Origin of the sequence: Stenotrophomonas sp. PUT21, assembly GCF_052232875.1 — a bacterium.
In the GTDB taxonomy this organism is placed as follows: Bacteria; Pseudomonadota; Gammaproteobacteria; order Xanthomonadales; family Xanthomonadaceae; genus Stenotrophomonas; species Stenotrophomonas maltophilia_N.
Window position 1 is genome coordinate 2,492,333 of sequence record NZ_CP197645.1, and the last position, 57,671, is coordinate 2,550,003.

Sequence of the window (57,671 nt, forward strand, 5' to 3'; positions counted from 1 at the left end):
ATCACGGCGCTCTCCTTGAGAAGCCCAACGTACTCGTCGTCATTTCGCAGGTGCTGGCTGCATTGCTGCCGGGCCAGGTCCGCGTCGGCCTTGCTCGCCCCCGCCTTTCGCCAGTACTGCCGCGTCGGCATGACGCGAACGGAACCCGCCGGAACAGGCCCCATGTCCGTCACCGCCACCTGCCCCGGTACAGCGGGAGTGCTGGCACATCCTGCAACCGCGAGAAGCACGGTCGCCATCAGCATCGATATCCGTCTGGCCTTCCGGCTCGCGCGAGGGTGCTCATGCACCGACCGTCGATCCCAGGGATCAGGTGCAGCGGTGAACGCAACGCCACGAGGCCGCAGCACGTTCATCGCGACTGGCAGGCGGGGAATCGACTCGCAATATCCCCTGAGCATGACCCGGTGTAGCGGTATCCCTTTTGCATCATGCAGCGCTGGACGTCGTCATTCTTCCGGGTGAGGCGCTGCACGGTTTCGGGACCGTTGCCGCCCTGCTGATCGATGCCGACATTGCCGTTCGCCATGCCGCCGCATGCCACCCACGCCGCCCCCAGTTGCGAGGCATCGGCCTTGCCCGCCGCCCAGCTGTCGCGCTGCGAAGGGGGATTGGCCAAAGCGTCGTAGGTTTTCTTGTCACAGTAGGCGCGCGGCGTCTGCGGGCCGCATAAGCGCCCGTTGCCCGCGGTGCAGCCCGTCATGACCGCTACCGCCATCAGCAGACCGAACCCCGTACAGCTTCGCCTTCGAACCTGCTTCATGCGTTTCGTCCAGGATGTCCGCAGACGCCTTACTTCTGGCATGCGGGATATTGACTGCGTATATCGCCTTCGCAGGAGCCCGTGTATTGATACCCGCGGGACATCATGCAACGCTGCATGTCGTCGAACTTGCGGCTCATCGCCTGCTGGATCACCGCAGAGCTCGATCCATCCGACGTGGCGACGTTGTAACCGCCGCTGTCCGCCCCGCCACAACCGAGCCAGTCCGCACTGCGGGCCGCGGGGTCATTGCCTGCTTTCTGCCAATGATCGCGCGGTGGAACGATGTTCCTGCCCACGGACGGATCTCCATTCATCCACATACCGCCGATGCCACAACTGGCGAGCATCAACGTTACACAGGCAAGTAGGAGCCTGTTTCCTGCACGCGGGGAACTCATGCTGACGTACCTTTTCTTTGAGGGATTGAGGAGGGATGTCATCGACTGGCACCGGCAAGAATGGAGATCGCGGACCAGACCTGGGGCGGCAGCGCCTTCGCCATTGCGAAGGGAGCCGCCACGGGAATCGCGACGACGGTCCAGCCTTCGTGGAAGGTGGACAGCGCCCATGGACGGCCACGACGTGCATTCCCCTGCTCATCGTACAACCCTGCAAGTTGCCCGCCGATCATGTCATGCGGGCCGGCGAAGTACTCGATCAGCCTGTCCTGCCAGTCTCCTGGCTTGTAGGGGTCGCCTCGCAGCGTCCCTGTCCAGCCTTGGATACCCCCAGTTACGCCGCCCAGTTTCTTGCCTTCCTCCGACGCCAGGTACTGGGCGAGGGTCAATCCCCCCTGTTTATCGTCGAACTGCACGCGTCCCAGCGAATCCAGGGCAAGTGTGCCGTCTGGATTCGTTGCACAGCGGATGCTGCCAGGTCCGCACAGCTGATCCAGGTCCACGCGGGTTCCCCCGATCTTGAACTCATCGCCATCCACACCGGCACTCTTTCCGTGGATGTTGTCCAGTGTCGTCACGCCGTCGGTGACACCCGGGAACAACTGCGAGTTCTTGATCATCTCCTGCCGCATCCAGTCCGCCGCACTGGCCAGCGCCTCCTTGGAGACCGCGCTGGTCGCCGAGCCGGTCACCGCGCCGATCAGGATGTTGAGCATCTTCTCCTGCGTGCGCAGTTCATCGGCTTCAGCCTGCAGCGCAGCCTTCTGCTCCGGCGTGTCGGCGTGTTCGTAACGCTCCTTGATGCTGGCGCCGCGGCTGGCCACATAGCTGCCCACGGCACTGTGCGCCTGCTGGGTGAACGCTGCGCTGATCTGCGCTTCGGCCTGCACCTTCTGCGCGAGCTCCACCGGATCCCAGTTACGGATCAGCCCGTTGGCATCGTCGCCACTGAGCACACCGCGATTGAGGCTGGCCAGGGTGTCGTCGATGCTCTTGCCGGTCTTGGCCAGCTGCGCGTTGCCATCGGTGATGGTCAGCGCGCCTGCGCTGATGCCGCTGCGGGTGGTGCTGGCATCGCTGCCCTTGTCGCTGGCATAGCCGGGTGCGGCGGCGCTGGCATCGTTGCCATAGTTCTGCCACGACCAGCTGCTGCCCTGCCCGGCTGCACCGGTGGACCCAGGCGTGCCGTCGTTGCCACGGCCGCTGTTGCCGCCATTGGACGGGCCGCCTGTGCCGCTCTTGCTGAAGCCGCCGGACAGGCTCAGGCTGCTGGCCTCGTAATCGCTGCGGTTGTCCAGATCGCGCACGCTCAATGTGCTGGTGATCAGCTGGTTGCGACCGTCGGCGATGGCCTGCTCGCTGGAGGCGATCACGCCACCGATCAGATCGGTATTGCCGCCTACGCGCACCTGGTAGCCACCGTCGCCCGCCTTGATCCCGCTCTGCTCGACAACGCTGGCGTAGTCACCATCGACCTTGGTGTTGCCGTAGCTGGCGCTGCCGGAGAAGCCCAAGCCGACCGTGACACTGCCGCCGACACTGGTGTCCTTGCTGTGGAAGGTGGAGGTGTCCTGCAGGCTCTCGATGTTGAGGTCGCCGCCGATATCGGCGATCACCTCGCGGCCGCTGGCCACCGCGCCACGCAGGGTGGTGTCGCCACCAGATTCGAGCACCAGCGTGTTGCCGGCGTTGACGTGGCTGTTGGTCCACTGCACGTCGGTGCCCTCGCCCTTGCCCTTGGAGCCACTGGCGTTGGCGGTGATGCCCGCACTGGCACCGCCGGAGCCGATGCTGATCGCCACGCCGACGCCACCGCTGGCCGCGCTGCTCTTGCGATCGGTTTCCTGCGTGTTCTTCGCCGCCAGCAGGGCGATATCGCCATCGGCCCGCAGGTAGGCGTTGTTGCCGGCGTTGATGGTGCTGCCAATCACGGTCAGATCCGAATCCTTGCCCGCGCCCGTGGCACTGATGCGCACGTCGCCGCCCGCGGTGATGCTGGAGCCGGCTGCGTTGTCATGCGTGGTGGTGGTCTTGCTGTCGCTGCGTGCGCCGCCCACGGTGATGGAGATGTTGATGCCGCCCGCCGCGCCCGGATCGGCCTGCACCGCACCCACCGCTGCCGCCGTATTGAGCACGGTGGTCGCCGCCGCCAGCGTCTTCATGCGGCTGTCGTCGGTCTGGCTGGCCGCCTTCTTCATCTGCTCGGCGCTCTGGATCGCGGAGATCACCGGCGCGGTCAGCGCCACCGTCAGGCCGGCCTGGCGGAACTTGTCCTCCTGGGTGGAGACGCCGGTCTCGCGGGCCTCCACGATGTCGACCTTGCGCGCATGGATGTCGATGTCGCCCTCGGGCGCGACGACGTGGCTGCCAACCTGGCGGTAGTTGTTGCCCGCCACCATCACCACGTTGCCCGCGGTGGAGCCGATGGTGGACGCCGCGGCACTGGTACTCACGTCCTTGGCATCGCGGCTCTGCATCTGCGTGCCGACCGTGAACGCGACGCCGCCGTTGTAGAGGAAGCCGCTTTCATCCTTGCGCTTGTAGTGGCTCTCGCCGCGCGTGTTGGTCGCCGCCTGCACGGTCAGATCATTGTCGGCCAGCAGCACCGTACCCGCATCGGAGACCACGTTGCTGCCGGTCACGGTGATGTTGTTGCCGCGCACCGCCACCTGGTGCCCGCTGAGCGTGCTGGCGATGGCCTGGGTTTCCTCCAGGCTGTCGCGCGTGGTGTTGGTGGTGGACTTCAACAGCCCGCGATGGGTGTGCTTGCGGCCCTCGCTCCAGTTGTTGCTCTGCTCGCCGCTGGCGATGCTGACGTCGTTGTCGGCCATCACCGAGATCGCGCCATCGCTGCTGTAGACCTGCGCGGCGCGCAGGTTCACGTCATGCCCGGCCTGCAGTTGTACCGCCCCGGCGGTATCGAGGGTGGTGCCGACCTCCCGTTCGTAGCCTTGGCGCAGGTAGTTGTCGTTGTTGCGGACATTGTTTTCCTGGCGTGCCTCGGTGACCGTGCCCAGGGAGAGATCCCGGCCCGCCGCGAGCAGGGTCTGGCCCTGTGCACCGGTGTTGACCACCTGGGCGCCGTCCATGCGCAGATCGCGGCCGGCCTTGGCCAGCAACGTGGCGCCCTGGTCGCTCACGAACAACCCGGCCACGCGATCGATGTTGGTCCGGCTGAAGTCGCTCAACCCCGCGGTGTTCTGACCGCTGCGGGTGGTGGTGACCATGTTGAGATCACGGCCGGCGCTGGCGACCAGCACGCTGCGCGCATCGATCAGGCCGCCGAGGTTGTCCAGATCGGTACGCGCGTTGGCACTGACCGTGTCACCGCTGATGCGGCCGTCGAGGTTGCGCAGGTTCTGCGCGTCGATCTTCACCGCGGTGCGGCCAGCGATGGTGCCGCTGTTGACCAGGTCGCCGCGCAGGTTCAGCTCCACCGAGCGGCCGGCCAGCAGCGTACCGGTGCCGTCGATATCACCGGGGCGCACGCGCACATACACCTGCGGAACCAGGGCGGTGGTGGTGCTGCCATCGGCCAGGGTGACGCGCTGCTCGACCAGCCAGACGATGTCGCTGGTGAGCTGGGCCATCTGTGCCGGGGTCAGCGCCACGCCGGGGCGCAGGCCCCATGCGTCAGCGATGGTGGCCGCGTTGTCGAGCAGCGCGCGGTACTGCGCTTCATCGTCGGCGTAGCCGTCCAGGAAGCGGCGGCCGGTGAGCTGGGCGACCTGATCGCGGACCAGCTTCTGTTCGTAGAACCCATCGCCCAAGCGCTTCTGCACGTTGGCCGGGTCCACGCCCATCTTCTGCAGCAGGTACTCCGAGCCGAGCCAGCTGCGGTAATCGGCAAAACGCGGATCGGTTTCGACCAGGTACTGGCCGGCATTCGGGCCGCTCTGGAACAGGCTGCTCTGCGGCAGTTCGGCCTCCACGCCGATGGTGCGGATCACGGTCGGCTGGTTGCCCGCCGCACCCTGCGCACCGGTGCCCGCCGTGCTGCCGGGCCCGGCCAGCGAGGCCACGCTGGCGCTGACTTCGGTCACCTGGCGCTGCCCACCCACGGCACCGGCCTCGGCTGCGCCCCCGACCTGCCCACCGACGGAACCGGTGCTGACGCCGCCCACCTGATAGCCGCTGCCACCATCGCGGGTGTGCTCGGCCGTCCGGGTGACGCCCAGGTTGATGGTGCGCACTTCATCGGCCGGACGATAGGCGATCTTCCGGTCCCACTTGCGCTCGTGATAGCGCTTGAAACCACCGCGCCAGCGACTGTAGGTGTATTGGCTGGTGCCTTCCTCGTGCACGCGGTACTCGCCGAACGCGTCGATGTTGCGCAGGTTGCCGAGATCGCCCAGCAACGCGCCACCGGCCAGGATCTGGCTCTTGTCGTTGATCAGCTCATCGCCACGCAGCGTCATGTTGCCGCCCGAGATGATCCGGCCCGGCGTACTGGAGGCGACCTGGGTTTCGTACTCGGTGTGGGTGACGTCGTACTGGGTCCAGTCCTTGACGTCGCCGTTGCCGTTGTTCCACCGGTACTTGCCGGCACGGCTCCAGCTGGACCAGGTGAACTCGCTGGCATCGTGCATGCCGGGCGTGCCCTTGGGTTGGATGTACAACTTCTTGGTCGGGCCGACCACCATTACTTCGCTGGTGGCGAAATGCTCGTTGCTGTTGAGCAGGCGCGTGGCATCGATGGTCAGTCCACCCAGTGACTCGATGGTCGCGCTGGCATTGTGCACCGAGCCGGCGCGACCGACTGCATGCCCCTGCGCATCCAGCGCACCGCCGATGTTGAGTGCATTGTCGCCACCGCCGGCACTGAAGATGAGCGCCTGCTCACGGTTGACCACGGTGCCGGCGCCGATGTCCAGGCGCTCACGCGCGGCAATGGTGGCTGCGCGGGTGACGCCCTCCAGCGTTTCATCACTGTTGACCAAGGTGGTGGCACCGATCGACAGGCGGTCGCCGTAGATGCGGCCGGTGCCAACGTTGAGGATCACATCGGCATCGACGCGGGTATCCACGCCGTCGATCAGCCCGCGGTTGCCGAGCACGCCATCGGCGCGCACCTGGGTGCGGATGCCGCTGATCTCGCCAGTGGCCAGGTTGTCGATCTGGCCGGCGTGCAGGTCCAGATCGCCGGCCTGCACCTTGCCTGCATTGGTCCACAGCCCCTGCGTGGAAACCGTGGCCTTGCCGTTGGCGGTGATCTGGCCATCGTTGCGGTAGTCCTGCTGCAGGGCCAGCACCAGGTCGCCCTGCGACAGCACCCGGCCCGTGCCGTTCAGCGCGTTGGCATGCAGCGTCTGGTTGCCCGCCGACAGCAGCGTGCCGTCGATGTTGCCGACCTGGCCGGCGTGCACGTCCAGGCTGCCCGCCGAGGACACCAGCCCCTGCTGGTTGAGCAGCACATCGGCCGCCTGCAGGGCGATCCGCTGATCGGCGGCGATCATGCCCGCGCTGTTGTCGATCTGCGCAGCGGTGAGGGCCACGCTGCGGCCCTGCAGGCCGAGCGGAATGCTGCCGCCGGTCGTGTTGCGGTTGTCGATGCGCGCGGCGTGGGCGACCAGATCGCCGCCGGCCACGGCCAAACCGGCCTGGTTGACCAGCTCACCGCTCAGCTCCAGCGTCAGATTCTCGCTCGCCTGCAGGCGGCCGCCGCTGTTATCCACGCGCTGCGCCTGCAGCAGCAAAGAGGCCCCGCTGCCCACCTGCCCGCCGCTGCGGTTGTCCAGCGAGGCCAGCCGCGCATCCAGCGCCGCCTGCGCCTGGACAAGGCCGGCCCGGTTGTCCAGCTCACCCGCGCGCAGGGTCAGCCCAGCACCGCTGACGATGCCGCCGCGCGCGCCCGCCTCGGTGTTGCCCAGGCGCTGGCCGTGGGTATCGATGCGCATCGCCGCACTGGACTGCAGCAGGCCAGCGCGGTTCTCCAGCGCCCCACTGCGGATATCCAGCGTGCCGGCGGTGGCGGCGAGAATGCCTTCACTGTTGTCCACGGCGCCCAGGCCCGTATCGAGGGCAACGGACGCGCCCGCCAGGGTGCCACGCACGTTGGTTAGCCCCTGGCTGGCGACCGAGAGCGAACGTTCGGCCTGGATCACACCGGCGGTGTTGTCGATATCGCTCGCGCTGTCGAGCGTGACCTCGCCCTCGATGGACGCCAGCGTGCCCGCCTCACGGTTGACGATGCGGCCGGCTTGCACCTGCAGCGTGCCGTTGGCAGCGACGGTGCCGGCGCTGTTGTCCAGCGCCTGCGCTACCGCCACGCCGAGCGTATCGCCCGCGTTGACGGTGCCGCTGCGATTGTCGAGGCTGCCGGCGCGCAGCTGCTGCGCACCACCGGAGGCGATCAGGCCGCCCTGGCGGTTGTCGAGCAAGCCGTCCACGCTCAGTTGCAATGCACGGTCACCGGGCGCCTGGACCGTGCCAGCCTGGTTGTCCAGCTGGCCAGCCTGCAGTGTCAGATCGCCCGCGCTGGCCAGTGTGCCGCGCTGGTTGTCGATCACGCCGGCCACCTGCAGCACGGAGGCCGCATTGCCTGCCGCCAGCAGCTTGCCGTCGCGGTTGGAGAGGTTGCCCGCCTGCACGGCGAGCGCACCGTTGCCGATGATCTGGCCGTTGTCGTTGAGCAACGCGTTGGTCACTCGCAGGCCCAGCGCGTCGGTACCAGTGGCGATCAGTTCGCCACGACGGTTGTCCAGCTGCCCGGCGTCGATCGCCAGGCGCGCCGCCGAGGTGATGCCGCCGGAGACGTCAATCGTCTGGCCCTGCAGTTGCAGCGCGCCATTGCTCAGCAGTTTGCCGCCCGCCCCGGCCAGCGTTTCCGCAGTGATCGCCAGGCGGCCGCTGCCGGCCTGCTGGACCTGCCCACCCACATTGCTCAGCAAGGCGGTGTCGATGGCCAGATCGCCGTTGCTGGCGAGCGTGCCGCCGCTGTTGTCCAGCGCGGTCGTCGCCTCGATGCGGTTGGCCTCGCTGCCGGTCGCCAGCAGCTGGCCGCCCCGATTGTCGAGCGTATCGACCTGGACATCGAACGTACCGGCCTGCAGTTCCGCCTGGCGATGATCGACCTTCCCTGCGCGAAGGGTGAGCGTGCCAGCCGTGGCGATCTCGCCACGCTGGCCGTCCAGCCTGCCGGTGGTGAGCTGCAGGCCGTCGCTGCCGGCGTGCATCAGCGTGCCATCGGTATTGACCAGAACGGCGCTGGCCAGCGCCAGCGAGGTGGCGTTGCTGGCAAGGCTGCCGCCGGTGTTGTCGAGCGTGCCTGCCACCTGCAGCTCGGCGGCTGCATTGCCGCTGTGGGCGATCTTGCCGCCGCGGTTGGACAGCTGGGCGGTGCGCACCTCCAGCGCGCCGCCGACGTTCATGACGCCGCCGTCGTTGTGCAGTGCCTCGCCCTGCACGCGCAGGTCGCGCCCGGTGGTCAGTTCGCCCTGCCGGTTGGACAGACCGCCACTCTCCACGCTCAGATCGCGCACACCCAGGCGACCGCCGTCATTGTCCAGAGCGCTGGCGCGCAGGTCGATATCGCCACCGGCAAGGACCGCGCCGGCATCGTTGTCGAGCAGGCCGGCGATCAGCACGCGGCCCTGCGCGAGCGGCGCAGTGGTCGGCGGAATCGTGCCGGGGGTGCTGCCCTCGGTGCCACCGTTGCCGCTCCCGTTGCCGGCGCCCGGGGTGCCCGTGCCCTCGCCATTGCCCGGGGTGGTCGGGGCGGTACCGTCCTGCAGGGCCAATGCGCCGATGCTGCCCTTGTCACGGTTCTGCACGCGTCCACTCTGCACCGCCAGCGCCTGCACGCCGGCCTGTTCGATGCTGCCGCCTCGGTTGACCAGCGAGGCCGCCTCCAGGTCCAGGCGGGTGCCGTTGAGCTGGCCGCCCCGGTTGTCCAGGTCCTGGCCGGTGCGCAGGTTCAGTTCACGCCCGGCGCTGACCAGCCCTTCGTTGCGAACACCGCCGCTGGCAGCGATACGCGTATCGTCGCGCGCCTGCAGTTTGCCGGTGTTTTCCAGCCGGCCATCGACAGTCACGACCAGCTCGCCGGTCTGCGCCCCGAGGTTGCCCGCATTGCGCACGCCCACGCCGTGCTCGGTGCCCATCAGCAGGATCTTGTTGGCGTACATGCCGCCGAGCTGGGCGACATCGAGCGCGTACTGCGGTGCACTGCCTTCCGCAGCCTGTGCCTGCACACGGCTCAGGTCGGCACTGACCGTATTGGCGCCGGTGGTGACCTGCAGCTGCCGCGCCCACAGGCCGGCGTTGAGCTGTACCGAGCGCGCGATCAGGTCGGTGTAGTCGACCCGGCTGGCATCCATGCCGGCACCGAAGATATGGATCGCACCGCCCTGCACGCGGTATCCCTCCAGCGCACCGCCATTGAACATCGGGGTGCCGGTGGTCAGGGTGATGCGGTTGGCGTTGATGAAGCCGCAGCCGTCGCAATCGATGCCGGCGGGATTGGCGATCACGACCTGCGCGCGGTCGCCGGCCACTTCCACATAGCCGCGCAGCTGGCTCGGGTTGGCACCGTTGACCTCGTTGAGGATCACCCGTGCGGTGCCGCCGGCCAACCACGGATTGCCCTGCACCCAGCCGCCGAGCTGCGACTGCGTATTGCCGCGCGAGTTGTTGAGGATGGCGCCCTGCTGGTCGACATCGAAGCGCTGGTAGGTGTTGCGCGAAACACCGGCCGCACTCGGTGTCTGGATGTTGATCTGCGGCGTACCGTTGGCCGTTTCCAGGACGGTCGGCCGCTGGTTGCCGGGCGCGTTCGGATCGGCCACCACCTGCGCCGCCGCCATGCCGGTCACCCCGACCCAGCCGAGCATCACCCACAGCGCGAACGCCATCGGGCGCAGTGCCGCTGTGCGCTGTCCGTCCTGCCCGGCACCCAGCCCGCCGGGGCGCGGGGTGATCTCCGCGGCGACCTGCCAGAGCTTGAGAGCGTGGTTGAACACGAGGCGGTACAGATGCTTGTTCATGACAGTTCCTTTGTATGCGTGCGGTCGGCGCGGCGCGTGGGCGCCCGCGCTGAAATCAGAACGACCAGCTCAGGGTGAATCCGGTGACGGTGTACGCGTTCTGGAAACCAGACGGCTTGTTCAACGGGGCGCCGACGAAGCCGTCCCAGTACAGGCCGCGATACGACCCGCGCAGGCCGATCACGCTGCCCGCCAGGTCATTGCCCAGCTGCCATTGCGTGGCACTGCCACCGACATGGCCGTAATCGGCCCCGACGTAGAACTCCTGCCCGCCACCGAGCGCCAGAGCGATGTCGTTGCGGATCAACCAGCCGCGCTCGCCCATCAGCGACATCTCGCCATCGAAACCGCGCACGGTGTAACGACCACCGATCGCGAAGCGGTCCTGCGGCACCAGGCCGCCACGGTTCCACTGCGCGCGCCAGCTGCCGGTGTAGCGCAGGCGCTGCTGGCCGAGCTGGAACGGGACGCTCAGCTGTGCGTCGGCGAAGTAGATCTTCGGGTGCGAGGTGGCTTCACCGAACAGCTCCTCGGGCGCTGCGATCGAGCCGAATGCCCCGGTGCCACGGCGGAAGCCGACGGTGCCATCGAGCGTAGCCTGGCCGATGAAATGACGGTGGTTCAGGCCGAGCTCCCAGCCACCCATGCGCCGGCGCTGGACCAGGATTTCGGTGTCGTCGATGAAGTTGCGCGAGTCGCGCTCCCAGGCGCGCAGGTACATGCTGGTCTTGCTGCTCGCGTTGCGGAACAGCAGGCGCGTCGCCCGTACTTCGGCGTTGTAGCTTTCACCGCTGTAGAGATACGACTGCTGGTTGCCGGCCACGGTCTGCTCGTATTCGTAGCCGCTGCGCGTGGCGCCGAACAGCCAGTAGCCCACGGGCACGGAGTAGTGGAACGTGAAGCCCTTGGTGCCGCGCTTGCCGCCACTGAACACGTCATGGTTGAGGTTGACGTAGAACAGGTCGTTCTGGCGCAGCGCGTGGTCCAGCGACATCGTCGCACCGGCCTGGGTCTTGCCGGTGGCCTTGCTGCCGGAGTCGTCCAGGCTCAGGTTGAAACGCACCAGCCGCTGCTGCGACCACTGCACTACCAGGTCGCTCTGCCCGGGCGCGGCGTCGGCGCCTTCGGCCGGGCTGATCTGGATGTCGGCCTCGGCGGTCGGCACGCGCTTGAAGTTCTCCAGTCCCTGTTCGATATCGCGCAGGTTGAGCAGGTCGCCACTGCGCGCGGGGATCGCATTCCACAAGGTGGCGTCGCGATGGGTGCCCTCGGCGAACCGGATCTGGCGCAGCGTGCCGGGTACGACGGTCAGCTCCAGCGTGCCGGTGGTCAGGTCCTGCGGTTGGGCCAACACGCGTGTGGTGACAAAGCCGCGTTCCACGATGGCGTTCTGCACGCGCGACATGACCACGTTGATGCCGGTCGTGCCCAGGCAGCGGCCGAGGGCCGGGTCGCTTTTGACATTGGCCGCGGCCAAGGCCCACTGGAAGCGTTCGGCCTGGTCGCCCGCCAGGGTGATGCGGTCGATCACGAAACAGGGCGTCTCGTCCTGGGGCAGCCGCTCCGGCGCCGCCATCGGCGCTTCCTGCAGGCGCGCGTCCGGCCGGGTTTCAAGCTGCTCGCGCAGGGCGCGTTCGCGCTCCTGCTGGCGAAGCAGTTCCTGGTCCGGGGCAGGCAGTTGCTGGGCCTGCGCCGAGGTGCAGGTCAATGCCACGGCGGCGGCCAGCGGGGCCAGAAGCAGGGTGCGCCGGGAAGCGCGGTGCATACCGGCGCGAGCCGGGGTGGGTAGTACGTTGTTTGGCATGCAGGATCTCGAACGTGGGCTGGCACGAACCATCGTTCGCTATAGACCGCCCCTATGGAGGCCCGCCAATTTAAGAGCTATTCGCGACATGAAAACCGTCAAAAACCCCACCCACGCGGTAAGACAACCACCCGCTCGCTTGTAGGGTTTTTCCTAAATAGTCATTTTTTTGACGCAGTTCACATGGAAGAGGATCGCGCGGCCCTTGTTGTGAAGGCGTTTTCACACGTAGTGCTTCCGGCGGCCTCGGCGCTATACCCGGTCCCCGCATCGGGTCGTCGACGCAAGCCCCCGCAACACGTCGCGGTTCCGGCAGGACCTGTCGGGATCGAACCCGTACAATGGCCGGTCCTGGCCCCGCCTTCGGCGGCGGCCCAGTCCCCTACCCCGCAGCTGCCGGCCATTGGCCGGTCTCTGCCGTTGCACCCGCGCGCCAGCATGGCCGCGGTGCGCCACCTGTCAGGAAACATGCTGATGACTCACCCCACCTCCCCGTCCCAGTCCCTGCTGCACGGGCGCCTGCTGGCGTTTGCCGCGATTCTGCTGGCTGCCCTGAACCTGCGCACGGCGGTCACCTCGCTGACCCCGCTGCTGGATGTGCTCGGCCAGACCTTCGGCTTCGGCACCACCATGACCGGCGTGCTCGGCATGCTGCCGACCGCAGCGTTTGCGCTGTTCGGCGTGACCACCCCGGCCGTGGCGCGTCGCCTGGGCCTGGAACGCACCGCCCTGCTGGCGATGAGCCTGGCCACTGTGGGCCTGCTGCTGCGCTCGATGGCCGGCGGCGTCGGCAGCCTGCTGTTCGGCTCGGTGGTGGCGCTGGCCGGCATGGGCATCGGCAACGTGGTGGTGCCGCCGCTGGTGAAGCGCTACTTCGCCAACCGCGTGGGCACCATGAGCACGCTCTACATCACCGTGTTGCAGATCGGCACGATGATGCCGGCCCTGCTGGCGGTCCCGGTCGCGCAGCAGGCGGGCTGGCGCGTGTCACTGGGAATCTGGGCGCTGATGTCGCTCGCGGCAGCGCTGCCGTGGCTGATGCTCTCGCGTACACGCCCGCACCCGGACACGATCAGCGCCGCCAACGACCCGTCCAGCGCGCCGCACGGCAAGGTCTGGAAGACCCCGCTGGCGTGGGGCATGACCCTGATGTTCGGCATGACCTCGCTGATGACCTATTCGATGTTCACCTGGCTGCCGCGGATCGTGGTCGAAGCTGGCGCGACGCCGGCCTTCGGCGGCATCATGGTGGCGATCTTCGCGGCCTGCGGCCTGCTGCCGTCACTGACCATGCCGGCCCTGGCCGTGCGCCTGCGCAACCCCTTCGGGCTGGTGCTGATCGGCTTCAGCGCCTTCCTGATCGCCTTCGCCGGCCTGTTGTTCGCCCCGATGAAGGCCCCGTGGCTGTGGGCGGTGCTGCTCGGCATCGGGCCGTCCACCTTCCCGCTGGCACTGACCCTGATCAACCTGCGTACCCGCACCCCCGCCGGTTCGGCTGCGTTGTCCGGCTTCATGCAGGGCGTGGGCTATGCCTTCAGCTGCCTGGGCCCGTTCCTGTTCGGCTGGCTGCATGCGGTCAGCGGCGGCTGGCACCTGCCATTCGGCTTCCTGGCGCTGTGTGCGGTGGTGCTGCTGTGCGCCTCGTGGATCGCCTGCAAACCGCAGAAACTCGAAGACCAGTGGTAAGCGCCCCGGCGCGTCCATCTACACGCGCAGTGCGCAACTGCTGACGTAGCGTGTCGCTAATTGACCCGGTGTGCTGCACCGGGCGGTGTTCGGAGCTGCTGGCGCCACCAGCCGGCTGAACAGCTTCATCGCGATGGAGTGCGCTTTCCATGCCGGCGACATGGGTTGAACCTTTAGAAATTCAATGACTTGCCTCTCCCCTCCGGGTTCCACCCGGGGGCTGATCGGTCGTACCCGCGTCTTAACGATTTGGCAACAACTGCGCAGTCAGGCACGATTGGCATGTGATGTGCGTCACACTTTTGACGCTACGCATTTTTGAAAGGACGCTCCAAGGGGGTTCCATGTACGACCATCGGCCGCTGGCGCTCAGCGTCGGCCTGGCATGTGCCGCACTCGCTTTCTCCGCTTCGGCTGCCGAAGCCGACGACCCGCGGGCTGACGCGTTGGCCGAGATCGGCCATTACCGCGACCAGGCCCATTGGCTGGATGCACTGGCCGCGATCGAGCGGGCACGGGTGCAATCGCCCGACGACGCACTGCTGTATCGCCTGCAAGTGCTGACCCTGTCCGACATCGGCAACGCGCACCGCGCCTGGCAGCTCTACCTGGCCCGGCCGGACCTGTTCGATGCCGCCCAGAAAGAACGGCTGGAAGGCAACTACCTGGCCAAGCTGGTGGGCTGGAGCCTGGCGTACGGCGCCAGCGAAGACACCCGCCTGGATGAAGCGGACGCTGCGCTGGTCCAGATGCAGCAGTACCTCGAGCGCGACGGCACCACCGTGCAGCAGGCGCCGCTGCGGATCCGTTATGACCGCCTGATCCTGCTCAACCGGCTGGGCCGCCATGCACAGGTACGCGATGAGTACCGCAGCCTGCTCGCCGAGGGCCACCCCGTTCCCAATTACCTGCTGGCCGCCGTCGGCGATTCGCTGATGGCCACCCAGCACCCGGCCGAGGCGATCCCGGTGCTGGAAGCCGCGCTCAAGGCTGATCCGTCGCTGCCGCAGGCGCGCTCGGAACTGGCTTACGCGTATCTGGAAGATGAGCAGGCCGACACCGCCATCGCCCTGCTGAAGAAATGGCAGGCCGATGAGCCGGCCTGGCGCTGGGCAAACGGTGCCAAAGCGCCGTACGCGAACTGGCCGCGCTACGAGGCCGACCTCAATCTGGCCATGGTGCGCGCCTACAGCGGCGATCTGCCCACCGCCCAGCACGACCTGGAGAAGATGGTCGAGATCGGGCCAGGCAACACCGGCACGCAATCCTCGCTGGGCAACATCTACCTGATGCGCGGCTGGCCACGGCGGGCGCTGGAGCGCTACAGCATGGCCAACACGCTGGACCCGCGCGACGTTCCGGCGCGGCTGGGCCAGTACGACGCCTACGTGCAGGTGCAGCGCGATGACCTCGCCCGCCCCATCCACGACACCCTGCTTGCCGCCTACCCCAACCAGCCCTCCGTGCAGCGCATGGACCGCAGCTGGCGCGCGCACCGTGGCTGGCAGTGGCATGCCTACGCCGAAGGCGGCCGCAGCTCCGGCGGTGGTGGTGCTTCACCGCTGGGCAACGATGACGGCCGCTACGGTGTGGAAGTGCAGTCCCCGGTGCTGGACGACCGCTGGCGCCTGGTCGCCTTCGCCGACCGGCGCAGCGTGGATTTCCAGGACCAGACCATCGACCCGCTGCGGATCGGCGTGGGCACACGCTATCGCTACGGGCGCGCCGATGCCGAAGCCTTCGTCAACCGCGCCAATGACCACATCGGCGAGACCGGCCTCAGCGCCGGGTTCGGCTGGCAGTTCAGCGATCAATGGCATGCCGGCATCACCGCTGCACGCAACGACCCGGACGCCTCGATGCAGGCGCGCGTCTCGGGCATCACCGCCGACAGCATCGCAGTGGCGGCCGACTATCGCCGTGATGAGCGTACTCACTGGAGCCTGGGCGCAAGCCAGTTCCGCTACGACGACGGCAACCGCCGCGATACCGTCAGCACGGCCATCGAGCAGCGCCTGATGACCCGGCCCACCGTGTTCCTGGACGGCCTCGGCAGCCTGTACGCCAGCCGCGGCAGCCGCGACGACGTGCCCTACTTCAATCCGTCCGAGGATCACTCGGTGGAGATCGGCCTGCGCGTGGATCAACAACTGTGGCGCCACTACGAACGCCACTTCCGCCATCGCCTGACGGTCTCAGTGGGGCAGTACTGGCAGCGGGGCTATGGCAGCGCGATCGTGCCCTCGGCCGAGTACCGCCACGAGTGGCAGCTCGGCGAAGGGCGCATTTTCGAGTACGGCATCAGCTGGTCGCGACCGGTCTATGACGGACAGCGTGAACGACACATCGGCCTGGATGCCGGCCTGCGGTGGGGAGAATGACATGCGGCACATGGACTTGAAACGCTGGATCCACTGGCTGTTGCTGGCCCTGCTCACGGTCGTCCTGCCAGCCCAGGCACAGCAGCGGCCCGCCGTGCTGGATGCGGCCGACAACGGGCTGCTGGTGCTCAGCTACCACGACATCCGCGATGAGGTCGCCGAACGCGGCGACCCGGATGCGTATGCCGTCAGCACACAGAACTTCGCTGCGCACCTGGACTGGTTGTCGGCCCACGGTTACCACCCGGTCTCGCTGTCGCAGCTGATCACCGCCTCGCAGGGCGGCACGCCGCTGCCACCCAAGCCGGTACTGCTCACCTTCGACGATGGCCTGCGCAGCGTGTACAGCAAGGTGTTCCCGTTGCTGCGCGCCTACAACTACCCGGCGCTGGTGGCGGTGATCACCGACTACGTGGACATGCCGGCCGGGCGCCAGATCGATTACGGCTACCGCCCGTTCACCCGCGATGATTTCCTGACCTGGGCGCAGCTGCGCGAGATGCAGAAGAGCGGGCTGATCGAACTGGCCAGCCACACTGACAACCTGCATCACGGCGTGCAGTCCAACCCACAGGGCAATTCGACCCCGGCGGTGATTACCCGCATCTACGACCCGGCGCGTAAGACCTATGAAACCGCCGCCGAGTACGAGGCCCGCCTGCGCACCGATCTGGGCCGCAGCGTGGAGCGCATCCAGCGCAATGTCGGCGTCAGCCCGAAGGCGATCGTGTGGCCGTACGCCGCGTACAACGCGCTGAGCAACGACATCGCCGAGCAGCTGGGCATGCCGGTCTCGTTCGATCTGGAAGGCCGCAGTACGCCGGTCAAGCGCGATCTGCACGGCCTGGCACGGTTGCTGGTGACCAACAACCCGACCGTGGTGCAGCTGGCCTACGAGCTGCGCCGCGATGTGGAACGCGATGGCATGCGTGCGCTGCAGATCGACCTGGATGCGGTCTACGATGCCGACCCGGTGCAGCAGGGCAAGAACCTGGATGCCCTGATCGACCGGGTCAAGAAGATCGGCCCCACCCACGTGTTCCTGCAGGCCTTCGCCGATCCGGACGGCAACGGCTCGGCCGATGCGCTGTACTTCCCCAACCGGCATCTGCCGATGCGTGCGGACCTGTTCAACCGCGTGGCGTGGCAGCTCAAGACGCGCGCAGGGGTGAAGGTGTTCGCATGGCTGCCGGTGCTGGGCTACGAGCTCAAGGATCCGGCCATCCGCAGCGCCCTTTCGATCGAGAGCCCGGAAAGCGACGGCATCTTCCGGCTGGACTTCACCCGGCCGCAGGTCCGCAGGATCATCGATGACATCTACGAGGACCTGGCGATCAACTCGTACTTCGAGGGCCTGCTCTTCCACGATGACGCCTACCTGCGCGACACCGAGCTGACCCAGTTGCCGCAGGAAGGCGATGACGGTGCACGTACCCAGGCACTGATCGATTTCACCCTGGAGCTGCGCAACGCTGCGCAGCGCTGGCGGCCCAAGCTGGGCACGGTGCGCAACCTGTATGCCCAGCCGGTGCTGGAACCGCAGAGCGCGAGCTGGTTCGCCCAGCGCCTGGACCTGTTCAACAAGGCCTACGACCACACCGCCCTGATGGCGATGCCGTGGATGGAAGGCAGCCGCAGCCCGGAACGCTGGCTGGACCGGCTGGTGGTGGCGGTGAAGCAGCACGATCCGCAGTTGTCGCAGACGATGTTCGAGCTGCAGACGCTGGACTGGCGCACGGGCAAGCCGATTCCCGGCGAACGCCTGCGCGCGCAGATCCGTCGCCTGCAGGCGCAGGGCGTGCGTCATTTCGCCTGGTATCCGGATGACTTCATCGCCGGACGTCCCTCCACGTATGACGCCCGCGCGGCCATGTCGGCCCGCAGCTTCCCATACGAGGAAAAGTGAGGTCGCCATGCATCCTCTTCTCTACGCGCTGTTCCAGTTCGCCTTCTTCTACCCGATGGTGATGGCGTTCTTCTGGATGTCCGGCGGCCTGTATTACTTCTTCCGGCGCGAGCGCAAGGCCCGCGACCGTGATGACCCGCCGCCGATGGATGTCTATCCGTTCGCCTCGATCCTGATCCCCTGCCACAACGAAGCGGAGAACCTGGAAGACACGCTGGGCTCGGCGCTCAAGCAGACCTATCCGGACTTCGAAGTCATCGCCATCAACGATGGCAGCAGCGACGATACCGGTGCGCGGCTGGATGCCCTGGCCGCCCTGCACCCGCGCCTGCGTGTGGTGCATCTGGACCGCAACCTGGGCAAGGCCAATGCGCTGCGCATGGGCGCGCTGGCGGCACGTTCGGAGTATCTGGTCTGCATCGATGGCGATGCGATGCTGGAGGAGTACGCCACGCACTGGATGGTCTGGCACCTGACCTCCGGCCCGCGCGTGGGCGCGGTCACCGGCAACCCGCGCATCCGCAACCGTTCCACCCTGCTGGGCCGCCTGCAGGTGGCCGAGTTCTCCTCGATCATCGGCATGATCAAGCGTGCGCAGCGGGTGTACGGGCGCATCTTCACCATCTCCGGAGTGATCGCCGCGTTCCGTCGCACGGCCCTGCACCGGATCGGTTACTGGTCCGACGACATGGTGACCGAGGACATCGACATCAGCTGGCGCCTGCAGCTGGACCATTGGGACATCCGTTACGAGCCCAATGGGCTGTGCTTCATCCTGATGCCGGAAACCTTGAAGGGCCTGTGGCGGCAGCGCCTGCGCTGGGCCCAGGGCGGCGTGGAAGTGCTGCTGCGGCATGGCGGTTCGCTGTTCCACTGGCGCAAGCGCCGCATGTGGGGCGTGCTGCTGGAGTACATCCTCAGCGTGCTGTGGGCGTACACGATGCTGGCGATCATCGTGCTGTGGGCGCTGGGCAAGTTCATGACGCTGCCGCCCGAGCTGTACATCGCCACGCTGCTGCCGCAGTGGCATGGCGTGATCCTGGCACTGGTCTGCCTGCTGCAGTTCGCCAGCAGCCTGATCATCGACCGCCGTTACGAAACGCATATTGGACGTAATTACTTCTGGGTGATCTGGTACCCGATGGCGTACTGGCTCATCAGTCTGTTCACGACCCTGGTGGCGTTCCCCAAGACGTTGTTCAAACGTCGTGGCAAGCGCGCGGTCTGGGTCAGTCCTGACCGGGGTATCCGATGAACACCGTCAAATCCACCCGCCGCTTCGACTCGCGGCTGATCCAGAAACCGCGCCAGCAACCGCGCCTGCAGCGTACCGCGTGGGGCTTTGTGACCATCGCCTTCTGGGCGTTCTACTTCTACCTGTGGGCACCGCTGGTGACGCTGATTTCCTGGCTGCTCGGCGGGCGGATGGCCTGGGCGCAGCTGTACGAACAGAAGCAGACGGTCGATCCGTTCGTGGTCATCGCGCTGCCGGTGATGCTGGTGTGCTGCGCAGCGTTGCTGATCGCGTGGGCCGAGTACAACCGCATGCGCTTCACGGGCAAGGAGCGCCGGCTGCCGCATGACGATGTGACCCGCGAGGAGATGGCGCATGACCTCGGCGCGAGTGCGGCGGTGGCGTCCCTGCTGGCCGATGGCAAGGCAGTGACGCTGCACATGGACGAGCACGCAAGGCCGGTACGGGTCACCGCGCAGGCGCTGGCCGGCTGAGGGGGTGCCGGCCACTGGCCGGCATGACCGGGTTACACGCGCGTCTGGCCTTCGCCGCGGACCACGAAGCGCTCAACGGTGAGCGCTTCCAGGCCCATCGGGCCGTACGCGTGCAGACGGGTGGTGGAGATGCCGATCTCCGCGCCCAGGCCGAGCTCGCCGCCATCGGAAAAGCGCGAGGAGGCGTTGACCATCACCACCGCCGAGCGCAGCGCGTGCACGAAGCGCTCGGCGGCCGCGACGTCTTCCGTGGCGATCACTTCGGTATGGTCCGAGCTGTACTGCTGGATGTGCGCCAGTGCCTGATCGAGGTCATCGACCACGCGCAGCGCGATGATCAGATCCAGATACTCGGCGGCGTAATCTTCCTCGCTGGCCGCCTCCGCATCCGGCAGCCACTGCCGTGCCACCGCATCGGCGCGCACCTGCACGCGACGTTCGGCCAGCGCCTGCGCCGCCAACGGCAGGAAGGTGGGTGCGAGGTCGGCATGCACCAGCAGCGTCTCCAGCGAGTTGCAGGCCGACGGCCGGCTGCACTTGCCATCCACCAGCAGGCGCAGCGCCAGTGCGGGATCGGCGGCACGGTCCACGTACAGATGGCAGACGCCCTTGTAGTGCTTGATCACCGGCACGCGGGCATGCTCGGCCACGAACCGGATCAGCCCCTCCCCACCGCGCGGAATCGCCAGATCGATCAGGTCGTTGAGTTGCAGCAGGGCAAGCATGGTCTCGCGGCGCAGATCCTCCACCAGGGTCAGCGCGGCATCGGCTACGCCGGCCTCGCGTAGCGCGCGCTTGAGAGACGCCGCAATCGCGGTGTTGGAATGGATCGCCTCCGAGCCACCGCGCAGGATCACGCCGTTGCCGGCCTTGATGCACAGCGCGGCCGCATCGGCCGTCACGTTCGGGCGCGCTTCGTAGATCATCGCGATGACACCCAGCGGCACCCGCACCTTCTGCACGCGGATGCCATTGGGGCGCACGTCGTCGCGGGTCACCTGGCCGACCGGATCCGGCAACGCGGCGACCTCGCGCAGCGCAGCGGCGATACCGGCCAGGCGCTGCGGGTTCAGCGCCAGGCGATCCAGCATCGCCGTGCCAATGCCCTTCTCCGTGGCCGCCGCAAGATCGCGTGCGTTGGCCGCGAGAATCGCATCGGTATCGGCCTCCAGCGCGGTGGCCATCGCCGCCAGCAGATCGGCCTTGGCCGAAGAAGACAACTGCGCGAGCTGCCGGGCAGCCTCGCGGCAGGCCAGCGCCTGGCTGCGGATATCGGAAGTGAAGCTGGCGACCATCTCAGTATCCTTGGGAAAAACGCGGTAGGGACGCGATCACAACAGCACCAGATCGTCGCGGTGGATCACGTTGCCACCGTAGTTGTAGCCGAGCACGCTCTCGATGTCGCGCGAGTGGCGCCCGGCGACGCGGCGGATGTCGCTGGCAGAGTACTGGCTGACGCCCCGGGCCAGGCAGACTTCGCCGGTCTCGGTACGTTGCCGGATCTCGATCATGTCGCCGCGACGGAAGTCACCCTGCGCGCCGAGCACGCCGCCGGGCAGCAGCGATGCGCCCTTGCCACGCAGCGCATCGGCCGCGCCGGCATCGACCAGGATCGCGCCCGGCTCCAGCGGCGCGTGGCGCAGCCAGTATTTTCGTGCGGCCACGCGGGTCTGTGCGGCATGGATGCGGGTACCGAACAGGCGGCCCTGGCTGAGCGCGCGCACGACCTCCGCACTGCGCCCGTTGAACAGGCAGGTCTCGATGCCCACCCGCCCCGCCTTGGCCGCTGCTTCCAGCTTGGTATGCATGCCACCGGTGCCGGCACCGCTGCCCGCACCGCCGGCCATCGCCAGGACCTCCACGGTCAGCTCCGGCACATCGTGGATCGGCCGGGCCTGCGGATCGCGACGCGGATCGGCGCTGTACAGGCCATCGATATCGGTGGCGATGAACAGCACATCGGCATCGATCAACGCCGCCACGGTCGCGGCCAGGTTGTCGTTGTCGCCGAGCTTGAGTTCATCCACCGAGACCGTGTCGTTTTCATTCACCACCGGCAGCGCGCCCAGCCGCAGCAGCTCGTTGAGCGTGGCGCGGGCATTGAGGTAGCGGCGGCGGTTGCGCAGGTCGTCGTGGGTCAGCAGCACCTGCGCCACCGGGCGTTCGAAGAAGCGCTGCCACAGCCCGATCAGCTGTGCCTGGCCCAGCGCGGCCAGCGCCTGCCGCGCCGCCATCGCCGCCCCGGCTTCCAACGCGCGCGGCACGATCGCCCGGCCGGCCGCGACCGCGCCGGAGGACACGATCACCACCTCGCGCCCGGCCAGGACATTGGCCGAGACGAACTGGGCCAGGCCCAGCGCGTGGCGTGGCGAGAGGCCGCCCCTATCAGCGGCCAGCAGGCTGCTGCCCACTTTGAGCACGGCGCGTTTCCACTGCGGGACGGCTTGTTCGGTGAACGGCGAAGGCACGGGCTGGTTCATGTGGTTGGCGCGCTCAGCGCGTGCTCCATTCGTGGATACGGGCGGTGGCACTGCCGTGCACCAGCAGGGGATCGGTGTCGACCAGCGCCTGCGCGGCCGCCAGATCGGCGATGTCCTGCAGAACGTAGGCGCCGCCCGTCTTGTCGGTGAAGCCACCGGTCAGCAGCAGTTGCCCGCGGGCGCGCACCTCATCGAGAAAACGCACATGTTCGGCACCGACCTCATCGCGGAACGCCGGCGTGCGGGTGACCATCACCAGGTAACAGGTTGTCATGGGGCTCCTTCTCCGGACAGCGCCCGGCAAGACGTTGCAAAAACGGCGGCCTTGCGGCCGCCGTCGTGATTACACCAGTGCAGCCCAGCGGGCGCGCAGCTCATCCAGCCGCAGGTCGGCGGCCGCGCCGGGCGAGACGCGCGCGGCCAGGCTGCCTTCGGGGGTGCGCCCCTGCCCGGCCGTATCCGCCGCCGCGGCCGCGGCCTTGTAGGCCTCGCGGAACGGCACACCGGCCACAGCCGCTTCCACGGCCACATCGGTGGCGTACATGCCCGAGTCGATCGCCGCACGCAGCTTGTCGTCGCGCCACTCCAGGTTGGCCAGCAGCGCCGGCAGCAGTTCCAGCGCGGCCAGGCCGCGACCGAAGCCATGGAAGATCGCGCCCTTGCTGCTCTGCAGATCGCGGTGGTAGCCCGAGGGCAGCGACAGCAGCTGCTCGATCTCGGTCCGCGCAGCCGCCACGCTGGCGTGGGTGGCGCGCATCAGTTCGATCACGTCCGGGTTGCGCTTGTTCGGCATGATCGAGCTGCCGGTGGTGTACTGCGCCGGCAGCGCCACGAAGCCGAACTCGCCGCTGGTGAACAGCGACAGGTCCCAGGCGATGCGGCGCAGATCCAGGGTCGCGCCGCCGAGGGCTTCCAGTGCGGCCAGTTCGAACTTGCCGCGCGAGAGCTGCGCGTAGATCGGCGAGATCTGCATCCGTGCAAAGCCGAGCGCTTCGGTGGTGTGCGCGCGGTCCAGCGGCAGGTTGACGCCATAGCCGGCGGCGGTGCCGAGCGGATTGGCATCGACCAGATTGAAGGTGTCGTGCGCGCGGATCGCGTTGTCGATGAACGCCTCGGCCCAGCCGGCCCACCACATGCCCGCCGAGGACACCACGGCGCGCTGGATGTGGGTGTAGCCCGGCACGGGCAGGTCTTTCTCGGCCTCGGCGCGATCCAGCGCGACCTTGGCGATCTCGCGGCTCAGTTCGGCCACGCGCAGCAGCTTGTCCTTCAGCCACAGCCGGGTGGCGACCAGGATCTGGTCGTTGCGGCTGCGGCCGGTGTGGATCTTGCGGCCGGCATCGCCGAGGCGCTCGGTCAAGCGCGCTTCGATCGCCGAGTGGCAATCCTCGAAGCGCTCATCCAGCACGAACGCACCGCTGCGGAAATCCTCGGCCAGCACGTCCAGTTCGCGCTGCAGGCCGACGCGCTCGTCATTGCCGAGGATGCCGATGTTCTCCAGGCCCTGCGCGTGCGCCTTGCTGGCCGCCACGTCGTAGAGGAAGAACTCGCGGTCCAGGATCACATCATCGCCGGCCAGGAAGGTCTGGATCTTGGCGTCTACCGCCACGCCGGGCTTCTGCCACAGAAGGTCTGCCATGTCTTGCTCCGTAGGCGGAATCGCTCCGCCGGGTTGTCAGGGCGCGCGCAGCGGACCGCGCGGCGCCGTGGGAATTCAGTGCGGGATCGAGGCCAGTTCGTCCAGGCCCAGCGCCAGGTTGAGGTTCTGCATCGCCTGGGTGGCCGCGCCCTTGAGCAGGTTGTCCAGGGTCGCCACCACCACCACCCGCTTGCCGCCCGGGGCCACGTCGAAGCCGCCGATCTGCACGCCATGCCGGCCGGCGATCTGGCTGACCCACGGCGCTTCGTCGAGCACCTCGATCAGCGCCTCATCAGCGTAGTACTTCTGGTAGAGCGCGATCACATCCTCGCGCTTGACCACCGTGTTGAGCCACAGGTTCACCGTCATGGTGATGCCGCGGAAGTGCGGCGCCACGTGCGGCATGAACTCGACCGGCACGCGCAGGTGCGCGGTGACTTCGCGCTCGTGCACATGGTTGGTCAGCGCGTACGGCATCAGGTTGTCGCGCAGCAGCTCGGGGTTGTTCTTGTCCGAAGGCGTGGTGCCGGCACCGGAGTAACCGGAGACCCCGAAACACTGCGGCGGGCCGGCCAGCTGCTGCAGCAGCGGGCTGATCGCCAGCTGCATCGCGGTGGCATAGCAGCCCGGGTTGCTGATGTGCTTCTGGCCCAGGTAATCGCCGCGGGTCAGCTCCGGCAGCCCGTAGTACCAGCTCGGCTCGAAGCGGTGATCAGCCGACAGGTCGACGATCACGGTCTCCGGCCTGGCCGCATCCAGCTCGGTGACGAACGGCGCGGACAGGCCATTGGGCAGCGCCAGGATCACCGCGTCCATGCCCTTGGCGGCGACGGCATCGGCATCCAGGTTTTCGAACTGCAGCTCGCCCTGCCAGTCGCTGTGGTGATCGCTCACGCGCTGGCCGGCCAGCTCGCGCGAGGAGACGAAGCCCAGCTGCAGGTGCGGGTGGGCAGCGATCAGCTTGATCAGCTCGGCCCCGGTATGGCCACGGGCGCCGACGATGCCGACGGTAAAGGTCTTGGTGCTCATGCGTGTGCGTCCAGGCGGTGCTGCAGGTGGCGTTTCACCCCCTGCCATTCCGCATCGATGATGGAGAAGATGACGGTGTCACGCGGGGTGCCGTCCGGGTGGCGCTTGTGGTTGCGCAGCACGCCGTCCTGCTTGGCGCCCAGCCGCGCGATCGCGGTGCGCGAGGTGACGTTGAACCAGCTGGTCTCGAACACCACGCTCAGGCATTCCAGCCGCTCGAAGGCATGGGTGAGCAGCATCAGTTTGGTTTCAGTGTTGATGCCGGTGCGCTGGGCGGCTTCGCCATACCAGGTGTAGCCGATGCTCAGGCGCGGCACCTCGGCGTCCAGATCGTAGTAGCGGGTGGTGCCGACCACTTCATCGGCGTCGTTGAGGACCACGAACGGCAATACCTTGCCCTCGGCCTGCGCCTGCAGCGCGGCCTGGACATAGGCGGTCATGGTCTTCGCACTCGGCACCTGGGTGTACCAGAGCTTGGACAAGGTACCATCCCCCAGTGCGCCGCGCAGGCCATCGATATGCGCCATCTGCAGCGGCTCCAGCCGGGCATGGGTGCCGGCCAGTGTGGGGACCTTGGTCCAATCGGCAAGATTCATCGGGTTCAGCCCTCCAGGCTGGGGGTGCGTGCGGCGCAATGCTCGACGTACGCTTTGATGCGGTCGAAGCCGTCGGCGCCGAACCAGAACACCTTCCAGTGGCCCTGCTTGTAGCAGCCATCGGACTCGGCGTAGTAGAAGTGATTGATCGGGTTGCCGTTGCGCGAGCGCCAGAACAGCTGCGGGGTTTCGTCCAGCATGACATTCCAGACCGCGCGGCCGAGGCCCTCGCCCTGCGCGTCATCCAGCACCGCGAACTTGTCCAGGTAGACGCCCTCGGCCTCGTCGGTGAGGATCACCGCGGTGCGGTAGTTCTCGCTCACGTAAGCGCGCAGCAGCCTGGTTTTCTGGAAATAGTCCGGCACCAGGGTACGGCCGAAGCTGGATTCGATCAGCTGCTTCAGGCGCGGCAGATCCAGTTCGTCCCACGCGGTGGCGCGCAGCACTTTCTCGCCCTTGCGCACCAGCGTGCCCGAGCCCTTGTGGGTGAACAGTTCCTTGGCCAGGTCCGCCGGGCGCGTGATCGACACCGAGGACTCCAGCGGCAGCCGATCGAGCAGGTCCTTGATCTGTTCGATCTTGACCCGCATGCCGCCATGGATCCACGGCTGCTGCATCAGCTGGTCGTACTCGGTGGAGAGGTTGATCGAATCGATCACCTTGCCCTCTTCATCCAGCAGGCCGCCGGTGCCGGTCAGGAAGATGATCTTGTACGGCTGCAGTTCCTGCACCAGCTCGTTGGCGGCGAAGTCGGCGTTGACGTTGAGGATCTGCCCGCAGCGGGTTTCGCCCAGGCTGGTGATCACCGGGATCGAGCCGGCGCGCAGGCTGGCCTCGATCGGAGCCAGGTTGACCTTCCTGACCTCACCGACCAGGCCGTAGGTGTCCTGGTCCAGATACTCGGCTTCGAACACGCCGCCGGTGATCGAGGTCGCGCGCGCGCCGTTCTGCTGCAGCGCTTCAACCAGCTGCAGGTTGGAGGCCTGGAACACACGGCGGACGATCGCCAGGCCTTCGGCCGACGTCACGCGCAGGCCGTTCACGGTCTGCTTTTCGATGCCGGCTGCCGAGAGTTCGGCGTCCAGCTGCGGGCCGGCGCCGTGCAGCACGATCGGAGTCAGACCGACTTCCTGCAGGAACGACAGCGAAGAAGTCAGCGCGTCCAGATCATCGCGCAGCACCGCGCCGCCGACCTTGACCACGGCAAAGCGTTTGGCGTCCAGCTGCGAGAAACGCTTGAGGTACTGGCTGATCTCCTTCGCGCTGGCCATGCTCGAGAGCAGGCGCACGATGGTCTGACGGGTCTGGCGGTGGGGCTGGGAAGAAGGCATTTCGATATCGTCGCAGGCGGCCGCAGCCGCGATGGGAGTTCCGTCAGTGGGGGACCACGACGGCGTCATTCGATCAGGCGCCGTGCGCGATGATGCGGTGCACGGACTCGGTGTAACGCTGCAGCTGCTCCAGCGTCACGAACTCATCGGCAGTGTGTGCCTGGGCGATGTCGCCCGGGCCGTACACCAGCGTGGTGTAACCCCCGGCCGAGAACAGCGAGGCCTCGGTCCAGAAATCCACCGCGTTGCCGATCGGGATATCCAGCGCATCGGCCACGTCTCGCGCGGCCAGACGGCGGTTCTCTGCTTCTGCAATATCGCCGGCCGGGAAACTCGGCCCACGGAAGGTCTCGGTGAACACCGCGGCCTCCGGTTCGGAAAACCCGGCAAACGTGGCCAGCAATGCATCGATGTCCATGGACGGCAGCGGGCGGAAGCCGAAACGCACTTCGGCCGCCGGGGCGATCATGTTGGCCTTGATGCCACCTTCCACGCGCCCGATGTTGAAACGCAGGCCGGTCAGCCCGCCAAAGCGCGCATGCGACAGCGACTCCACGTGGTCCAGCGCGCGGTTGCCCCAGCGCATCGCCTGATGCAGTGCACTGGCGGCCGCATCCTGCTTGCCGGAGGCATGCCCGGCGCGACCTTTGAACTGCATCAGCACCGAGCTGATGCCACGGTGCGCGAGCACTGCTTCGCTCATCGTGGGTTCGGCGACCAGCACCGCTTCATACGGAATGCCACGGGCGAGGAAGGCGGCGATGCAACGCGGGTCGTTGGCCTCCTCGTCGCTGGAGAACAGGAACGCGGCATCGCCATCGCTGGCATTGGCCGCAGCCACCAACGCCGCCGCAGCGCCCTTGATGTCGCACACGCCCAGCCCGATCACGCGATCGTCCGCACGCCGCATCACGTGCGGATCCGCACTCCAGTGTGGCGAATCCGGCACGGTATCCAGGTGCACGTTGAACAGGTACTTCGGCGTCCCGCGCACCGCGTACAGGCTGACCGCACCGTCGCCATGGTCGATCACCTCCACGTTGAACCCGGGCAGGTTGGCACGCAGGTAATCGAAGATGCCACCGGTGGTGATCGCACGCGGCGGATTGCGCGTGTCGAACGACACGAGTTGCTGCAGGTGGACGAGCGTCTGTTCAAGCATGAGTCTGAGTATCCGTAGGGTTCAAAATCGGCGTTGGGAGGCGCCGGCCAGCGGCCGGCACCCCGGTGAATCGCCTTAGCGGTTCACCTGCGCGTACAGCGTCGAGCTCATGCCGAACAGCTTGATGAAACCTTCCGCCTCTTCCACGCCCCAGTCGGCCGACTGTGCATAGGTGGCGCCCTTGGCATTGAGCAGGTGCGGCGACTTCACGGCCACGGCATCCACACGGCCACCGCGGGTTTCCAGCACCACTTCGCCGTTGACCTTGGTCTGCGAGGACTTCAGGAAGGCCTCGATGTCGGTCTTCAGCGGGTCGTGGTAGAAGCCTTCGTACACCAGCTCCACCCACTTGCGCGCCACGTCCGGCTTGAAGCGGTTCTGCTGCTTGGTCAGCACCGCATCTTCCAGCGCACGGTGCGCGGCCAGCAGCGAGACCAGGCCCGGCGCTTCGAACACGATGCGGCCCTTCAAGCCGATCACGGTGTCGCCGGTGTAGACGCCACGGCCGACGCCGTACGGGGCGAACAGCTTGTTGAGCTTGGCCAGGATCTGCTCACCCGGCAGCGCCTTGCCGTCCAGCTCGACCGCTTCGCCTTCGACGAACTTCAGGGTGACCGTCAGTGCCTGTTCCGGCCATTCGCTGCGCGGTGCGCACCAGCCACGGGCACCCTCGCCCGGGGCCTCCCAGCGGTCGATCTCGCCGCCGGACATGGTCAGGCCGAGCAGGTTCTCGTTGATGGTGTAGGCCTGCTGCTTGGCACGCACGCCGAAGCCGCGCTCTTCCAGATACTTCTGCTCGTAGGCGCGGGTCTGGGTGTGCTCCTTCTGGATCTCGCGGATCGGCGCGACGATCTGGTAGTCGCCCAGCGCCTTCACGGCCAGGTCGAAACGGACCTGGTCGTTGCCCATGCCGGTGCAGCCATGGGCGATGATGTTGGTGCCCAGTTCGGCGGCGCGCTTGAGCGCGGCGTCCACGATCAGGTAACGATCCGAGACCAGCAGCGGGTACTGGCCCTGGTAGCCCTCACCGGCCCACACGAACGGCTTGACGAAGCCGCTCCAGATCGCCGGGCCACCGTCGACGGTGACATGGCTGGTGACGCCCAGCTCGGCCGCACGCTTCTCGATGAAATCGCGCTCTTCGTCATCCACGCCGCCGGTATCGGCGAACACGGTGTGCACGTTGTAGCCGCGCTCCTGCAGGTAAGGCACGCAGAAGCTGGTGTCGAGTCCGCCGGAGAAGGCCAGGACGATGTCTTTCTTGCTCATGGGGTCAGGGTCCAATTGAGGATGGAGATTCGGTGTAGAACCGACCGTTGGTCGGCTGGAATGTTCGATGCGCCGGCCGGCTGAAACGTTCGGTGCGCTGGTTGGGGAGCAGCCGACCAACGGTCGGCTCTCCCCCCGCCGGCATTACCGGCCGATCAACGCCGACATGATCGCCTTCTGCACATGCAGGCGGTTCTCGGCTTCGTTGATCGCGATGCACTGCGCCGAATCCATCACGCCGTCGGTCGCCTTCACGTTGCGACGCAGCGGCAGGCAGTGGCTGAAGACACCGTTGTTGGTCAGCGCCATCTTGGCTTCGTCCACGATGAAGTGCTTGTACTGGTCGCGGATCGGCTTTTCCGGTTCCCAGTTGCCGAAGAACGGCAGCGCGCCCCAGCTCTTGGCGTAGACGACATCAGCGCCGGCGTAGGCGCTGGCGATGTCATGGCTGACCTGCAGCGAACCGCCGCTTTCGGCCACGTTCTGCTCGGCCCAGCCCATGTAGCGCTCATCCAGGATGTAATCCGGGGTCGGGCACAGCAGGGTCACGTCCATGCCCATGCGGGTGGCGATGGTCAGCGCGGAGTTGGCCACGGCAGTGTTCAGCGGCTTGGGGTGGTAGGTCCAGGTCAGCACGTACTTCTTGCCGCGCAGGTCCTGCGTACCGAAGTGTTCCTGCAGCGCCATCACGTGTGCCAGTTCCTGGCACGGGTGGGTGATGGTTTCCATGTTGATCACCGGCACCGGCGAGTACTTGGCGAAGCTCTTGAGCACTTCGTCCTCGCGGTCCTTGGTCCAGTCGATGAACTTCGGGAACGCGCGCACGCCGATCAGGTCGACGTAGCGGCCCAGTACCCTGGCCACTTCGGCGATGTGTTCCTCGGTGTCCCCGTCCATCACCGAGCCCAGGTTGAACTCGATCGGCCAGGCGTCTTTGCCCGGCTGCAGCACGATCGCGTGGCCGCCCAGCTGGAACGCACCCAGCTCGAAGCTGGTGCGGGTACGCATGGAGGGGTTGAAGAACACCAGGGCAATTGACTTGCCCTTGAGCTCGTCGCCCAGTTTGTTGCGCTTGAACAACGCGGCCTGGGTCAACAGGGCATCCAGGTCGGTGCGGCTCCAATCCTGGGTGTTCAGGAAGTGCTTCAGGGACATCGATCGATCCTTTGCGGCTGGTTTTCCACCGTTGCCGGCGGAGGTTGGGGGCGCCGGGGCGCGTTCAGGGCTCAACAAAACGTATACAGATGAAACTTTTCAGATCGTAGAAACGAAAAAACCCAGCGCGGGGGCTGGGTTTTCCGAACAGACAGCACGAAGCTCCGGTTACCCAGCGAAAATGTGGGGTTCCGGTCGGCGGGCACGCGACGTCATGCCCGTAGCCATACGGGCGGCGCTGGTGTCGTGCTGGAAGTCGGTGAGTTTCATGGCCGCCCATCTTTGCATGCACCCGGGGTGGGTGCAAGGCCTGAATGGAAATTCAGGTTGAAGGCGTCGCCCGCAGGGCGACGGGAGGTGTCACGGGTTGGCGCCGCTGGCCTGCTCGTTGCCCACCCAGGGGGTGATCGAGACCCGGATCTTGAGCCGGTTGCCAGGATCTTCCGGCAGGCGGGAGCGGTACTTGGTGCCCTTGTAGACGTAATCCACGTCATAGGCGATCGGGCGGCGGAACTCACGGCCGACCGGAATGATCTTGCAGTCCCGGGTCAGCAGCGGCCCGGTATTGGCCGGCGTGGCCTCGACCACCACGGTTTCCGAATAGCCGCTGTCGTCGGTGCTGCCATCTTCGCGGCGGAAGATCGAGCGCACCGAATCCATGAAACGGCCGAAGCGGCCCTTGTCTTCCTGCGGCTCCTCGCCGGTGACATTGACCGGGGCCAGGGTGCGGGTCGAGACCGGCTCGCAGTGTTCCTCGGTGCGGGTAGCACGCAGCGTCTGGAAAATCGGCTCGACGTTGAGCACCTGGGCGTAGTCGAACTTGACGTTCTCCACGATCACCACCCGGTTGCGCACCTCACTGTCCTGGGCGCACACCCCGAAGGCGGCACTTCCGAGCACGCAGACCAGCGTCAACAACGAAGCGGATTTCATTGGCAACAGGGAAAAGGACAAGGGGGATAGTTTAGGCAGTGAGTGGCACAAGGGGCTGAACATTACCCGTCCGTGACGCTTATGCCCATAGGCCGGCCCCGCCCGCGGCCCCGCAAACCCCCATGGCAGCACGAAACGCCTGAAGCCTTCAGCCGCACCGCCGGCCGGCCGATGCCGGCGGCCTGCCCCGGCCCCATCCCCCCCAAAGGCCCCGACACGTTCTAAAATCGACCGCTTACCCCCGCTCCCGACCCTCATGACCCTGCGCCTGCACAACAACCTGACACGCCAGCTCGAACCGTTCACCCCGCTCGATCCGACCTGTCCGACCCTGTATGTGTGTGGCCCCACGGTCTACAACTACGTCCACATCGGCAACGCCCGCGGCCCGGTGGTGTTCGGGGTGCTGGCCGACCTGCTGCGGCGCCGTTTCGGCGGCCTGCGCTATGCCCGCAACATCACCGACGTGGATGACAAGATCAACACGGCCGCGCGCGAACAGCACGTCCCGATCAGCACCATCACCGACCGATTCGCCGCCGCCTACCGCGAGGACATGGCCGCGCTGGGCGTGGTGCCGCCGGACATCGAGCCGGAAGCCACCGCGCACATCCCCCAGATCGTGACGATGATCGAGCAGCTGATCGCCAACGGCCACGCGTATGCCGCCGAAGGCCATGTACTGTTCTCGGTGGGCTCCTACGCCGACTACGGCAAGCTCTCGCGCCGCGACCCGGACGAGATGCTGGCCGGCGCCCGCGTTGACGTGGCCCCGTACAAGCGCGACCCGGGCGACTTCGTGCTGTGGAAGCCCTCCAGCGACGATCTGCCCGGCTGGGCATCGCCCTGGGGCCGTGGCCGCCCGGGCTGGCACATCGAGTGCTCGGCGATGGCCGCCGCGCACCTGGGGCCGACCATCGACATCCATGCCGGCGGCGTGGATCTGCAGTTCCCGCACCATGAGAACGAGATTGCCCAGAGCGAGTGTGCGCACGGCGGGCAGACGTTCGCCCGGTTCTGGCTGCACAACGGCATGCTCAACTTCGGCGGTGCCAAGATGAGCAAGTCGATCGGCAACATCGAGCGCGTGCACGATCTGGTCCGCCAGCATGCCCCCGAGGCGCTGCGCTATGCGCTGCTGTCGGCCCATTACCGCCAGCCGCTGGACTGGTCCGACGCGCTGATCGAGCAGTCCGTGCGCACCTTGGACCGCCTGTACGGCACCCTGCGCGACCTGGTCGAGGTGGACGCCGCTGCGGTGATCCCGGCCGAGATCGAGGCCGCGCTGGATGACGACCTCAACACGCCGCAGGCACTGGCCGAGCTGGCCCGTATCGCCGGTGAGGCGCGCAGGGCCGCCGACGCCGACAAGGCGCAGTGGAAGTCTGCGCTGCTGGGTGCCGGCCTGGCGCTGGGCCTGCTGCAGCAGGATCCCGCCGCATGGTTCGGCACCGCGGGCGGCACCGATGACGATGCCGCCATCCAAACCCTGATCGACGAACGCGCCGCCGCCAAGCAGGCGCGTGACTTCGCCCGTGCCGATGCGATCCGTGACCAGCTGGCGGCCGAGGGCGTCGTGCTGGAAGACACCGCCCAGGGCGTGCGCTGGTCGCGCAAACGCTGAACGACCGCCCGGCTGACCGTCAGGCGCTACCAGACACTGCCCGATCCGCTGGGCATTGCCACGACACAGGCCCGGCCACGGACGGCCAGGCTGCTTCCCCCGCAAACGCACGGTCACCCACGGACGGCGAACACGACCCGGAGCCCCCATGACCCCCACCTCCCCGTTCCCGCTCGAACCCACCGCCGCCGAAGCCCAGGCTGCCATCGCCGAGGAATTCGCGTTCTTCGGTGACTGGTCCGAGCGCTACCAGTACCTGATCGACCTCGGCCGCAAACTGCCCACGTTCCCGGAAGAATGGAAAACCGAAGAGCATCGCCTGCTCGGCTGCCAGTCCATGGTCTGGATCGTGCCGGACGGCAACGCCGAGGCCCTGCGCTTCCACGCGATCAGTGATTCGGCGATCGTCTCCGGGCTGATCTACCTGGCCCTGCGCGTGTACTCGGGCCGTTCGGCCGCCGAGATCCTGGCCACCGAGCCGAGCTACATCCAGGACATCGGGCTGTCGCGCCACCTGTCGCCGACCCGCAGCAACGGCGTGGCGGCGATGCTGGCCTTCATCCGCGACACCGCCCAAGCGCAGTCGTGACGCTCTCCGCCGATCCGCAGGAGCCTGACAGCGCCCTGCAACTGTTGGCCCGTCCGGGCTTCTCGCTGGTGCTGGCGTACCGGATCTTCGCGATGCTGTCCTACCAGATCGTCGCGGTGACGGTCGGTTGGCATATCTACGAAGTCACCCGCAATCCATTCTCACTCGGCCTGGTCGGTCTGGCCGAGGTGCTGCCGTTCTTCTGCGTGGCCCCGTTTGCCGGCTACCTGGTCGACCACCTGCCACGCCGCCGGCTGGGCATGGTCGCCTGCAGCGGGCTGGTGATGACCGCGCTGGTGCTGACCGCCGTGGCCCAGGGCTGGCTGCCGTTCCACGGGGTGTGGCCGATCTATGCGGCGATCGCACTGACCGGCATGGTCCGGGCGTTCCTCTCGCCGATCTACAACGCGCTGTTCGCCCGTGTGCTGGAGCGCACGCAGTACGCCCGCGGCGCGGGGCTGGGCGCGGTGGTGTTCCAGGCAGGCATGGTGGCCGGCCCGGCGTTGGGCGGGCTGCTGGTGGCCTGGGGCGGCAAGGGAGTGGCCTATGGCGTGGCGGTCGGCGTGTCGCTGATCGCGCTCGGCTGCCTGGCCGCGCTGCGGGTGTCCGAACCGGTGCATACCGGCCCGGCGGCGCCGATCTTCAAGAGCATCGCCGAGGGTGGCCGTTTCGTGCTGGGCAACAGGATCATGGTCGGGGCGATGGCGCTGGACATGTTTTCGGTGCTGCTCGGCGGCGTGGTGGCGATGCTGCCGGCCTTCCTGCACGAGATCCTGCACCACGGGCCGGAGGGGCTGGGCGTGCTGCGTGCGGCGCCGGCGCTGGGCTCGGTGTGCGTGGGGCTGTGGCTGGCGCGTCGCCCGCTGCAGCGCAATGCGGGGCGGGTGCTGTTGTTCGCGGTGGCCGGTTTCGGTCTGTGCGTGATCGGGTTCGGGCTGTCGTCGAATTTCTGGCTGTCGGCGGCGATCCTGTTGTTCTACGGTGCGTTCGACGGTGTCTCGGTGGTGGTGCGTTCGACGATTCTGCAGTTGGCGACGCCGGAAGAGATGCGCGGCCGGGTGTCGTCGATCAATGGCATTTTCATCAGTTCGTCCAATGAGCTGGGGGCGTTTTACGCGGGCACGATGGCGAAGTTGCTGGGGCTGGTGCCGGCGGTGGTGCTGGGTGGCTTTGCGGTGTTGAGTGTGGCCGGCATTACGGCCTGGAAGAATCCGACGCTTCGGCGGTTGAATCTGCGCGATCTGCATTGATGGATTTCCTGCCTGGCTGATCGGCTGATCAGCTGTCCGGTTGGCCGCTCGGCCGTTTGGCCGTTTGGCTGGCGCTGCGCGGTTGGGTTGCCGGGGCTGTGAGTCGGCGCCTGCTTATGCCTGGGGCTGGGCGGCCGGGCAGCGCAGTGCAGGACCCGCCGTGAACCCCGCTCCGCGGTCCGGCCCAGCCGCTGGCGGCTGTGCGTTCGGCCGCTCGCGAAGCAGTGCTTCGCAAGCAGAGCGCCCTCACCCATGGGGGCTCGTAGTGCGGCTTGCTCGTGCGTGCAATCCTGCACGCACGGCAAGGCCGGGGTTGGGCGTCCTGCCCAACCCGTCCGGCGCATGCGCCGGACCCATGCCGCACACGGTCCTTCACTGCGCCACCCGTCCACCCATGGACAGTGGGTTGCTTTCGCGGGATTAACGGCGAAAAGCGGACGGAGCACGGCAGATAGCTGACGTCTCACGGTTTATGGCCCAGGCAACCCTGGCAACTGACTCACAGCGTGTCGGAAGCGGGAATCCAAGCTGTTCCAACCGCCCACCCATGAACCTGTCAGGAGTGGGTCGGGCAGCCAAAAAAAACCCGGCCGAAGCCGGGTTTTTCGTAGAACAGCAAAGCCGGCAGCGCGATCAGTCGCCCTGCTGCTTCTGCAGATGCTCCCAACGCTCCTGCGCATCGATCGTGCGCTCAGCCGTCAGGCGGGCTTCCAGGCGATCCAGGCCAATCTCTTCGCCCGTATCCACACAGAAACCGTAATCACCATCTTCCAGACGCTTGAGCGTGCTGTTGATCTTGCCGATCAGCTTGCGGTAACGATCACGGGTACGCAGTTCCAGCGAGTTCTCGGTCTCGCGGGTGGCGCGCTCGGCCTCATCGCCGATATCACGCACTTCTTCCTGCAGATTCGCGATGGTCTGCTTGGATTCCTCCACCAGATCATTGCGCCAGTGCTGCAGGCGCTGGCGGAAATACTCCAGCTGCAGCGGGCTCATGTATTCCTCTTCCGCGCTCGGCTTGTAACCGTCGGGCAGGATCGGACGACCGGTGGCTTCGTCAGTCTTGTATTCCACCACCTTCACCTTGGTGCGCGGGGCCGGGGCGGCCGAACGCGCTGCCACGGCAACGGCGACCTTGCCGACCGGACGGGACACGGGCTTGGGGGCGGACTCGGACTTGGCGGGGGTTTTTGCAGGCGATTTCGAAACGGGCACGGGATTCTTGTTTTGCGGGGCCTTGGAGGCGGCGACAGGGGCGACCGGCGCCGGCGCGGACGCCGGAGAAGGTGCCGCCTTGGCCGGGCTCTTGGCCGGGACAGACTTGGCCGGCGCCGGCGATGCCGGCTTCGGTGCGGACTTCACTACGGGTGCTGCAACCGGCTTGGTGGCCGGCTTGGGTGCCACGGGCTTGCTGGCGGTCTTGCTGGCCTTCACCGGCGTGGCCGGTGCCTGCTTGACTGCGGTCTTCTTCGCCGGTGCCGGCTTGGCCGCCGGTTTGGCGACAGCAGGCGTCACGGTCTTCTTGGCTGCCGGTTTGCTGGCAGCGGCTTTCTTGACGGGCGCCTTGCTCACCGGCTTGCCTGGCGCGCGCTTGGCGGGCGTGGCAACCGGCTTGGCGACCGTCGATTTCTTGGCAACGACCTTCTTGGCGACGGTCTTCTTGGCCACCACCGTCTTGGCAGCAGGCTTCTTGGCGACAGCCTTCTTGACGGCTTTGGCGGGCGACTTGCTGGCCGCCTTCTTGACGGGTGCCGTCCTGGCCGCCGGTTGTTTGGATGCAGGCTTGCCGACCGGCTTGGCGGCCGGCTTCTTGGCAACGGACTTGGCCGCCAACTTCTTTACAACAGGCTTGGCGGTTTTCTTGGCGGCCTTGACGGCCTTCTTTGCAGTTTTTTTAGCAGCCACGAAACGCTCTTCCTTGGATTCCCCGGGGCCCGGGAAAGCGGGCCTTTATAGCCTACCCGACCAGCAGCAGCAACCACACCGCCTACTCCGTTCAGCCCCGGAGTCGCAAGGCGTGCGACCGGTCCACCTGGCAGGCGGGCCGACGTGCGCAGTTCGGTACCTGACCCGGCGACACCGCCGGGGCGGCCCGTCGCGCGCGTGGGTGCGGACGGGTCCAACGCCCCATCCTGCGACAAATGCGCCCTTCATGCCAACTGGAATAAGATTGGGGGGTGATCTCACGCCTGCTCATCGCCCTGCTGCGCTTCTACAAGCGCTTCATCAGCCCGTTGCTGGGGCCGCGTTGCCGCTTCATGCCCAGCTGTTCTGAATACGCCATGCAAGCCATCGCCACCCATGGCCCCGCGCGCGGCAGCTGGCTGGCCGCGCGCCGGCTGGGCCGCTGCCATCCCTTCCATCCCGGTGGCATCGACGAGGTGCCGCCGCGCACCGCGCATGACGCCCCCTGCCGCTGCACAGGAAAACACTGAATGTCCTCCACGCTCATCGTCAACGCCCGCCTGGTCAACGAAGGCACCATCACCCAGGGCGACCTGCGCATCGAAGATGGCCGCATCGCGCAGATCGGCCCCGGCCTGGATGCCCGTCCGGGCGAAACCGTGGTCGACGCCGCCGGCCGCTGGCTGCTGCCGGGCATGATCGACGACCAGGTCCATTTCCGTGAGCCGGGCCTGACCCACAAGGGCGATATCGCGACCGAATCGGGCGCCGCCGTCGCCGGGGGCCTGACCAGCTTCATGGACATGCCCAACACCAACCCGCCCACGCTCAACGCCGAGATCCTGCAGGCCAAGTACGATGCCGCCGCCGGCCGTGCGCGCGCCAACTACGGCTTCTACATGGGCGCCAGCAACGACAACCTGGCCCACATCCAGTCGCTGGACCCCAAGACCGCGCCGGGCATCAAGGTGTTCATGGGCGCCTCCACCGGCAACATGCTGGTGGACAACCCGGAAACGCTCGATGCGATCTTCCGCGATGCGCCCACGCCGATCATCACGCACTGCGAAGACACGCCGATGATCGACGCCAAGGCCAAGGAGTACGCCGAGAAGTACCGCGATGCCCTCAGCGCCGAGCAGCATCCGGACATCCGCTCGCGCGAGGCCTGCCTGAAATCCTCCGAGCTGGCCGTGTCGCTGGCCAAGAAGCACGGCACCCGCCTGCACGTGCTGCACATCTCCACCGCCGACGAGCTCAAGCTGTTCGAACGCGGCCCACTGATCCGCGCCGATGGCAGCCGCAAGCAGATCACCGCCGAAACCTGCATCCACTTCCTGCGCTTCGACCGCAGCGATTACGCGCGGCTGGGCAACCTGATCAAGTGCAACCCGGCGATCAAGGAAGCCAGCGACCGCGAAGCGCTGACCCGCGCCGTGGCCGATGACGTGATCGACGTGCTCGCCACCGATCATGCGCCGCACACCTGGGAAGAGAAGCAGAAGCCCTATGCGCAGGCGCCGTCCGGCCTGCCGCTGGTGCAGTACGCACTGGTCGCCGCACTGGAGCTGGTGCACGAAGGCAAACTGGAGATCACCCAGGTCGTGCAGAAGTTCGCGCATGCCCCGGCGCAGCTGTTCGACGTCAGCCAGCGCGGCTACCTGCGCGAGGGCTACTTCGCCGATCTGGTGCTGGTCGAAGACGTGCCCTTCACCGTCAAGCGTGAAGACGTGCTCTCCAAGTGCGGCTGGTCGCCCTTCGAGGGCACCACCTTCCGCTCGCGCATCGCCTCGACCTGGGTCAACGGGCAGCTGGCGTGGGACGGCGAGAAGCTGGTGGGTTCGCCGAATGGCCAGCGCATGAGCTTCGACCGCTGATGCGGGCACGGTTGTTGAGTGCGGCCCTGGCGGCCGCCGGCGCCGCGGCGATGGGCAGTCTGCTGCCCTCGCCCGTCATGGCCCAGGCCGATGCGCGCGTGGTGTTTCCGGCCAGCGCCTCGCAGGGCGCGATGGTGATCGGCAAGGTGCCGGCCGGCAGCGTCGTGCAGTACGGCGGCCGCACGCTGCGCGTGAGCGGGTACGGCAGCGTGGTGTTCGGCATCGGACGGGATGAGAAGGGTCCGCTGCAGGTCCAGGTGAAGCGCCCGGACGGCGGCAGCGAAACGGTCAGCATTGCGGTCACCCCGCGTGACTGGCCGACCGAGCGCGTCAACGGCGTGCCGCCGAAAACGGTCAATCCGCCCCCGGCGATCGCCGAGCGGATCAAGCGTGAACAGGCCCAGGTCACCGCCGCGCGCGCCCGCGATGACAACCGCGCCGACTTCGCGCAGGCCTTCATCTGGCCAGTGCAGGGCCGCATCAGCGGCCGCTTCGGCAATGCGCGCATCTACAACGGCCAGCCCGGTTCCGGCCATTCCGGCATGGATATCGCAGTCCCGACCGGCACCCCGGTAAAGGCCCCGGCAGCGGGCGTGGTCACCTTCGCCGGTCCCGACCTGTACTTGACCGGTGGCACGCTGCTGCTCGATCACGGCTTCGGGATCAGTTCGAACTTCCTGCACCTGTCGCGTATCGATGTGAAGGTCGGCGACCGCGTCGAGCAGGGTCAGGTGATTGCGGCGGTCGGTGCGACCGGCCGCGCGACCGGCCCTCATCTGCATTGGGGCATGAACTGGTTCGATACCCGCATCGACCCGCTACTGGTGCTCGAACGGAAGTAACGCTGTGGTGGGTGCCGATCTTGGTCGGCACGATCGCACAGAGCGTGCGGACCAACGTCCGCACCCACCAGAAACGGTCACCCCCGCGCAGCCCACCAGGTCAGCCACAGCGTACGCATCGGCGTCGCCTGGTACTGGCGGTCCTGCACCCAGGTCAGCTGGCGGGCGCGGGCCAGGGCGGCGTACAGACGGCGCGGGCGCGGGCCGGCAACCCGGGCCGGCCACTTGGCCAGCAACTGCTGCGCCCACCGGCGCGGCGCGGCGGTGTCATCCTCGGCCAGCAGCGAACGCGGAATGGCCGCCACGCCACTCTCGTGCAGGCGCTGGGCCAGGGTCTGCACCAGCACCGGGGTAGCGACATCGCCACGCGCCGGGGTCTCGAACATCACCGCTTCCACCGCGGCCACCGCGGCCGCATAGGCCTGCAGCGAACGCAGTGCCTGCGCCGGATCGACCGGCACGGCACGCGCTTCGATCAGATCCGGCAGGGTCTCGGCCAGTTGTGCCCACGGCGCGCGCACCGGCTCGAGCACCCGGCCGAGCGGATGGCGCGAGCGCTGCACGGACCAGCTGCGCAGCTCCTCACCCCACCACGCCAGCTTGGCATCGGACGGCATCGGGTCGCCGGCGGTATTGAGGATGTCGTCGAACTCCTGCAGCAGCGAGAACCACGCCACCACCAGGGTGCGCTGGCTCTCGGGCACGAAGCGTTCGGCCACCTGCCACTCGGGCCAGCGGGTCCGCCACTTGTCCAGGAAGCTGTCCAGGGCGCTGGAAGTACTCACGGTGTATTCCTTGAAAGGCTAGAGCGTGCGCGGAAGCGGCCACGCCTTGGCATGTTGCAGGTGTTCGGGCAGTGCGACGAGGGTGTCGGCACCCCAGGCCATGGGATCGTCGGCGTCCAACCGGTAGCCCCACAGGGCGGCGACCGACGCCATGCCGGCGGCGTTGGCGGCGACGATGTCGCGCTCGTCATCGCCCACATAGACACAGGTGTCCGGGGCGATGCCCATGCGTTCGGCAGCGGCCAGCAGCGGCAGCGGATGCGGCTTGCGCTGGGCCAGGGTATCGCCGCCGATCAGCACCTTGCAGCGCTGTTCCCAACCCAGCTGCGGCACGATCAGCCGGGCCAGGTATTCGGGCTTGTTGGTGACGATGCCCCAGACACAGCCGGCCGCATCGAGCGCGTCGAGCATGCCAGCGATGCCATCGAACAACATGGCGTGCTGGCCGATCAGGCCTTCGTAGCGCTCCAGGAATTCAGGAACCAGCGCATCGCGTTCGATCTGGTCCAGCTCGGGAAACGCCACCGAGACCATCGCACGCGAGCCTTTCGAGACCACCGGGCGCAGTGCGTCCAGGGTGATCGGCGCGCGCGCGCGGGCGGCCAGCATCGCGTTGGCGGTGGCCAGCATGTCCGGTGCGCTGTCCAGCAGAGTGCCGTCCAGATCGAACAGCACCGCCGGCGGGAAACTGGACTCAGACACCTGCGGCGTCGTCCGGCTTGACCGCGTGGGCCAGGTAATTGATGTCGGTGCGCGTGCTCAGGCGGGCACGGTTGCGCCACGGCTCATAGGCCATGCCGCTGACATCGCGCAGGTTGAAATCGGCCTCGCGCAGCCACTTGCCCAGCTCGGCCGGCTTGATGAAATCCTGGTAGTGGTGGGTGCCCTTGGGCAGCAGCCGGGCCACGTACTCGGCGCCGACGATCGCCACGGCGAAGGCGGCCGGGGTGCGGTTCACGGTGGACAGGAACAGCTGGCCGCCGGGCTTGAGCAGGCGGTGGCAGGCGGCGATGATCGCGCCCGGGTCCGGCACGTGCTCCAGCATTTCCATGCAGGTGACCACGTCGAAGCTGCCCGGCTGTTCGGCAGCGAGGTCTTCAGCGGCCTGCACGCGGTAGTCGACGGTAACGCCGGACTCCAGCCCGTGCAGGCGCGCCACCTTGACCAGCTCCGGGGCCAGGTCGATCGCAGTGACATCCGCGCCTTCCTTGGCCAGTGCTTCGCTGAGCAGGCCGCCACCACAGCCGATATCGAGCACGCGGGCGCCGCGAAGGGTCACGCGCTGGGCGACGTACTGCAGGCGCACCGGGTTCAGTGCGTGCAGCGGCTTCTGCGGGCCATCGACGTCCCACCAGCGGTTGGCGAGCGCGGCGAACTTGTCCAGTTCGGCCTGATCGAAATTGGTGGACGCATGCGGGGTATTCATGGGGATCCTTGGTGCATCAAGCACGGATGTGTCGGATACGCTCGCGCCACTGGCGGGCGTTGGCGACGATCGCGGCGGTGTCCATGCCGACCAGTTCGCGCTGGACCAGCTTGGGCTGGCCGGCGATCCAGACATCGCTGACCTGATGGCGGCCAGCGGCATAGACCAGCTGCGAGAGCACATGGTGCAGCGGTTGGGTTTCAAGTGCGGACAGATCCACGCAGACCAGATCGGCCTGCTTGCCGACCTCGATCGAGCCGATGCGGTCGCCGAAGCCGAGCGCGCGGGCGCCGCCCAGCGTGGCCGCGCGCAGCGTGGTGGCCGCGTCCAGCGCGGTGGCATCGTTGGCGACGGCCTTGGCCATGATCGCCGCGGTGCGGTTCTCGCTGAACATGTCCAGGTCGTTGTTGCTGGCGCAGCCGTCGGTGCCGATCGCCAGGTTCACGCCGGCACGCTGCAGGGCGCAGGCCGGGCAGAACCCGGAAGCCAGCTTGAGGTTGGATTCCGGGCAATGCACCACGCTGACGCCACGCTCGGCGCACAGATGGATTTCCGCCTCGGTCAGCTGGGTCATGTGCACCGCGATCAGGCGGTCGTTGACCAGGCCCAGGCGGTCCAGGCGCGCCAGCGGGCGCTGGCCGTGAAGCTTGAGCGAGTCGCTGATTTCCTGCGCGGTTTCATGCGTATGCAGGTGAACCTGCATGTCCAGCTGGTCGGACAGCATGCGCACGCGTTCGAAATTGGCATCGTTGACGGTGTACGGCGCGTGCGGCGCGAACGAAGTGCCGATCAGCGGATCGTTGCGCCACTGGTCGTGCAGTTCGCCGGCCTTGGCGAAGTACTCGTCGTCGGTCTTGGCCCAGGCGGTCGGGAAATCGATGATCACCGCACCGACCAGCGCACGGAACCCGTGCTGCTTGTAGACGGCGGCCTGGACGTCGGAGAAGAAGTAGTTTTCGTTGGCGCAGGTGGTACCGCCGCGCAGCATCTCGGCGATCGCCAGGGTGGTGCCGTCGGCCACGAACTCCGGCCCGATCACCGCCGCTTCCACCGGCCAGATGTGCTGCTGCAGCCAGACCATCAGCGGCAGGTCGTCGGCGACGCCCCGCAGCAGGGTCATGGGGTTGTGGGTATGCGCGTTGACCAGGCCCGGCATCAGCGCCGCCTCCGGGCGCGAGACGGTCTGCTTCGGCGCAAAGCGCTCGCGTGCTTCGGCACGCGGCAGGATCGCGATGATCTCGCTGCCCCGCACGGCCACGGCATGGTCTTCCAGCACCACCGCATGCGGCTCGATCGGGACCACGTAACCGGCTTCGATCAACAGGTCACAGGCTTCGGGAATGCGGGCGGTGTCGGTCATGCGTGCTCACTGTGCTGGGCGGACGACCCGAAGGCGTGGGCGACCGGGACGCTTGGGGGGTAGAGCCGACCAACGGTCGGCTCTACCGGATGCGGTTGCCGGTCGGTACCGCAGCCGACCAACGGTCGGCTCTACCGGATGCGGTGGCCGGCCGGTACCGCAGCCGACCAACGGTCGGCTCTACCGGATGCGGTGGCCGGTCGGCACTGCAGCCGACCAACGGTCGGCTCTACCGTAATCCGGCTTCGCCGGATTACTTGCCTGCGCGTGCGGAGTATTCGCCCGAGCGGGTGTCGACCTTGATGATTTCATCCTGGTTGACGAACAGCGGCACGCGGACCACCGCGCCGGTTTCCAGGGTGGCCGGCTTGCCGCCGCCGCCCGAGGTATCGCCACGGACGCCCGGATCGGTCTCGGTGATCTTCAGCTCGACGAAGTTCGGCGGCTGGACGAAGATCGGCTCGCCGTTCCACAGGGTGACGATGCATGACTCTTCGCCCTTCAGCCACTTCTCGGCGCCGCCCATGCCGGCCTTGGTGGCCTGGACCTGCTCGAAGGATTCCGGGTCCATGAAGTGCCAGAACTCGCCGTCGCTGTACATGAAGTCCATGTTGGTATCCACGACGTCGGCCTTCTCCACGTCATCGGTCGCCTTCATGGTCATTTCGACCACGCGGCCCGACTTGATGAAGCGGTACTTCATGCGGGTGAAGGCCTGGCCCTTGCCCGGCTTGACGTATTCGGTCTCGGTGATGACCGCTGGTTCATTGTTGACCAGGATCTTCATCCCGTTCTTGACGTCGTTCATGCCAACAGTGGCCATGCTGAAACTCCTGAATGGGCAAACGCCGCGCAGGCGCGGCGAGCCGGATAGAATGGGAAATCCCACCGACACCGGTGGGGTGACTCGATATTTCTGACCCACATGATAACCGCAGGCCCCCATTCCATGCAGCTTTCCGCCACGCCCCTGGCCGCCCCCGTCCGCTGGCAGCAACGGTGGCGCGAGGCGATCCGCGACCCGCGCGAACTGCTGCGGCAGCTGGGGCTGGATCCGGTGGAACTGGGGGTCTCGGACGAGGCGGCCGGCCAGTTCGCGGTACGCGTGCCCCAGGGCTTCGCGGCCCGGATGCGCCACGGCGACCGCCATGACCCCCTGCTGCGCCAGGTCCTGCCGATCACCGACGAGCTGAAGGTCGTGCCCGGCTTCAGCCTGGACGCGGTGGGCGACGGTGCGGCCAAGAAGGCCACCGGGGTCATCCAGAAGTACCGCGGCCGTGCCCTGCTGGTCACCACCGGCAGCTGCGCGATCAACTGCCGCTACTGCTTCCGCCGCCATTTCGATTACGGCACCGAGAACGCCGCCCGCGAGGGCTGGCGCGATGCGGTCGACGCGATCGCCCAGGACCCGGATATCGACGAGGTGATCCTGTCCGGCGGCGACCCGTTGTCGCTGGCCACGCACAAGCTGGTCGAGCTGACCCAGGCGCTCAAGCAGATCCCGCACCTGCGCCGCCTGCGCATCCACAGTCGCCTGCCGGTGGTCCTGCCCGAGCGCGTGGATGACGAACTGGGGCAGTGGATCGCCTCGCTGCCGTGGCCGGTAGCGTTCGTGATCCATGCCAACCATGCCAACGAATTCGATGCGTCCGTGGATGCTGCGATGGCGCGCCTGCGCGGCGCCGGTGCCACCCTGCTCAACCAGGCGGTACTGCTGCGCGGGGTCAACGATTCGATCGAGGCGCTGCAGGCACTGAGCGAGCGCAGTTTCGCCGCCGGCGTGCTGCCTTATTATCTGTACCAGGTGGACCGGGTCGAGGGCGTGGCCCATTTCGAAGTGGACGACGACACCGCCAAGGGCCTGCATGCGCAGCTCACCGCGCGCCTGTCCGGCTACCTGGTGCCCAAGCTGGTCCGCGAAATCTCCGGCGACAGCAGCAAGCGCCCGGTCTGATCAGCTGCCCGATTCGAGCAGCTGCACCACTTCGGTCGCGCTGACCGGGTGGCTCAGCCAGTAGCCCTGGGCCAGGTCGCAGCCGCGCTGGGCCAGCAGGTCGAACTGCACTTCCTGCTCGATGCCCTCGGCCACCACGGTGATTCCCAGGGCATGGGCCATGGCGATGATCGCCGTGGTCAACGCCAGGTCGTCCGGGTCACGCTGCATGTCGGCCACGAAGCTCTTGTCGATCTTGACCCCGTCCACCGGCACCTGGCGCAGGTGGCTCAGGCCGGAGAAGCCGGTCCCGAAATCGTCCAGCCACACCTTCACGCCGGTCCGGTGCAGCTTGTCCAGCAGCGCGGCGGCCAGCATTTCATCGCCGATCACCGCCGTTTCGGTCAGCTCCAGGTGCAGGCGCGAGGCCGGCAGACCGGTGTCGCGCAGGCAGTCGGCCACCAGGGCCGGCAGTTCGCCGCCGCGCAGCTGGCGGGGCGACACATTGACCGAGACGAACACCCCTTCCCCGTCGACACCCACCGGCCACTGCACCGCCTCGGTACAGGCCGCGCGCAGCACCTTCGGGCCGATCACTTCAATCAGACCGCTCTGCTCGGCTACTTCGATGAAGACCGACGGCGGAATCGTGCCCAGGGTCGGGTGCTGCCAGCGCAGCAGCACTTCCACGCCGACCATGCGGCGGTCGCGGGTGCGGAAGATCGGCTGGTAGGCCAGCCGCAGCTCGCCCCGTTCCCAGGCGCCGCGCAGTTCCTGTTCCATGTGCACGCGGCGCTCGACCGCATGATCCATCGCCCGGCTGTAATAGCGGTAGCAGTTCTTGCCCGCCATCTTGGCCTGGTACATCGCGATGTCGCCGTTCTTGAGCAACGTGGTGGCGTCGGCGGCATCGTCGGGGAACAGGGTGACGCCGATCGAGGTCCCCAGGAACAGCTCCCGGCCCTGCACCACCAGCGGCTTGCCCAGTTCGCGCACGAGGATCTCGGCCAGTTCGCGCGCACCAGCGGCGACATCGCCATCCCCGATCAGGATCACGAACTCATCGCCGCCGAAGCGCGCCAGCAGCGCTTCATCGCCGCCGGCCTGGGCAACGGCCGCGCTGATCCGCTGCGCGAACTGCAGCAGCGCCTCGTCGCCGGCCTCATGGCCGAGGGTGTCGTTGACGCGCTTGAAGTCGTCCATGTCGGCAAACAGCAGGCCAAGCCGTTGCCCGGAGGCCCGCGCGGCCATCAGGCGATGGTCCAGCGCCTCGCGGAACGCCAGCCGGTTGGTCAGCCCGGTCAGCGCATCGGTATAGGCCATGTGCCGGACTTCGCGGTCGTGGCGGGCGATCGCCTGGCTCATGCGGCCGAACGCGCGCATCAGCTCACCAACTTCATCCTGGCGCCGGATTTCCGGCATCTGCAGGGTGTAATCGCCCGCCTCGATCTGGCGGGCGGCCCCGGCCAGCCAGCGGATCGGCGTCACCAGGGTGCGCTGCACGTAAATGATCACCACCGCACCGATCCCGACCAGCAGCCCAAGCATCAGCAGCAGCCAGCCCAGGTGGCGCTTGCCGACCTGCTGCAGGCGGTCGCCCAGGGTCTGGTTGGCCTGCTGTTCCATGGCCTGCACATCGTCCAGCGCCATGCCCACCCGCACCCCGCCGATCCGCTGGTTGCCGATCATGATCGGCATCGCGTTGTCGAGCACCCTGGGCGACTGCTGCACCACCAGCCCGCGGGCACCGGCCGCGCCCGCGGCAAGCGGATCGCTCATCGGCTGGCCGAACTCGAGCACGTCCACCGTGCCGTCGTGGATCAGCCTGCCGTTCTCGTCGAACACCAGCACATAGCGCACCACCTGCTGCCGGGAGGTGTTGCGTACCAGCGCCCCGACCTGCTCGAGATCGTTGTAGTACAGCGGGTTGGCCAGCGCATCGGACAACTCGCGCGCCAGTGCTTCACCACGGCTGCGCACGCTGCGGTCGAACAGGTCATGGATGACCGTGCCGCTGAGATGCTGCACCTCGTCCTGCATCGTCGCCTGGCGCCCCAGCACCACGGCCACGATCGCCACCACGACCAGCATCGCACCGCTCATCGCCAGCACGAAGCGGGCCTGCATTCCCGAACCCAAGCGACTCATTCCACTTCCATCCGCACGCGCGTCAAGCCTTGTTTCAATTCATCCAGCCGGTGCTGCATCTGCGCATCCACCCGATGGAACCCGGACGTACCAAAAAATGTTTTCAATGCCGGCTGCGCCTGCGGATCGGAGGCCGCCTCCAGCAACACCTGCTGCAGCCGGTCGCGCACCTGCGGATCCAACCCCTCGCGCACCATCTCCACCGCACGCGGATACGGCTCGGTTCGATGGATGATGCGGAAATCGCGCAGGAAATTGGCCGGGATGCGCTTGCCATCGGACCAGTCCACGCTGCTCACCGCCCCCGCATCCACCAGTCCTTTGTGCACGAAGGTGGCGATGTTCGCTTCCGACCGGGCGAACACGTAACCGACGGTGTCCGGTGCGGCGACATCCCCGATCGAGGCGAGGATCTCCGGCGTCTCGCCATGCTGCAGCAAGGTCATCACCGGCACCAGATAGGCACTGGTGGAGGCCATGTTCTGCAACGCCAGGGTGTGCCCGCGCAGGTCCTCCAGCGTCCGCACGGGGCTGTCGCGCCGCACGAAGAACACCGTGTGGTACTCGCGCACGCCGCTGCGCTCGGTCAGCAGCAACGGCTTGGCGCCACTGCGCTGGCCCAACGCGACGGCGGTGCCGGAGGTCTCGGTCACCCAGTCGACGCGGCCGCGGCGCAGGTAGCTGCCCATCTGCTGGGTATCGCGCGCCATCAGGATGCGGCCCTCGGTGATGCCAACGTCGTGCATGCGCGGAATCACGTAATCGAGCAGGGGCTGCAGTTGCGCATAGTGTGACCTGGGGTCGTCGCTGATCCTTCCCAGCACCAGCACATGGGCGGGCCCGGCCCATGCCGGGCCGGTCATCGCGGCGATGGCCAGACACAGCACTACGCTCTGCAGCAGCCTTCGCAGTCCCGACAAGCCCATCACTCCCCCCAAGGAATCGAGACAGACTACCCGAAAAAATGAGAACTGCGTCAGCTTACAGGGGCTTGTTCGTCGCCAATCTCGCCATGCGCTGCGCGTCGGAGAGGATGCCGCGCAACAGCCGGACTTCCTGTTCACTCAGTTCGGTGCGCAGGAACAGGCGACGCAGCTTGCGCATCGCCGATTCAGGCGCACGGCCCTTGTGGAAGTCGATCTCATCGAGGGTGTCGCCAAGCTGGCCGAACAGGCCTTCGACCTGGGCATGGCTGGCCGGCGCTTCGCCGAAACCGGGATCGGCCGGGGCCGCGACCGGGGCGTCGGCTGCGCCCAGGATCGCCATGCGCACTTCATAGGCCAGCACCTGCACCGCGGCGGCCAGGTTCAAGGAACTGAACTCGGGGTTGGAGGGAATGTGCACGGCCGCATGGCAGAGCTGCAGCTCCTCATTGGTCAGGCCGGTGCGCTCGCGGCCGAACACGAAGGCCACCTCGGCCGGCTCGGCGGCCTTGGCCAGCACGCGCTGGGCGGCCACGGCCGGCAGCAGCTCTTCCAGCTGGACCCGGCGCGAGCGGGCGGTACAGCCCAGCACGAAGCGGCAGTCCGCCACGGCCTCGGCCAGGGTGGCCACGACCGGGGCATCGCCCAGGACATCCTCGGCCCCGGCCGAGCGGCGGAAGGCCTCCTCATCCAGCGGTTTCTCGGGCGCGACCAGGACCAGGCGGCCCAGGCCCATGGTTTTCATGGCACGTGCGGCCGCCCCCATGTTTCCGGGGTGCTGGGTGCCGACCAGGACGAAGCGGATGCGGGCGGGAGCGGTTTGTACGGACATGAACAGGCCAAATGCGAGCAGGACAGCGACAAATGGTAAACTGTGCGACCGGCCTCTGCGCCGGGACCGCTCTTTTCCCCCGCCAAACCCCTACTCTGCCTTTACGGGAGCTTTTCGCCATGCAGAAACCCGCCGTCACCGTCATGGTCAAGGCCGCCCGCCTCGCCGGCAACGTCCTGTTGCGCAACATCAACAAGCTCGAGGCGTTGAACGTCGTGCAGAAGGGCCGCATGGACTATGCCAGTGAAGTCGATGCAGATGCGGAAAAGGTCATCGTCAAGGAACTCAAGCGCGCCTATCCCGAGTACGGGATCATGGGTGAGGAAGGTGGCGTGCAGTCGGTCAACCGTTACATGTGGGTCATCGATCCGCTGGACGGCACCAGCAACTACCTGCGTGGCTTCCCGCATTACTGCGTCTCCATCGCCCTGGTCGAGAACGGCGAGCCGATCGACGCGGTGATCTTCGATCCGCTCCGCAATGAGCTGTTCACCGCCAGCCGTGGCGCTGGCGCGGTATTCAACGACCGCCGTATCCGTATCGCCGAACGCAAGGATCTGGGCGGCGCGATGATCCACACCGGCTTTGCCCCGCGTGAGCGTCAGCGCACGAGCGCGCAGCTGAAGGCCGTGGACGCGCTGCTGGTGCAGGCCGAAGATGTGCGCCGCACCGGTTCGGCAGCGCTGGATCTGGCCTATGTGGCCTGTGGCCGTGCCGATGCGTATTTCGAGGCCGGCGTGAAGGCCTGGGATATCGCGGCCGGTGTGCTGCTGGTCCGCGAGGCCGGTGGCCGCGTATGCGATTTCAAGGGTGCGACGCCGGCCCGCATGGACAGCCGGGGTCCGGAGACGCAGCAGATCGTGGCCGGCAATGTGAAGATCAGCGATGCGCTGCAGAAGGTGCTGGTCAATACGGGCTACGCGGCCGAGTTCGACGCGAAGTTCTGATCGGGCTGGATCTGGTCTGCCTGACAACGGCGCCTTCGGGCGCCGTTGTTGTTTGCGGGAACAAAAACGCCCGGCGCAAGCCGGGCGTTCTGGTCAGCGCACCGCGGAGAGAGTTACACCACGGTGTTGTTGGCCGCGCGCAGGGCGGCGATGCGCTCGTCCAGCGGGGGGTGGCTCATGAACAGCTTCTTGGCGGCACCGCCGGCGATGCCGAAGGCGGCGATCTGGGTCGGCAGGGTGCTCTGGCCGTGGTTGACCTTGAGGCGTTCCAGGGCGGCGATCATCTTCTGGCGGCCGGCCAGGTGGGCGCCACCGGCGTCGGCGCGGAATTCGCGGTGACGCGAGAACCACATCGAGATCATGGTGGCGAACAGGCCGAAGACCATCTCCAGCACGAACACGATGATGTAGTAGGCGAAGCCGCGGCCGCCGCCTTCGCGGTTGCCGGACAGGGCGCTGTCGATGAAGCCGCCGACGATGCGGGCCAGGACGATCACGAAGGTGTTGAGCACGCCCTGCAGCAGGGCCATGGTGACCATGTCGCCGTTGGCGACGTGGGCGATTTCATGGCCGAGCACGGCTTCGGCCTCGTCTTCGCTCATGTTGTGCAGCAGGCCGGTGGAGACCGCGACCAGCGCTTTGTTTCGGTTGGCGCCGGTGGCGAAGGCATTGATTTCCGGCCCTTCGTACACGGCCACTTCGGGCATGCCGATGCCGGCTTCACGGGCCTGCCGCTCGACGGTGGCCAGCAGCCAGCGTTCGGTCTGGTTGCGCGGCTCGGTGATCACCACCGCACCGGTGGAGCGCTTGGCCATGAACTTGGAGAGCAGCAGCGAAATGAACGAGCCGCCGAAGCCGAAGATGGCGGCAAAGACCAGCAGACCGCTCATCTGATTGGGATTGACACCCAGCACCGACATCACGATGCCGGCCAGGATAAGCACCGCAAAGTTGGTCAGCAGGAAGAGAGCAATGCGACTGAACATGGGAAAAGGACGCTCGTTGGAGGTTGATGAGTGCAAATCTGCGGTGACTTCAGCTTGAATTCAAGTCGCAAACTGACCGACGATTCATAGTCCATGTCCGATTCTTCCTATTGCGGGCGCTTTGCGCCCTCCCCCACCGGCCCGCTGCACCCCGGCTCCCTGCTGGCGGCGCTGGGCAGCTGGCTGCTCGCGCGCCATGCCGGCGGCCGCTGGCTGGTGCGGGTGGAGGATGTCGATCCTCCTCGAACGGTCCCCGGTGCGGTGAACGGCCAACTGGCCGCGCTGGCCGCCTTCGGACTGTGCAGTGACGGCCCCATCATCCATCAGAGCGCGCGCGATGCGCTCTACCAAGACGCGCTGGACCGGCTGCTGCGCGAGGGCAAGGCCTTTGCCTGCCACTGCAGCCGCACGGAGCTGGCCGCCCAGGGGGGCATCCATCACCACTGCGTTGCGCGTACCACGCGTGCGCAGCCAGCGGTGAGGCTGCGGGTGCCGCCCGGCAGCGTGGTGGGCTTCGATGACGGGTTGCAGGGCCGGGTCGTGCAGGACGTGCACGCCGAGGTCGGCGACTTCGTGCTGCGCCGGGCCGACGGCTACTGGGCGTATCAGCTGGCGGTGGTGGTCGACGATGGCGCGCAGCACGTGACCGACGTGGTCCGCGGCGCCGACCTGCTCGACTCCACCCCACGCCAGATCCTGCTGCAGCAGGCACTGGGATTGCCGACCCCGCGCTACCTGCATCTGCCCCTGCTGCTCGGCCCCGATGGGCGCAAGCTCTCCAAATCCGAGGCCGCGCTGCCGATCGACCCCGCCGCCCCGCTGCCGGCCCTGCGCCGCGCGTGGGCGCAGCTGGGCCAGGACCCGGCGATCGTCGCGGGCATCGAGGACGTCACCCGTTGGCTGCAGCAGGCTGTGGCCGGCTTCGATCCGGCCCGCTTGCCACCGGGCGACATCCCCCTGCGGCAAGCGGCTGACGGAGCCGCCCCTTTTGCCCGCTGATGTTGCAGAATCCTGTTCCCCCTTGTTGGCCCTGCCTTTCGGAGTAGCTGCTCATGACATCTCGCGTCGCACTGGTCACCGGTGGTACTGGCGGAATCGGTACTGCCATCTGCCAACGCCTGGCCGACCAGGGCCATCGGGTCGCCACCAACTACCGTGACGAAGCCAAAGCCAAGGCCTGGCGCGAGAAGATGCTGGCCCGCGGCTGCGATGTGGCGATCTTTCCGGGCGATGTATCCGAGCCGGGCACGGCCGAACGCATGGTCCAGGCCGTTGAAGCGGCGCTGGGCCCGGTCGAGATCCTGATCAACAACGCCGGCATCACCCGCGACACCACCTTCCACCGTATGCGCGCGGACCAGTGGCACGATGTCATCAACACCAACCTCAACTCGGTGTTCAACGTCACCCGCCCGGTGATCGAGGGCATGCGCCGCCGCGGCTGGGGCCGGGTCATCCAGATCAGCTCGATCAACGGCCTGAAGGGCCAGTACGGCCAGGCCAACTACGCGGCGGCCAAGGCCGGCATGCACGGCTTCACCATTTCGCTGGCGCGTGAGAATGCCGGTTTCGGGATCACGGTGAATACGATTTCGCCAGGCTATGTGGCCACCGACATGGTGATGGCCGTGCCGGACGAGGTGCGCGCCAAGATCATCGCCGACATCCCCACCGGCCGGCTCGGCAAGCCGGAGGAGATCGCGTACGCGGTGGCCTTCCTGGTCAACGACGAAGCCTCCTGGATCACCGGCTCCAATCTGGACATCAACGGCGGCCACCACATGGGGTGGTAACGCAGCGCTGCGCCGGCGGCGGCGCGGGCAGAAAGTGGAATGCGGGCAACCGCCCGGCGCAGGACGGAATTGCTGCACCCTATGTTGCGCAACATAAATGCGGCCCCTTGCTACCTATGGCGGTTGCATAGGCTGCTGCACTGCGCCATGCTGCGCGCCTACTGTGATGAGTGACTGCTTCATGGCTGCGACCCGCATTATCAAGAAGTATCCGAACCGCCGGCTCTACGACACGGAAATCTCCAGCTACATCACCATAGAGGATGTGCGCCAGCTGATCCTGGATGGTGAGGACTTCGAGGTGCGTGACGCCAAGAGCGGCGATGACCTGACCCGCTCGGTGCTGCTGCAGATCATCGCCGACCAGGAACAGGACGGCGAACCGATGCTGTCCACGCAACTGCTCAGCCAGCTGATCCGCTTCTATGGCGACTCGCTGCAGGGCTTCATGGGCAATTACCTGGAGCGCAGCATGCAGGTGTTCCTGGACCAGCAGCAGCAGTTCCGCCAGCAGATGGGCAATCTCCTCGGCCAGACCCCCTGGGCGATGATGAACCAGCTGACCGAGCGCAACATGGAAATGTGGCAGGACTTCCAGCGCAACATGGGCACCGGCTTCGGCGGCCGCCCAGGTGGAACCGGTACCGGCACGGGCACGGGAACCGGCAAAAAGCCGGAAACCCCGGCGCCGGGCGCAGGCAAGACCCGCCGCTGAGGCCGGATCGGCCGCAGAAAAGAAAAAGGCGCAGCCTCCGGGCCGCGCCTTTTCTCGTTCCAGGGCCGGGCGTCACTCACCTGGAGCCGGGCGTCACTGACGACGCCCCGGTGTCCGATGCGCTCAGCGCTTGGGCTTGGCGCAGCCGGTGCAGACGCGTTCGACCTTGTAGCCCCTGGCGCGCAGCTTCTCGACCACCCCATCGTTGCCCAGCAGATGCAGCGTGCCGACCACCACCAGCGTGCCACCCTGCCCGGCCTGCAGGTGCTGCTGCAGTTTCGGCACCCAAGCGTCATTGCGGTCGGTGTTGATGCGCTTGTACAGCTGCGGGTACTGGCCGCGCATCTCGGTGGCCATCGAGGTCCACAGCAGCTTGTCGTCGCCGCGGCGCCAGGCGTCGTGCAGCTTGCGCCCCATTTCATCGCCCTTGCCCGCCTGCTCCAGCGCTTCGGCCACCATCTGCTGCTGCTCCTTGGCCGACATTCCCGACAGCACTGCGATCTGCGTGTCGATGTCTTCCAACCCGGCGGTCGCCTTGCCCGCGCTGGCAGCACGCGTCATGAAATGACGGTCCAGCCCCAGCGCCGGATCCAGGCCCATCTTGGTGAACTGGCTCAGGGTGATGGTCAGGCCGACGAACCACGGTTTCATGCCCTGCAACTGGGCCAGCGGCAGCTTGTTTTCCTGCGCATAGGCCTGCAGCCGGGTCCACGTAGCCGCATCGAGGTCGCGCTTCAGCTCCGAGCCATCGGTGCGCATCGCGGCCTGCACCATCTTCTGCGCAAGCTCCGGCGACTCCATGTCCTGCGGCGACAGCTCGAACACCACGCGCTGCGAGGCGGCGAAGGCCTGGTCGACATCCGCCGCGAGCGGGTAATCGGTCGGCTGCAGCAGATGGAACGACCCCAGCAGGTACAGGCGGCTGTCCCCCGGGCCGGTAACCTTCCACAACAGCGGAACCGGCGCGGTGGCCTTGGCCGCCGCCGGCGCGCTCGGCGCGGCCGGGCGGGCCTGGGCACCGCCGGTGCTGATCATCAGGCCCGCAGCGATCAGCAGCGGGGACAAAAGACGCGACAACATCGACATGGTCAAGCCTCTCCTTCGGGGGCGTGGTATGCCTGCTCACCGGCGTCCACGCGCAGGTCGAGGCGGTTTTCAGGGGGCGTCAGCGGACACGTGGCGAACGGCGTGAACGCGCACGGTGGGTTGTAGGCATGGTTGAAATCGATCACCACGCGGCCCTGGTCGTCAGGCGCGGGCAGATCCAGGTAGCGGCCGGCCGGATAACTGCCGTGGCCGCTGGTGCGGTCGCCGAAGATCACGAACAGCTCCCGGCCGGGCTCGCCGATCGCTTCCAGCCGCCAGGTGCGGCCGTCGCGCTCGAACTCCAGGGTGCCGGCGTTGGGCATGTTCGAGGTCAGGCCGGTGATGTCCACGATCGGCAGGGTCTTGCCGGCCGGGTGCGGCACGAAGCGCGCGGTGATGCGCCAGGACGGACCGCCCGGCCAGTACGTCAAGCCGGTGAAGTTCGTCCGCGAGGGCGCGTCGGCATGCTTGACCCGCAGTGCGAAACGCTCGCCGCGATGGATCAGGCTGAGCCGGCCCTTGCCGTCATCGAAGGCGATGACGGTCGGGCTCGGATCGCGGTCACTGAAGAAGCGGATGCGGCCGGTAACCGCCTTGCCGTCCACCTGCATCGGCACCCCGCGTTCGGGCGTGAACCAGACGGTGTTGCCGTCGCGCGCGACCATGCCCAGCTTGTCCGGACCGACCGCCAGGCGGATGCCGCTGCCCGGCCCGTGGCCGATGTAATGCGCCTTGTATTCCAGCCAGTGCAGGCCGACCAGACTGGTCCAGCCGTCGGCAGCATGCAGTTCCTCATAGCGCTGTTGGCGCCACTGCTGCTGTTCGGCCTCGAAGGCCGGATCGATCGCCACCTTCGCAGGGGCGTCTACCGTTTTCTCGCCACACCCCGACACGCTCACTGCCAGCAGCAACGCGGCGGCCCACACTCCCCAGTGCTTCCCCATGACCTTCCTCTCAACGTCCGCGCAGGAACCAGCGGTCGATCTCCGCCAGCGAAAAACGGGCCCAGGTCGGTCGGCCGTGATTGCACTGACCCGAGCGTTCGGTGATTTCCATGTCGCGCAGCAGACCGTTCATTTCCGGCACGGTGAGGCGGCGATTGGCGCGCACCGCGCCGTGGCAGGCCATGGTCGACAGCAGTTCGTCGCGGGCGCTGGCGATGCGGCGGCTCTGGCCATGCTCGCGAAGGTCGGTGAGCACGTCGCGCAGCAGCGCTTCGGGTTCGGCATTGGCCAGCAGCGCCGGAATGCTGCGTACGTGCAGCGAGCCAGGGCCGGCGCGGGTGATTTCAAAGCCCAGCGAGGTCAAGGTCTCGGCCTCGCGTTCGGCGGTGTCGGCATCGCGTTCGCCGACGGCCAGGGTGATCGGCACCAGCAGCGGCTGCGCGTGCAGGCCCATGCCGTCGTGCGCGGTTTTCAGGCGCTCGTACCCGATACGTTCGTGCGCGGCGTGCATGTCCACCACGATCAGGCCTTCGGCATTCTCGGCCAGGATGTAAATGCCGTGCAGCTGCGCGATCGCATAGCCCAACGGCGGCACGCCGCTGTCGGCCGCGGTCACCGGCAGGCCATTCTCGGCCGGCATCGACGGCAGGCTGCTGGCGGCGGCGGTGCCGCCCGGGGCGCCATACAGCGCAGCATAGGCCGAGGGCGCATCGGCCACGCGCAGACCCAGCGGCGATTGCTGCGGGCGCCAATCGCCGCCCATGCCACCACCGCCACCACCGGCTGCATTGCCGGCGAGTGCATAGCCGCTATGGCCTGCCGACGGCAGACCGTAGGCCGGCGCCGCGGTCGCGGCACTCTCCGTGGCGTGCACCTGCGTACCGGCGGCGGTCATCCCGGCGCGCGTTTCCGCCAGCGCTTCCTTGAGCGTGCGGTAGACAAAATCGTGGATCAGGCGCGAATCGCGGAAACGCACTTCATGCTTGGCCGGGTGCACGTTGACGTCGACGCGGGTCGGGTCGAGTTCCAGGAACAGCACATACGCCGGCTGGCGACCATGGAACAGCACATCGCCATAGGCCATCTTCACTGCGTGGGCGACGCTGCGGTCACGCACCGAGCGACCGTTGACGTACAGGTACTGCTGATCGGTGCTGGCCCGCGAGTAATGTGGCTGCGCGATCCAGCCGTGCAGGCGCAGGCCGGCACCGCTGTGATCCACGCGCAGGGCCTGGTTGGCGAAATCTTCGCCCAGCGTTTCGCCCAGGCGCGCGTCCGAATACAGATCGCCGGGTTTGTAGCGGCGCGAGGGTTTGCCGTTGTGCGACACGCGCAGCTCGACATCCGGGCGCGCCAGCGCGAGCGAGCGCAGCCACTCTTCGATATGGCCCAGCTCGGTGCGTTCGGCGCGCAGGAACTTGCGTCGCGCCGGCACGTTGTAGAACAGCTCGCGCACTTCCACCGTGGTGCCCGGCGCATGCGCGCGCGGGGTCACCTCGCCAAGCCGGCCACCTTCAATCTGCAGGGCCGAGCCGTGTTCGTCGATGGCGCGGCGCGAGCTCAGGGTGAAGCGGCTGACCGAGGCGATCGAGGGCAACGCTTCGCCGCGGAAGCCGAGCGTGGCCACCGATTCCAGATCATCCAGGCTGGCGATCTTGCTGGTCGCATGGCGCGACACCGCCAGCGGCAGTTCTTCCGGGGCGATGCCCCCCCCGTCGTCGCGGATCCGGATCAGGCGCACGCCGCCCTCTTCCAGATCGATATCAACCCGGGTGGCACCGGCGTCCAGCGCGTTTTCGACCAGTTCCTTGACCACCGACGCAGGGCGTTCGACCACTTCGCCGGCGGCGATCTGGTTGATCAGGATCTCGGGCAGTTGGCGGATGCTCATGCGCACCTCCCGTCAGCGGAGATGGCAGGCGTGGCGGCGAAGCGGAGTCGGGAAACGGACGTCATCCCGTGATGATAGCGTGCGCCGGGCGGTGCAGCCCGGCCGGTTTACTTGCTGCCGCCCGCCACGGTGCTGGCGGCGTCGATCTCGGCCTGGGCACGCGCGGCATACAGGGTGCCCGGCGGCGGCTGGCGGCTGAAGAAGGTATGCACACCATCCAGTACCGCCCCGGCGATCTGGCGCTGGTAGGCCGGATCGATCAGGCGCCGCTCCTCATCCGGATTGGAGATGAAGGCGGTTTCGACCAGCATCGCCGGCATGTCCGAGGTGCGCAGCACCGCGAAGTTGGCCCGTTCGATGTTGGGCTTGTGGTTCTTGCCGATCCGCTTCAGGCCGCCCAGCACGTGCCCGGCCGCGTCTTCGGAGGCCTTCATGTAACCACTCTGGGCCAGATCCAGCAGCACGTTGGCCAGGGTGCCTTCGGTCTGCTGCAGGCGCACGCCACCCACCAGATCGGCGGCGTTCTCCTTGTCGGCCAGCCAGCGCGCGCGCTGCGAGGATGCGCCCT

Annotated in this window: 46 protein-coding genes (2 of these 46 running past the window's edge); 16 read left to right on the forward strand and 30 right to left on the reverse strand. The window is 67.2% G+C overall.

Features of this window, described 5'->3' with window-relative positions; genetic code table 11:
- The 5 genes from ACTT2I_RS11485 to ACTT2I_RS11505 all read right to left on the reverse strand — a co-directional run.
- Window positions 1-239, reverse strand: partial view of a hypothetical protein gene (locus tag ACTT2I_RS11485; protein ID WP_443096675.1) — the 5' portion only. 142 nt of this gene lie to the left of the window's left edge; 239 of the gene's 381 nt are visible here — the first part of the coding sequence; the start codon lies at window positions 237-239; the stop codon falls past the left edge of the window.
- A gap of 113 nt (window positions 240-352) precedes the next feature.
- Entirely contained in the window at window positions 353-763 is a 411-nt protein-coding gene (locus ACTT2I_RS11490; RefSeq protein WP_421099338.1) for a hypothetical protein, read from the reverse strand.
- A 29-nt stretch (window positions 764-792) separates the two neighbouring features.
- Window positions 793-1,164 (reverse strand): hypothetical protein, encoded by a 372-nt coding sequence (locus ACTT2I_RS11495; RefSeq protein ID WP_147433862.1) that lies wholly within the window; start codon window positions 1,162-1,164, stop codon window positions 793-795.
- Between the two features lie 38 nt (window positions 1,165-1,202).
- Entirely contained in the window at window positions 1,203-10,148 is an 8,946-nt protein-coding gene (locus tag ACTT2I_RS11500; protein ID WP_421099337.1) for a two-partner secretion domain-containing protein, read from the reverse strand.
- A gap of 55 nt (window positions 10,149-10,203) precedes the next feature.
- Window positions 10,204-11,913 carry a ShlB/FhaC/HecB family hemolysin secretion/activation protein gene (locus tag ACTT2I_RS11505; RefSeq protein ID WP_443096676.1) on the reverse strand — a complete coding sequence of 570 codons (1,710 nt, stop codon included), beginning with the start codon at window positions 11,911-11,913 and terminating at the stop codon, window positions 10,204-10,206.
- A 513-nt stretch (window positions 11,914-12,426) separates the two neighbouring features.
- On the opposite strand from ACTT2I_RS11505, the gene ACTT2I_RS11510 reads away from it, so the two are divergent.
- From ACTT2I_RS11510 to pgaD, 5 genes are all read left to right on the forward strand, one after another.
- Complete coding sequence (locus tag ACTT2I_RS11510; RefSeq protein ID WP_088434748.1) at window positions 12,427-13,638, forward strand: CynX/NimT family MFS transporter; 1,212 nt, start codon at window positions 12,427-12,429, stop codon at window positions 13,636-13,638.
- A 344-nt stretch (window positions 13,639-13,982) separates the two neighbouring features.
- Window positions 13,983-16,019, forward strand: a complete 2,037-nt coding sequence (gene pgaA, locus ACTT2I_RS11515) for a poly-beta-1,6 N-acetyl-D-glucosamine export porin PgaA (RefSeq protein ID WP_421099335.1) — start codon at window positions 13,983-13,985, stop codon at window positions 16,017-16,019.
- Window positions 16,020-16,029: 10 nt separating this feature from the next.
- Entirely contained in the window at window positions 16,030-17,925 is a 1,896-nt protein-coding gene (pgaB, locus tag ACTT2I_RS11520; RefSeq protein ID WP_421099334.1) for a poly-beta-1,6-N-acetyl-D-glucosamine N-deacetylase PgaB, read from the forward strand.
- 7 nt (window positions 17,926-17,932) lie between these two features.
- On the forward strand, window positions 17,933-19,180 hold the full coding sequence (gene pgaC / locus ACTT2I_RS11525) for a poly-beta-1,6-N-acetyl-D-glucosamine synthase (protein WP_421099333.1): 1,248 nt from the start codon (window positions 17,933-17,935) through the stop codon (window positions 19,178-19,180).
- The gene (gene pgaD, locus ACTT2I_RS11530; protein WP_088434733.1) at window positions 19,177-19,653 is read left to right on the forward strand and encodes a poly-beta-1,6-N-acetyl-D-glucosamine biosynthesis protein PgaD; all 477 of its coding nucleotides are present in this window, start codon (window positions 19,177-19,179) and stop codon (window positions 19,651-19,653) included. Before pgaC ends, pgaD begins: the two co-directional genes overlap by 4 nt.
- Window positions 19,654-19,685: 32 nt before the next feature.
- On the opposite strand, the gene ACTT2I_RS11535 is transcribed toward pgaD, so the two are convergent.
- The 11 genes from ACTT2I_RS11535 to ACTT2I_RS11585 form a co-directional block, all read right to left on the reverse strand.
- Entirely contained in the window at window positions 19,686-20,948 is a 1,263-nt protein-coding gene (locus ACTT2I_RS11535; protein WP_421099332.1) for a glutamate-5-semialdehyde dehydrogenase, read from the reverse strand.
- A 36-nt stretch (window positions 20,949-20,984) separates the two neighbouring features.
- Window positions 20,985-22,133, reverse strand: a complete 1,149-nt coding sequence (gene proB, locus ACTT2I_RS11540; RefSeq protein WP_421099331.1) for a glutamate 5-kinase — start codon at window positions 22,131-22,133, stop codon at window positions 20,985-20,987.
- 13 nt (window positions 22,134-22,146) lie between these two features.
- Window positions 22,147-22,407: a YciI family protein gene (locus tag ACTT2I_RS11545; RefSeq protein WP_421099330.1), complete on the reverse strand. Its 261-nt coding sequence runs from the start codon at window positions 22,405-22,407 to the stop codon at window positions 22,147-22,149.
- Window positions 22,408-22,476: 69 nt separating this feature from the next.
- Window positions 22,477-23,772 carry an argininosuccinate lyase gene (gene argH / locus ACTT2I_RS11550; protein WP_293981763.1) on the reverse strand — a complete coding sequence of 432 codons (1,296 nt, stop codon included), beginning with the start codon at window positions 23,770-23,772 and terminating at the stop codon, window positions 22,477-22,479.
- A gap of 75 nt (window positions 23,773-23,847) precedes the next feature.
- Window positions 23,848-24,801: an N-acetyl-gamma-glutamyl-phosphate reductase gene (gene argC / locus ACTT2I_RS11555; RefSeq protein WP_421099329.1), complete on the reverse strand. Its 954-nt coding sequence runs from the start codon at window positions 24,799-24,801 to the stop codon at window positions 23,848-23,850.
- Window positions 24,798-25,397 carry a GNAT family N-acetyltransferase gene (locus ACTT2I_RS11560; protein WP_019182837.1) on the reverse strand — a complete coding sequence of 200 codons (600 nt, stop codon included), beginning with the start codon at window positions 25,395-25,397 and terminating at the stop codon, window positions 24,798-24,800. Before ACTT2I_RS11560 ends, argC begins: the two co-directional genes overlap by 4 nt.
- Before the next feature lie 5 nt (window positions 25,398-25,402).
- On the reverse strand, window positions 25,403-26,728 hold the full coding sequence (locus ACTT2I_RS11565; protein ID WP_421099328.1) for an acetylglutamate kinase: 1,326 nt from the start codon (window positions 26,726-26,728) through the stop codon (window positions 25,403-25,405).
- A gap of 73 nt (window positions 26,729-26,801) precedes the next feature.
- Entirely contained in the window at window positions 26,802-27,890 is a 1,089-nt protein-coding gene (locus ACTT2I_RS11570) for an acetylornithine deacetylase (RefSeq protein ID WP_421099327.1), read from the reverse strand.
- 75 nt (window positions 27,891-27,965) lie between these two features.
- On the reverse strand, window positions 27,966-29,159 hold the full coding sequence (locus ACTT2I_RS11575) for an argininosuccinate synthase (RefSeq protein ID WP_088434740.1): 1,194 nt from the start codon (window positions 29,157-29,159) through the stop codon (window positions 27,966-27,968).
- Window positions 29,160-29,303: 144 nt separating this feature from the next.
- The gene (locus ACTT2I_RS11580) at window positions 29,304-30,314 is read right to left on the reverse strand and encodes an N-acetylornithine carbamoyltransferase (RefSeq protein WP_088434741.1); all 1,011 of its coding nucleotides are present in this window, start codon (window positions 30,312-30,314) and stop codon (window positions 29,304-29,306) included.
- 360 nt (window positions 30,315-30,674) lie between these two features.
- Window positions 30,675-31,247 (reverse strand): hypothetical protein, encoded by a 573-nt coding sequence (locus tag ACTT2I_RS11585; RefSeq protein ID WP_088434742.1) that lies wholly within the window; start codon window positions 31,245-31,247, stop codon window positions 30,675-30,677.
- 256 nt (window positions 31,248-31,503) lie between these two features.
- Between ACTT2I_RS11585 and cysS the strand changes: the two genes are divergently transcribed.
- From cysS to ACTT2I_RS11600, 3 genes are all read left to right on the forward strand, one after another.
- Window positions 31,504-32,871: a cysteine--tRNA ligase gene (gene cysS / locus ACTT2I_RS11590; RefSeq protein WP_421099326.1), complete on the forward strand. Its 1,368-nt coding sequence runs from the start codon at window positions 31,504-31,506 to the stop codon at window positions 32,869-32,871.
- Between the two features lie 148 nt (window positions 32,872-33,019).
- Complete coding sequence (locus tag ACTT2I_RS11595) at window positions 33,020-33,460, forward strand: SufE family protein (RefSeq protein WP_265308386.1); 441 nt, start codon at window positions 33,020-33,022, stop codon at window positions 33,458-33,460.
- The gene (locus ACTT2I_RS11600; protein ID WP_088432592.1) at window positions 33,457-34,710 is read left to right on the forward strand and encodes an MFS transporter; all 1,254 of its coding nucleotides are present in this window, start codon (window positions 33,457-33,459) and stop codon (window positions 34,708-34,710) included. Before ACTT2I_RS11595 ends, ACTT2I_RS11600 begins: the two co-directional genes overlap by 4 nt.
- A gap of 633 nt (window positions 34,711-35,343) precedes the next feature.
- Here ACTT2I_RS11600 and dksA read toward each other — a convergent pair.
- On the reverse strand, window positions 35,344-36,381 hold the full coding sequence (gene dksA, locus ACTT2I_RS11605) for an RNA polymerase-binding protein DksA (protein WP_443096859.1): 1,038 nt from the start codon (window positions 36,379-36,381) through the stop codon (window positions 35,344-35,346).
- 506 nt (window positions 36,382-36,887) lie between these two features.
- Here dksA and yidD point away from each other — a divergent pair.
- The 3 genes from yidD to ACTT2I_RS11620 are packed head-to-tail and all read left to right on the forward strand — an operon-like array spanning window position 36,888 to window position 39,334.
- Window positions 36,888-37,145: a membrane protein insertion efficiency factor YidD gene (gene yidD, locus ACTT2I_RS11610; RefSeq protein WP_088432590.1), complete on the forward strand. Its 258-nt coding sequence runs from the start codon at window positions 36,888-36,890 to the stop codon at window positions 37,143-37,145.
- The gene (locus ACTT2I_RS11615) at window positions 37,146-38,492 is read left to right on the forward strand and encodes a dihydroorotase (protein ID WP_421099324.1); all 1,347 of its coding nucleotides are present in this window, start codon (window positions 37,146-37,148) and stop codon (window positions 38,490-38,492) included.
- The gene (locus ACTT2I_RS11620) at window positions 38,492-39,334 is read left to right on the forward strand and encodes a M23 family metallopeptidase (protein ID WP_421099323.1); all 843 of its coding nucleotides are present in this window, start codon (window positions 38,492-38,494) and stop codon (window positions 39,332-39,334) included. Before ACTT2I_RS11615 ends, ACTT2I_RS11620 begins: the two co-directional genes overlap by 1 nt.
- Before the next feature lie 77 nt (window positions 39,335-39,411).
- Here ACTT2I_RS11620 and ACTT2I_RS11625 read toward each other — a convergent pair whose 3' ends face one another.
- The 5 genes from ACTT2I_RS11625 to efp all read right to left on the reverse strand — a co-directional run bounded on the left by ACTT2I_RS11625 (window position 39,412) and on the right by efp (window position 43,728).
- Window positions 39,412-40,119, reverse strand: coding sequence for a squalene/phytoene synthase family protein (locus ACTT2I_RS11625; protein WP_088432587.1), 708 nt, complete (start codon window positions 40,117-40,119; stop codon window positions 39,412-39,414).
- An 18-nt stretch (window positions 40,120-40,137) separates the two neighbouring features.
- A complete protein-coding gene (locus ACTT2I_RS11630; protein ID WP_443096677.1) occupies window positions 40,138-40,821 on the reverse strand; it encodes a phosphoglycolate phosphatase in 684 nt (227 codons plus the stop codon).
- Window positions 40,814-41,545, reverse strand: a complete 732-nt coding sequence (gene ubiG / locus ACTT2I_RS11635; protein WP_088432585.1) for a bifunctional 2-polyprenyl-6-hydroxyphenol methylase/3-demethylubiquinol 3-O-methyltransferase UbiG — start codon at window positions 41,543-41,545, stop codon at window positions 40,814-40,816. Before ubiG ends, ACTT2I_RS11630 begins: the two co-directional genes overlap by 8 nt.
- A 16-nt stretch (window positions 41,546-41,561) precedes the next feature.
- Window positions 41,562-42,905, reverse strand: coding sequence for a TRZ/ATZ family hydrolase (locus ACTT2I_RS11640; RefSeq protein WP_421099321.1), 1,344 nt, complete (start codon window positions 42,903-42,905; stop codon window positions 41,562-41,564).
- A gap of 253 nt (window positions 42,906-43,158) precedes the next feature.
- Entirely contained in the window at window positions 43,159-43,728 is a 570-nt protein-coding gene (efp, locus tag ACTT2I_RS11645; RefSeq protein WP_019182820.1) for an elongation factor P, read from the reverse strand.
- Window positions 43,729-43,854: 126 nt separating this feature from the next.
- Here efp and epmB point away from each other — a divergent pair, with 126 nt between their 5' ends.
- Window positions 43,855-44,859 (forward strand): EF-P beta-lysylation protein EpmB, encoded by a 1,005-nt coding sequence (gene epmB, locus ACTT2I_RS11650; RefSeq protein WP_088432583.1) that lies wholly within the window; start codon window positions 43,855-43,857, stop codon window positions 44,857-44,859.
- Here epmB and ACTT2I_RS11655 read toward each other — a convergent pair whose 3' ends face one another.
- The 3 genes from ACTT2I_RS11655 to ACTT2I_RS11665 form a co-directional block, all read right to left on the reverse strand.
- Complete coding sequence (locus tag ACTT2I_RS11655) at window positions 44,860-46,986, reverse strand: putative bifunctional diguanylate cyclase/phosphodiesterase (RefSeq protein WP_421099320.1); 2,127 nt, start codon at window positions 46,984-46,986, stop codon at window positions 44,860-44,862.
- On the reverse strand, window positions 46,983-47,906 hold the full coding sequence (locus tag ACTT2I_RS11660) for a phosphate/phosphite/phosphonate ABC transporter substrate-binding protein (RefSeq protein ID WP_421099319.1): 924 nt from the start codon (window positions 47,904-47,906) through the stop codon (window positions 46,983-46,985). The genes ACTT2I_RS11655 and ACTT2I_RS11660 overlap by 4 nt, the downstream gene beginning before the upstream one ends.
- 61 nt (window positions 47,907-47,967) lie before the next feature.
- Window positions 47,968-48,741 (reverse strand): RNA methyltransferase, encoded by a 774-nt coding sequence (locus tag ACTT2I_RS11665; protein ID WP_293980439.1) that lies wholly within the window; start codon window positions 48,739-48,741, stop codon window positions 47,968-47,970.
- Window positions 48,742-48,860: 119 nt separating this feature from the next.
- Here ACTT2I_RS11665 and ACTT2I_RS11670 point away from each other — a divergent pair, with 119 nt between their 5' ends.
- The gene (locus ACTT2I_RS11670) at window positions 48,861-49,688 is read left to right on the forward strand and encodes an inositol monophosphatase family protein (RefSeq protein ID WP_019182815.1); all 828 of its coding nucleotides are present in this window, start codon (window positions 48,861-48,863) and stop codon (window positions 49,686-49,688) included.
- A gap of 113 nt (window positions 49,689-49,801) precedes the next feature.
- Here ACTT2I_RS11670 and htpX read toward each other — a convergent pair whose 3' ends face one another.
- Entirely contained in the window at window positions 49,802-50,674 is an 873-nt protein-coding gene (gene htpX / locus ACTT2I_RS11675; protein WP_088432579.1) for a protease HtpX, read from the reverse strand.
- A gap of 93 nt (window positions 50,675-50,767) precedes the next feature.
- On the opposite strand from htpX, the gene gluQRS reads away from it, so the two are divergent.
- The 3 genes from gluQRS (at window position 50,768) to phaR (ending at window position 53,182) form a co-directional block, all read left to right on the forward strand.
- Window positions 50,768-51,673, forward strand: coding sequence for a tRNA glutamyl-Q(34) synthetase GluQRS (gluQRS, locus tag ACTT2I_RS11680; RefSeq protein WP_421099318.1), 906 nt, complete (start codon window positions 50,768-50,770; stop codon window positions 51,671-51,673).
- A gap of 53 nt (window positions 51,674-51,726) precedes the next feature.
- The gene (gene phbB, locus ACTT2I_RS11685) at window positions 51,727-52,467 is read left to right on the forward strand and encodes an acetoacetyl-CoA reductase (RefSeq protein WP_088432577.1); all 741 of its coding nucleotides are present in this window, start codon (window positions 51,727-51,729) and stop codon (window positions 52,465-52,467) included.
- 181 nt (window positions 52,468-52,648) lie between these two features.
- The gene (phaR, locus tag ACTT2I_RS11690) at window positions 52,649-53,182 is read left to right on the forward strand and encodes a polyhydroxyalkanoate synthesis repressor PhaR (protein WP_088432576.1); all 534 of its coding nucleotides are present in this window, start codon (window positions 52,649-52,651) and stop codon (window positions 53,180-53,182) included.
- Window positions 53,183-53,305: 123 nt separating this feature from the next.
- On the opposite strand, the gene ACTT2I_RS11695 is transcribed toward phaR, so the two are convergent.
- From ACTT2I_RS11695 to ACTT2I_RS11710, 4 genes are all read right to left on the reverse strand, one after another.
- Complete coding sequence (locus tag ACTT2I_RS11695; protein WP_421099418.1) at window positions 53,306-54,217, reverse strand: TraB/GumN family protein; 912 nt, start codon at window positions 54,215-54,217, stop codon at window positions 53,306-53,308.
- 53 nt (window positions 54,218-54,270) lie between these two features.
- Entirely contained in the window at window positions 54,271-55,212 is a 942-nt protein-coding gene (locus ACTT2I_RS11700) for a DUF1684 domain-containing protein (protein WP_088432575.1), read from the reverse strand.
- Between the two features lie 10 nt (window positions 55,213-55,222).
- Window positions 55,223-57,103 (reverse strand): DNA mismatch repair endonuclease MutL, encoded by a 1,881-nt coding sequence (gene mutL / locus ACTT2I_RS11705; RefSeq protein WP_421099317.1) that lies wholly within the window; start codon window positions 57,101-57,103, stop codon window positions 55,223-55,225.
- 107 nt (window positions 57,104-57,210) lie between these two features.
- Window positions 57,211-57,671, reverse strand: partial view of an N-acetylmuramoyl-L-alanine amidase gene (locus tag ACTT2I_RS11710; protein WP_421099316.1) — the 3' portion only. 1,129 nt of this gene lie beyond the right edge of the window; only the last 461 of its 1,590 coding nucleotides appear in the window; its start codon lies off the right edge, out of view — the gene reads right to left on this strand; the stop codon is at window positions 57,211-57,213.

Excerpts from the sequence above, each read along its gene's own strand:
- pgaB (WP_421099334.1), top strand. The coding sequence starts at position 16,030 with ATGGACTTGAAACGCTGGATCCACTGGCTGTTGCTGGCCCTGCTCACG.
- ACTT2I_RS11670 (WP_019182815.1), top strand. The coding sequence starts at position 48,861 with ATGCAGAAACCCGCCGTCACCGTCATGGTCAAGGCCGCCCGCCTCGCC.
- ACTT2I_RS11570 (WP_421099327.1), bottom strand. The coding sequence starts at position 27,890 with ATGCTTGAACAGACGCTCGTCCACCTGCAGCAACTCGTGTCGTTCGAC.
- phbB (WP_088432577.1), top strand. The coding sequence starts at position 51,727 with ATGACATCTCGCGTCGCACTGGTCACCGGTGGTACTGGCGGAATCGGT.
- ACTT2I_RS11560 (WP_019182837.1), bottom strand. The coding sequence starts at position 25,397 with ATGAATCTTGCCGATTGGACCAAGGTCCCCACACTGGCCGGCACCCAT.
- ACTT2I_RS11655 (WP_421099320.1), bottom strand. The coding sequence starts at position 46,986 with ATGAGTCGCTTGGGTTCGGGAATGCAGGCCCGCTTCGTGCTGGCGATG.
- ACTT2I_RS11585 (WP_088434742.1), bottom strand. The coding sequence starts at position 31,247 with ATGAAATCCGCTTCGTTGTTGACGCTGGTCTGCGTGCTCGGAAGTGCC.
- phaR (WP_088432576.1), top strand. The coding sequence starts at position 52,649 with ATGGCTGCGACCCGCATTATCAAGAAGTATCCGAACCGCCGGCTCTAC.
- ubiG (WP_088432585.1), bottom strand. The coding sequence starts at position 41,545 with ATGAATACCCCGCATGCGTCCACCAATTTCGATCAGGCCGAACTGGAC.
- ACTT2I_RS11500 (WP_421099337.1), bottom strand. The coding sequence starts at position 10,148 with ATGAACAAGCATCTGTACCGCCTCGTGTTCAACCACGCTCTCAAGCTC.
- epmB (WP_088432583.1), top strand. The coding sequence starts at position 43,855 with ATGCAGCTTTCCGCCACGCCCCTGGCCGCCCCCGTCCGCTGGCAGCAA.
- ACTT2I_RS11545 (WP_421099330.1), bottom strand. The coding sequence starts at position 22,407 with ATGACAACCTGTTACCTGGTGATGGTCACCCGCACGCCGGCGTTCCGC.
- ACTT2I_RS11575 (WP_088434740.1), bottom strand. The coding sequence starts at position 29,159 with ATGAGCAAGAAAGACATCGTCCTGGCCTTCTCCGGCGGACTCGACACC.
- efp (WP_019182820.1), bottom strand. The coding sequence starts at position 43,728 with ATGGCCACTGTTGGCATGAACGACGTCAAGAACGGGATGAAGATCCTG.
- proB (WP_421099331.1), bottom strand. The coding sequence starts at position 22,133 with ATGAACCAGCCCGTGCCTTCGCCGTTCACCGAACAAGCCGTCCCGCAG.
- pgaD (WP_088434733.1), top strand. The coding sequence starts at position 19,177 with ATGAACACCGTCAAATCCACCCGCCGCTTCGACTCGCGGCTGATCCAG.
- ACTT2I_RS11665 (WP_293980439.1), bottom strand. The coding sequence starts at position 48,741 with ATGTCCGTACAAACCGCTCCCGCCCGCATCCGCTTCGTCCTGGTCGGC.
- ACTT2I_RS11595 (WP_265308386.1), top strand. The coding sequence starts at position 33,020 with ATGACCCCCACCTCCCCGTTCCCGCTCGAACCCACCGCCGCCGAAGCC.
- ACTT2I_RS11580 (WP_088434741.1), bottom strand. The coding sequence starts at position 30,314 with ATGTCCCTGAAGCACTTCCTGAACACCCAGGATTGGAGCCGCACCGAC.
- ACTT2I_RS11615 (WP_421099324.1), top strand. The coding sequence starts at position 37,146 with ATGTCCTCCACGCTCATCGTCAACGCCCGCCTGGTCAACGAAGGCACC.
- ACTT2I_RS11535 (WP_421099332.1), bottom strand. The coding sequence starts at position 20,948 with ATGGTCGCCAGCTTCACTTCCGATATCCGCAGCCAGGCGCTGGCCTGC.
- htpX (WP_088432579.1), bottom strand. The coding sequence starts at position 50,674 with ATGTTCAGTCGCATTGCTCTCTTCCTGCTGACCAACTTTGCGGTGCTT.
- ACTT2I_RS11700 (WP_088432575.1), bottom strand. The coding sequence starts at position 55,212 with ATGGGGAAGCACTGGGGAGTGTGGGCCGCCGCGTTGCTGCTGGCAGTG.
- argC (WP_421099329.1), bottom strand. The coding sequence starts at position 24,801 with ATGAGCACCAAGACCTTTACCGTCGGCATCGTCGGCGCCCGTGGCCAT.
- ACTT2I_RS11495 (WP_147433862.1), bottom strand. The coding sequence starts at position 1,164 with ATGAGTTCCCCGCGTGCAGGAAACAGGCTCCTACTTGCCTGTGTAACG.
- pgaC (WP_421099333.1), top strand. The coding sequence starts at position 17,933 with ATGCATCCTCTTCTCTACGCGCTGTTCCAGTTCGCCTTCTTCTACCCG.
- ACTT2I_RS11695 (WP_421099418.1), bottom strand. The coding sequence starts at position 54,217 with ATGATCAGCACCGGCGGTGCCCAGGCCCGCCCGGCCGCGCCGAGCGCG.
- pgaA (WP_421099335.1), top strand. The coding sequence starts at position 13,983 with ATGTACGACCATCGGCCGCTGGCGCTCAGCGTCGGCCTGGCATGTGCC.
- ACTT2I_RS11620 (WP_421099323.1), top strand. The coding sequence starts at position 38,492 with ATGCGGGCACGGTTGTTGAGTGCGGCCCTGGCGGCCGCCGGCGCCGCG.
- ACTT2I_RS11640 (WP_421099321.1), bottom strand. The coding sequence starts at position 42,905 with ATGACCGACACCGCCCGCATTCCCGAAGCCTGTGACCTGTTGATCGAA.
- ACTT2I_RS11505 (WP_443096676.1), bottom strand. The coding sequence starts at position 11,913 with ATGCACCGCGCTTCCCGGCGCACCCTGCTTCTGGCCCCGCTGGCCGCC.
- mutL (WP_421099317.1), bottom strand. The coding sequence starts at position 57,103 with ATGAGCATCCGCCAACTGCCCGAGATCCTGATCAACCAGATCGCCGCC.
- gluQRS (WP_421099318.1), top strand. The coding sequence starts at position 50,768 with ATGTCCGATTCTTCCTATTGCGGGCGCTTTGCGCCCTCCCCCACCGGC.
- cysS (WP_421099326.1), top strand. The coding sequence starts at position 31,504 with ATGACCCTGCGCCTGCACAACAACCTGACACGCCAGCTCGAACCGTTC.
- argH (WP_293981763.1), bottom strand. The coding sequence starts at position 23,772 with ATGGCAGACCTTCTGTGGCAGAAGCCCGGCGTGGCGGTAGACGCCAAG.
- ACTT2I_RS11510 (WP_088434748.1), top strand. The coding sequence starts at position 12,427 with ATGACTCACCCCACCTCCCCGTCCCAGTCCCTGCTGCACGGGCGCCTG.
- ACTT2I_RS11565 (WP_421099328.1), bottom strand. The coding sequence starts at position 26,728 with ATGCCTTCTTCCCAGCCCCACCGCCAGACCCGTCAGACCATCGTGCGC.
- ACTT2I_RS11490 (WP_421099338.1), bottom strand. The coding sequence starts at position 763 with ATGAAGCAGGTTCGAAGGCGAAGCTGTACGGGGTTCGGTCTGCTGATG.